This is a genomic window from Janthinobacterium sp. BJB304, from assembly GCF_002735765.1.
GTDB lineage: Bacteria > Pseudomonadota > Gammaproteobacteria > Burkholderiales > Burkholderiaceae_D > Janthinobacterium.
In genome coordinates this window covers 113,985-169,451 of record NZ_PDZN01000016.1, presented here as the reverse complement: position 1 = coordinate 169,451, position 55,467 = coordinate 113,985, and the positions used below count along the sequence as shown (strand labels likewise).

Annotated in this window: 52 protein-coding genes and 2 tRNA genes (1 of these 54 cut by a window edge); 31 read left to right on the top strand and 23 right to left on the bottom strand. The window is 62.8% G+C overall.

Annotated elements, in window-relative coordinates; all coding sequences use genetic code 11:
- Window positions 1-556, top strand: partial view of a PEP-CTERM sorting domain-containing protein gene (locus CSQ95_RS19585; protein ID WP_070224977.1) — the 3' portion only. It extends 38 nt beyond the left edge of the window; the window shows 556 of its 594 coding nt (coding positions 39-594); its start codon lies beyond the left edge, outside the window; the stop codon is at window positions 554-556.
- 160 nt (window positions 557-716) lie between these two features.
- Here the strand turns inward: CSQ95_RS19585 and CSQ95_RS19580 are convergent, their stop codons facing one another.
- The 3 genes from CSQ95_RS19580 to CSQ95_RS19570 all read right to left on the bottom strand — a co-directional run bounded on the left by CSQ95_RS19580 (window position 717) and on the right by CSQ95_RS19570 (window position 2,354).
- Window positions 717-1,229 carry a YgjP-like metallopeptidase domain-containing protein gene (locus CSQ95_RS19580; RefSeq protein ID WP_070304061.1) on the bottom strand — a complete coding sequence of 171 codons (513 nt, stop codon included), beginning with the start codon at window positions 1,227-1,229 and terminating at the stop codon, window positions 717-719.
- Window positions 1,230-1,409: 180 nt separating this feature from the next.
- The gene (locus CSQ95_RS19575; RefSeq protein ID WP_099410714.1) at window positions 1,410-1,793 is read right to left on the bottom strand and encodes a KGG domain-containing protein; all 384 of its coding nucleotides are present in this window, start codon (window positions 1,791-1,793) and stop codon (window positions 1,410-1,412) included.
- Window positions 1,794-1,841: 48 nt separating this feature from the next.
- Entirely contained in the window at window positions 1,842-2,354 is a 513-nt protein-coding gene (locus tag CSQ95_RS19570; RefSeq protein ID WP_099410713.1) for a phasin family protein, read from the bottom strand.
- Between the two features lie 345 nt (window positions 2,355-2,699).
- On the opposite strand from CSQ95_RS19570, the gene purU reads away from it, so the two are divergent.
- Window positions 2,700-3,581, top strand: a complete 882-nt coding sequence (gene purU, locus CSQ95_RS19565; RefSeq protein WP_070224981.1) for a formyltetrahydrofolate deformylase — start codon at window positions 2,700-2,702, stop codon at window positions 3,579-3,581.
- Between the two features lie 39 nt (window positions 3,582-3,620).
- Window positions 3,621-4,163 carry a YaeQ family protein gene (locus tag CSQ95_RS19560; RefSeq protein ID WP_099410712.1) on the top strand — a complete coding sequence of 181 codons (543 nt, stop codon included), beginning with the start codon at window positions 3,621-3,623 and terminating at the stop codon, window positions 4,161-4,163.
- A 63-nt stretch (window positions 4,164-4,226) separates the two neighbouring features.
- Here CSQ95_RS19560 and CSQ95_RS19555 read toward each other — a convergent pair whose 3' ends face one another.
- Window positions 4,227-4,775 carry a helix-turn-helix domain-containing protein gene (locus CSQ95_RS19555; RefSeq protein ID WP_099410711.1) on the bottom strand — a complete coding sequence of 183 codons (549 nt, stop codon included), beginning with the start codon at window positions 4,773-4,775 and terminating at the stop codon, window positions 4,227-4,229.
- 141 nt (window positions 4,776-4,916) lie between these two features.
- Here CSQ95_RS19555 and CSQ95_RS19550 point away from each other — a divergent pair, with 141 nt between their 5' ends.
- Entirely contained in the window at window positions 4,917-5,732 is an 816-nt protein-coding gene (locus CSQ95_RS19550; RefSeq protein WP_070291302.1) for an aldolase, read from the top strand.
- Window positions 5,733-5,763: 31 nt separating this feature from the next.
- A complete protein-coding gene (locus CSQ95_RS19545) occupies window positions 5,764-6,651 on the top strand; it encodes a dihydrodipicolinate synthase family protein (protein WP_099410710.1) in 888 nt (295 codons plus the stop codon).
- Here the strand turns inward: CSQ95_RS19545 and CSQ95_RS19540 are convergent.
- Window positions 6,648-7,433: a head GIN domain-containing protein gene (locus CSQ95_RS19540; RefSeq protein ID WP_099410709.1), complete on the bottom strand. Its 786-nt coding sequence runs from the start codon at window positions 7,431-7,433 to the stop codon at window positions 6,648-6,650. The two genes, CSQ95_RS19545 and CSQ95_RS19540, sit on opposite strands and share 4 nt — an antisense overlap.
- A gap of 188 nt (window positions 7,434-7,621) precedes the next feature.
- Between CSQ95_RS19540 and CSQ95_RS19535 the strand changes: the two genes are divergently transcribed.
- On the top strand, window positions 7,622-8,257 hold the full coding sequence (locus CSQ95_RS19535; RefSeq protein WP_099410708.1) for an SAM-dependent methyltransferase: 636 nt from the start codon (window positions 7,622-7,624) through the stop codon (window positions 8,255-8,257).
- Window positions 8,258-8,308: 51 nt separating this feature from the next.
- Here CSQ95_RS19535 and CSQ95_RS19530 read toward each other — a convergent pair whose 3' ends face one another.
- From CSQ95_RS19530 to CSQ95_RS19515, 4 genes are all read right to left on the bottom strand, one after another.
- Window positions 8,309-8,734 carry a type II toxin-antitoxin system HigA family antitoxin gene (locus CSQ95_RS19530; RefSeq protein ID WP_083287837.1) on the bottom strand — a complete coding sequence of 142 codons (426 nt, stop codon included), beginning with the start codon at window positions 8,732-8,734 and terminating at the stop codon, window positions 8,309-8,311.
- A complete protein-coding gene (locus CSQ95_RS19525; protein WP_099410707.1) occupies window positions 8,722-9,003 on the bottom strand; it encodes a type II toxin-antitoxin system HigB family toxin in 282 nt (93 codons plus the stop codon). Before CSQ95_RS19525 ends, CSQ95_RS19530 begins: the two co-directional genes overlap by 13 nt.
- Before the next feature lie 75 nt (window positions 9,004-9,078).
- Complete coding sequence (locus CSQ95_RS19520) at window positions 9,079-10,353, bottom strand: cytochrome c (RefSeq protein WP_099410706.1); 1,275 nt, start codon at window positions 10,351-10,353, stop codon at window positions 9,079-9,081.
- Window positions 10,350-11,078 (bottom strand): c-type cytochrome, encoded by a 729-nt coding sequence (locus tag CSQ95_RS19515; protein WP_099410705.1) that lies wholly within the window; start codon window positions 11,076-11,078, stop codon window positions 10,350-10,352. The genes CSQ95_RS19520 and CSQ95_RS19515 overlap by 4 nt, the downstream gene beginning before the upstream one ends.
- 152 nt (window positions 11,079-11,230) lie before the next feature.
- On the opposite strand from CSQ95_RS19515, the gene CSQ95_RS19510 reads away from it, so the two are divergent.
- Together CSQ95_RS19510 and CSQ95_RS19505 are read left to right on the top strand one after the other, a co-directional pair.
- A complete protein-coding gene (locus tag CSQ95_RS19510; protein ID WP_099410704.1) occupies window positions 11,231-12,652 on the top strand; it encodes a PLP-dependent aminotransferase family protein in 1,422 nt (473 codons plus the stop codon).
- Window positions 12,653-12,741: 89 nt separating this feature from the next.
- Complete coding sequence (locus tag CSQ95_RS19505) at window positions 12,742-13,089, top strand: DUF4870 domain-containing protein (protein WP_070291296.1); 348 nt, start codon at window positions 12,742-12,744, stop codon at window positions 13,087-13,089.
- 21 nt (window positions 13,090-13,110) lie between these two features.
- Here the strand turns inward: CSQ95_RS19505 and CSQ95_RS19500 are convergent, their stop codons facing one another.
- Genes CSQ95_RS19500 through CSQ95_RS19490 form a run of 3 tightly spaced genes read right to left on the bottom strand, consistent with a single transcriptional unit; the run spans window position 13,111 to window position 14,721 of the window.
- Window positions 13,111-13,533, bottom strand: coding sequence for an SMI1/KNR4 family protein (locus CSQ95_RS19500; protein ID WP_099410703.1), 423 nt, complete (start codon window positions 13,531-13,533; stop codon window positions 13,111-13,113).
- 21 nt (window positions 13,534-13,554) lie between these two features.
- A complete protein-coding gene (locus CSQ95_RS19495; RefSeq protein ID WP_099410702.1) occupies window positions 13,555-14,202 on the bottom strand; it encodes a 3'-5' exonuclease in 648 nt (215 codons plus the stop codon).
- A 9-nt stretch (window positions 14,203-14,211) separates the two neighbouring features.
- Window positions 14,212-14,721: a ProQ/FINO family protein gene (locus tag CSQ95_RS19490; RefSeq protein WP_070224995.1), complete on the bottom strand. Its 510-nt coding sequence runs from the start codon at window positions 14,719-14,721 to the stop codon at window positions 14,212-14,214.
- Between the two features lie 567 nt (window positions 14,722-15,288).
- Here CSQ95_RS19490 and rpoD point away from each other — a divergent pair.
- Window positions 15,289-17,838, top strand: coding sequence for an RNA polymerase sigma factor RpoD (rpoD, locus tag CSQ95_RS19485; protein WP_099410701.1), 2,550 nt, complete (start codon window positions 15,289-15,291; stop codon window positions 17,836-17,838).
- Window positions 17,839-17,902: 64 nt separating this feature from the next.
- Here the strand turns inward: rpoD and CSQ95_RS19480 are convergent, their stop codons facing one another.
- From CSQ95_RS19480 to ppc, 3 genes are all read right to left on the bottom strand, one after another.
- Entirely contained in the window at window positions 17,903-19,042 is a 1,140-nt protein-coding gene (locus CSQ95_RS19480) for an HAF repeat-containing protein (protein ID WP_099410700.1), read from the bottom strand.
- A gap of 66 nt (window positions 19,043-19,108) precedes the next feature.
- Window positions 19,109-20,893: a PAS domain S-box protein gene (locus tag CSQ95_RS19475; protein WP_180279107.1), complete on the bottom strand. Its 1,785-nt coding sequence runs from the start codon at window positions 20,891-20,893 to the stop codon at window positions 19,109-19,111.
- A 177-nt stretch (window positions 20,894-21,070) separates the two neighbouring features.
- A complete protein-coding gene (ppc, locus tag CSQ95_RS19470) occupies window positions 21,071-23,920 on the bottom strand; it encodes a phosphoenolpyruvate carboxylase (RefSeq protein ID WP_099410698.1) in 2,850 nt (949 codons plus the stop codon).
- A gap of 237 nt (window positions 23,921-24,157) precedes the next feature.
- Here ppc and hemC point away from each other — a divergent pair, with 237 nt between their 5' ends.
- From hemC to CSQ95_RS19450, 4 genes are read left to right on the top strand one after another with little or no spacing between them, the layout of a single operon-like run.
- Entirely contained in the window at window positions 24,158-25,153 is a 996-nt protein-coding gene (hemC, locus tag CSQ95_RS19465) for a hydroxymethylbilane synthase (RefSeq protein WP_373632456.1), read from the top strand.
- Window positions 25,146-25,928 carry a uroporphyrinogen-III synthase gene (locus CSQ95_RS19460; protein WP_099410732.1) on the top strand — a complete coding sequence of 261 codons (783 nt, stop codon included), beginning with the start codon at window positions 25,146-25,148 and terminating at the stop codon, window positions 25,926-25,928. The genes hemC and CSQ95_RS19460 overlap by 8 nt, the downstream gene beginning before the upstream one ends.
- The gene (locus CSQ95_RS19455) at window positions 25,925-27,073 is read left to right on the top strand and encodes a uroporphyrinogen-III C-methyltransferase (protein WP_070291290.1); all 1,149 of its coding nucleotides are present in this window, start codon (window positions 25,925-25,927) and stop codon (window positions 27,071-27,073) included. Before CSQ95_RS19460 ends, CSQ95_RS19455 begins: the two co-directional genes overlap by 4 nt.
- Before the next feature lie 4 nt (window positions 27,074-27,077).
- Window positions 27,078-28,274 carry a heme biosynthesis protein HemY gene (locus tag CSQ95_RS19450; protein ID WP_071650305.1) on the top strand — a complete coding sequence of 399 codons (1,197 nt, stop codon included), beginning with the start codon at window positions 27,078-27,080 and terminating at the stop codon, window positions 28,272-28,274.
- Window positions 28,275-28,363: 89 nt separating this feature from the next.
- Here the strand turns inward: CSQ95_RS19450 and CSQ95_RS19445 are convergent, their stop codons facing one another.
- Entirely contained in the window at window positions 28,364-30,790 is a 2,427-nt protein-coding gene (locus CSQ95_RS19445) for a membrane-bound PQQ-dependent dehydrogenase, glucose/quinate/shikimate family (RefSeq protein WP_257218111.1), read from the bottom strand.
- A gap of 625 nt (window positions 30,791-31,415) precedes the next feature.
- Between CSQ95_RS19445 and ppa the strand changes: the two genes are divergently transcribed.
- On the top strand, window positions 31,416-31,958 hold the full coding sequence (ppa, locus tag CSQ95_RS19440; protein WP_086139428.1) for an inorganic diphosphatase: 543 nt from the start codon (window positions 31,416-31,418) through the stop codon (window positions 31,956-31,958).
- Between the two features lie 50 nt (window positions 31,959-32,008).
- On the opposite strand, the gene CSQ95_RS19435 is transcribed toward ppa, so the two are convergent.
- Window positions 32,009-33,142, bottom strand: coding sequence for a GNAT family N-acetyltransferase (locus tag CSQ95_RS19435; RefSeq protein WP_099410696.1), 1,134 nt, complete (start codon window positions 33,140-33,142; stop codon window positions 32,009-32,011).
- Between the two features lie 88 nt (window positions 33,143-33,230).
- Between CSQ95_RS19435 and CSQ95_RS19430 the strand changes: the two genes are divergently transcribed.
- Window positions 33,231-34,847 carry an NAD+ synthase gene (locus CSQ95_RS19430; protein ID WP_099410695.1) on the top strand — a complete coding sequence of 539 codons (1,617 nt, stop codon included), beginning with the start codon at window positions 33,231-33,233 and terminating at the stop codon, window positions 34,845-34,847.
- A 173-nt stretch (window positions 34,848-35,020) separates the two neighbouring features.
- Window positions 35,021-35,359: a P-II family nitrogen regulator gene (locus tag CSQ95_RS19425; RefSeq protein WP_034758685.1), complete on the top strand. Its 339-nt coding sequence runs from the start codon at window positions 35,021-35,023 to the stop codon at window positions 35,357-35,359.
- 158 nt (window positions 35,360-35,517) lie between these two features.
- On the opposite strand, the gene CSQ95_RS19420 is transcribed toward CSQ95_RS19425, so the two are convergent.
- The 3 genes from CSQ95_RS19420 to trxB all read right to left on the bottom strand — a co-directional run bounded on the left by CSQ95_RS19420 (window position 35,518) and on the right by trxB (window position 37,918).
- Window positions 35,518-36,147, bottom strand: coding sequence for a trimeric intracellular cation channel family protein (locus tag CSQ95_RS19420; RefSeq protein WP_099410694.1), 630 nt, complete (start codon window positions 36,145-36,147; stop codon window positions 35,518-35,520).
- 135 nt (window positions 36,148-36,282) lie between these two features.
- Window positions 36,283-36,957 (bottom strand): Smr/MutS family protein, encoded by a 675-nt coding sequence (locus CSQ95_RS19415; RefSeq protein ID WP_099410693.1) that lies wholly within the window; start codon window positions 36,955-36,957, stop codon window positions 36,283-36,285.
- Between the two features lie 7 nt (window positions 36,958-36,964).
- Entirely contained in the window at window positions 36,965-37,918 is a 954-nt protein-coding gene (gene trxB / locus CSQ95_RS19410; protein WP_034786153.1) for a thioredoxin-disulfide reductase, read from the bottom strand.
- Window positions 37,919-38,134: 216 nt separating this feature from the next.
- On the opposite strand from trxB, the gene CSQ95_RS19405 reads away from it, so the two are divergent.
- From CSQ95_RS19405 to CSQ95_RS19395, 3 genes are all read left to right on the top strand, one after another.
- Window positions 38,135-40,495, top strand: a complete 2,361-nt coding sequence (locus CSQ95_RS19405) for a DNA translocase FtsK (protein WP_070225006.1) — start codon at window positions 38,135-38,137, stop codon at window positions 40,493-40,495.
- A gap of 31 nt (window positions 40,496-40,526) precedes the next feature.
- A complete protein-coding gene (gene lolA, locus CSQ95_RS19400; protein ID WP_099410692.1) occupies window positions 40,527-41,156 on the top strand; it encodes an outer membrane lipoprotein chaperone LolA in 630 nt (209 codons plus the stop codon).
- 72 nt (window positions 41,157-41,228) lie between these two features.
- Window positions 41,229-42,548: a replication-associated recombination protein A gene (locus CSQ95_RS19395; protein WP_070225008.1), complete on the top strand. Its 1,320-nt coding sequence runs from the start codon at window positions 41,229-41,231 to the stop codon at window positions 42,546-42,548.
- Window position 42,549: 1 nt separating this feature from the next.
- Here the strand turns inward: CSQ95_RS19395 and CSQ95_RS19390 are convergent, their stop codons facing one another.
- Both CSQ95_RS19390 and CSQ95_RS19385 read right to left on the bottom strand, forming a co-directional pair.
- Window positions 42,550-43,287: an NAD(P)-dependent oxidoreductase gene (locus CSQ95_RS19390; protein WP_099410691.1), complete on the bottom strand. Its 738-nt coding sequence runs from the start codon at window positions 43,285-43,287 to the stop codon at window positions 42,550-42,552.
- Window positions 43,284-43,574, bottom strand: a complete 291-nt coding sequence (locus CSQ95_RS19385; protein ID WP_180279106.1) for a DUF2917 domain-containing protein — start codon at window positions 43,572-43,574, stop codon at window positions 43,284-43,286. Before CSQ95_RS19385 ends, CSQ95_RS19390 begins: the two co-directional genes overlap by 4 nt.
- A gap of 180 nt (window positions 43,575-43,754) precedes the next feature.
- Between CSQ95_RS19385 and CSQ95_RS19380 the strand changes: the two genes are divergently transcribed.
- The 5 genes from CSQ95_RS19380 to CSQ95_RS19360 all read left to right on the top strand — a co-directional run bounded on the left by CSQ95_RS19380 (window position 43,755) and on the right by CSQ95_RS19360 (window position 47,588).
- Window positions 43,755-45,176: a PLP-dependent aminotransferase family protein gene (locus CSQ95_RS19380; RefSeq protein WP_099410730.1), complete on the top strand. Its 1,422-nt coding sequence runs from the start codon at window positions 43,755-43,757 to the stop codon at window positions 45,174-45,176.
- A 149-nt stretch (window positions 45,177-45,325) separates the two neighbouring features.
- On the top strand, window positions 45,326-45,529 hold the full coding sequence (locus tag CSQ95_RS19375) for a hypothetical protein (RefSeq protein WP_070313182.1): 204 nt from the start codon (window positions 45,326-45,328) through the stop codon (window positions 45,527-45,529).
- Window positions 45,530-45,664: 135 nt separating this feature from the next.
- Entirely contained in the window at window positions 45,665-46,954 is a 1,290-nt protein-coding gene (serS, locus tag CSQ95_RS19370) for a serine--tRNA ligase (protein ID WP_099410689.1), read from the top strand.
- Between the two features lie 113 nt (window positions 46,955-47,067).
- Window positions 47,068-47,157: transfer RNA gene (locus CSQ95_RS19365), tRNA-Ser, on the top strand.
- A 341-nt stretch (window positions 47,158-47,498) separates the two neighbouring features.
- Window positions 47,499-47,588: transfer RNA gene (locus CSQ95_RS19360), tRNA-Ser, on the top strand.
- Window positions 47,589-47,746: 158 nt separating this feature from the next.
- On the opposite strand, the gene CSQ95_RS19355 is transcribed toward CSQ95_RS19360, so the two are convergent.
- Window positions 47,747-48,346: a hypothetical protein gene (locus tag CSQ95_RS19355; protein WP_143450011.1), complete on the bottom strand. Its 600-nt coding sequence runs from the start codon at window positions 48,344-48,346 to the stop codon at window positions 47,747-47,749.
- A 130-nt stretch (window positions 48,347-48,476) separates the two neighbouring features.
- Between CSQ95_RS19355 and hisC the strand changes: the two genes are divergently transcribed.
- The 7 genes from hisC to CSQ95_RS19320 all read left to right on the top strand — a co-directional run bounded on the left by hisC (window position 48,477) and on the right by CSQ95_RS19320 (window position 55,405).
- A complete protein-coding gene (hisC, locus tag CSQ95_RS19350; protein ID WP_099410687.1) occupies window positions 48,477-49,532 on the top strand; it encodes a histidinol-phosphate transaminase in 1,056 nt (351 codons plus the stop codon).
- 4 nt (window positions 49,533-49,536) lie between these two features.
- Window positions 49,537-49,974, top strand: a complete 438-nt coding sequence (locus CSQ95_RS19345) for a GNAT family N-acetyltransferase (protein WP_099410686.1) — start codon at window positions 49,537-49,539, stop codon at window positions 49,972-49,974.
- A 63-nt stretch (window positions 49,975-50,037) separates the two neighbouring features.
- On the top strand, window positions 50,038-50,907 hold the full coding sequence (locus tag CSQ95_RS19340; RefSeq protein ID WP_099410685.1) for an NAD(P)-dependent oxidoreductase: 870 nt from the start codon (window positions 50,038-50,040) through the stop codon (window positions 50,905-50,907).
- Between the two features lie 207 nt (window positions 50,908-51,114).
- A complete protein-coding gene (locus CSQ95_RS19335; protein WP_099410684.1) occupies window positions 51,115-52,179 on the top strand; it encodes a YeiH family protein in 1,065 nt (354 codons plus the stop codon).
- Between the two features lie 16 nt (window positions 52,180-52,195).
- Complete coding sequence (locus tag CSQ95_RS19330) at window positions 52,196-53,500, top strand: D-amino acid dehydrogenase (protein WP_099410683.1); 1,305 nt, start codon at window positions 52,196-52,198, stop codon at window positions 53,498-53,500.
- A complete protein-coding gene (locus CSQ95_RS19325; RefSeq protein WP_099410682.1) occupies window positions 53,497-54,312 on the top strand; it encodes a thiazole synthase in 816 nt (271 codons plus the stop codon). Before CSQ95_RS19330 ends, CSQ95_RS19325 begins: the two co-directional genes overlap by 4 nt.
- Window positions 54,313-54,394: 82 nt before the next feature.
- On the top strand, window positions 54,395-55,405 hold the full coding sequence (locus CSQ95_RS19320; protein WP_099410681.1) for a porin: 1,011 nt from the start codon (window positions 54,395-54,397) through the stop codon (window positions 55,403-55,405).
- Window positions 55,406-55,467 lie beyond the last annotated feature (62 nt).

Below are 55,467 nucleotides of genomic sequence, written 5' to 3'. Positions count from 1 at the left end.
GGCCAGCGCTGGCGGCGCCCACGCACAAACCACCATCATCGGCTTCGATCCGCTGGAACAACCCGGCTACTTTGGTTCCGTGTTCAAGTCCTACTCCGAAGGCGGCTACAACTTCGACAGCAGTTTCGGGCTGCTGAGCTCGGCACACCAGAATAGCCTCGCCTACGCCGGTTCGGCCGGTCTCGGTGCGACGCTCCTGTCGACGACGACCCTGAGCCGTGCCGATGGCGGCGCTTTCTCGCTGAGCTCGATCAGCCTGGCCGACTTCGTGAGCTTGCCCGGTTCCTTTGACGTGACCTTCGTCGGCCACCAGGTGGGCGGCGGCACGGTGAGCCAGACCTTCACCCTCGGCGGCGGCCACACCTTCGCCGACTACACGTTTACGGGTTTCAGCAATCTGTTGTCGGCAACGTGGAAGGAAGGCGCCTTGCATACCTTCCAGGTCGACAATATCGCCGCTAGCGTGAGCGCCGTGCCGGAACCGGCCACCTACGGCATGCTGCTGGGCGGTTTGGGCCTGCTGGGCTTCATGCTTCGCCGCAAGAACGCCGCCTGAGCCTGAGCATGGCGCCGGCCATGCCGGCGCGCCTGTAAAAAAGCCGCCCGTTTACCGGGCGGCCATGCTGACTAGCCAGCGCACTCGAACAATGCCGCCCAGTGTATGCCGGGCGGCATTTTCACGTGGACTTCATGCGCAGGCCGTCATGCGCAGCAGTTCATGACCACAGGCGCTGGCCTGACAGGTCGAGCTGGGTCAGGTACAGGCGCACGTCGAATTCGTACTGGTGGTACTGCGGTTCCATATATGTGCACAGCTTGTAGAAGGCCTTGTCGTGCTGCTTTTCCTTGACGTGCGCCAGTTCGTGCACGGCGATCATGCGCAGGAATTCCAGCGGCACTTCCTTGAACATGGTCGCCACGCGGATTTCATGTTTGGCCTTGAGCTTGCCGCCCTGCACGCGCGAGATCGAGGTATGCAAGCCCAGCGCATGCTGGATCACATGGATCTTGCTGTCGAACGCCACTTTGTTGATCGGCTCGGCATTGCGCAGGAATTCATTCTTCAAGTCCTGCACATATTGGTACAGCGATTTGTCGTTGCGCACATCGTGTGCGTTCGGGTAGCGTTTTAATAACACTTCGCCCAGTTTGTCTTGCGCGATCAGTTGCTGCACTTGCGCTTGCGTTTGTTCGGAATAGGCGCTCAGGTATTTCAGGGATGGCTGCATGCGGGGAGGGGCGGGACGTGGCGCGGAGGTGTCGGTAAGGCGAGAATGTACCATACCGCCGCGCCCCGCGCTGCGCCAGCCCTTGCACGGAGCCGCCAGGGCCGCCCCGTGCCTTCCCGCGCCAAGCCGTGCGTTACCGGGCTAAGCCGCTCGCTCGGCCCGGCAAGTCCTGCAGCCCGGTCAGCCCTTGTCGTCTTCGTCCTTGCCGCCCTGCTGGCCGGTGCCGCCGCTGCGCCCCGCCGTGCTGCTGCGGTTTTCATTGGCGCGCTGGGCAGATTGCCGGCTTTCGCCGCCTTTCCTGCCGATTTCCGCCATGTGTTCGCGGTTGCGGCTGACGGCTTCACCACCTTTCTGCCCGGCACGGCGTGCTTCTTCCGAGTCGAATTCATGCGCCGTGCCTTTTTGATGGGCTGCCTGGCCGCCCTTGCTGGCAATTTCGCGTTGCTGTTCCTCATTCATGGCGGCGAAACCGCGCTTGCTCGTGCCTTTGGCGCTGCCCGATTCGCTGGCTTTCTGGCTGCTGCCAGTGCCTTTGCCCTGTTCATTACCTTGATTGCTAGCCATGTCGCTCTCCTTGCTGTCGAGTGGGGGTCAAGTGGTCTGTGCAGGCGCTCAATGCGCCTGATCGGATTGCCTGCTGTTATCGTGGCTGCGGCCCGCGCCGTCGCGGTGGCCCGTGGCGTGCATTTTTTCGATCATTTCACGCTGGCGCTGCGTGGCTTTTTCCGTTTCTTCCGCTGTCTTGCGCACCACTTCGTCAGCGAAGGCCACGGCCGTGCGGCTCGTTTCGGGCAGGTGGTTCTCTGCCGTGCGGTTCATCTCGACATTGGCGTTGGCGACGAGATTGCCGAGCTGCTGCTGGTATTGGTGCAGCTTGTTACTGCTTGGCTGCAACTGGCCAGCGGCCAGCGACATGAACTCGCCCGTGTCGCGCGCGCCCAGCAGTTGCTGGCTGGCGTTGCTCCACTCGTGCAGCAAGTCTTGCGCCAGCCGCAGATGCAGCTCGCTCAATTGCTGCGCCGTATCGAACATCTTGCGCGATAGTTCCGTGGCGAAATTGCATTGGGCCTCGAGATGGGACTTCAGAGCCGGGCTGAGACTGGGGAAAATACTGTTTGTGAACATGTTCTACCTCAATGAAAAGCTGATCCAGAAAACATCCGGCGCACCGGATGCGGCGTATGGTGAAACAAGCAAAGAGATAGACGCCGGATGGCGTGCCAGGTTCCACGCCAGTTACCGGTTTGGCGCGAGAATGGGAGCTGGCAGGCACAAAAACGCGATGCCTTTGTGTTAGATCAAATGAACGCCAGTTAGCTCGCTGCTGCTGGCAGCCATGCTGTTTGTGTGGAAAATGCAGGCTTACCGGCCCGGCCGTGCGACAATAGCCGGCTCGCGGCAGCGCAGCCGATGGCCGGCGCGCGTGGCTGAGCCGAGCATCGCCTTACTTTTTTACCTATTTCCGCGACCATGACGCATCCCGAATACATCCTGACCCTGTCCTGCCTGGACCAGCGCGGCATCGTGCACCGCGTGTCCGGCTTCCTGGCCGATCACGGCTGCAACATTCTCGATTCCGCCCAGTTCGGCGACCAGGAATCCCAGCTGTTCTTCATGCGCGTGCATTTCGCGCTGGAAGACGGCGCCGTCAGCGACGCCCAGTTGCGCAGCGACTTCGCCGACTTGTCGCAAGTCATGCAGCGCAATGGCCCCTTCCATGGCCAGTTGCACGATGCGCGCGTCAAGCCGCGCGTGATGCTGATGGTGTCGAAGATCGGCCATTGCCTCAACGATTTGCTGTTCCGCTACAAGAGCGGCTTGCTGAACGTGGAAATTCCCGCCATCGTGTCGAATCACATGGAGTTCTACCAGCTGGCGGCCAGCTACAATATTCCCTTCCACCACTTGCCATTGGCGGCCGGTGCGCCGGAAGCGGCCAAGCTGGCGCAGGAAGCGAAGATCCTCGACCTGATGGACACGCACAAGATCGACCTGGTGGTACTGGCGCGCTACATGCAAATCCTGTCGCCCGGCCTGTGCCAGGCGCTCGACGGCCGCGCCATCAATATCCACCACTCCTTCCTGCCCAGCTTCAAGGGCGCCAAGCCGTATGCGCAGGCGCATCACCGCGGCGTCAAGCTGATCGGCGCGACGGCCCATTTCGTCACGGGCGACCTGGACGAAGGCCCGATCATCGAGCAGGACGTCGAGCGCGTCGACCATGCGATGGATGCGGAAACGCTGACGGCCATTGGCCGCGACGTCGAGTGCGTGGTGCTGGCGCGCGCCGTGAAATGGTTCGTCGAGCATCGCATCCTGAAAAATGGCGACAAGACCGTGGTTTTCCGCTGATACCGACTTCACTATTTACTTTACCGAGACAGAAACACGATGGCCCTCAAAGCAACAATTTTCAAAGCCGATCTGCAGATCGCCGACATGGACCGCAATTACTACCAGGATCATGTGCTGACCCTGGCGCGCCACCCGTCCGAAACGGACGAGCGCATGATGGTGCGCCTGCTGGCGTTCGCCATCCACGCGGACGAGGCGCTGACCTTCACCAAGGGCCTGTTCGATACGGAAGAGCCCGACCTGTGGCAGAAGGATTTGACGGGCGCCATCCAGCTGTGGATCGAAGTGGGCCAGCCGGATGAAAAGCGCATCCTGAAGGCGTGCGGCCGTTCGGAACAGGTCATCGTCTACAGCTATGGCGCAACCAGTCACATCTGGTGGAAACAGATCGCCAACAAGCTGGAACGGGCGAAGAACTTGACCGTGATCAACTTGCCGTCGGAAGCGGCGCAAGACATGAGCAAGCTGGCGCAGCGCAACATGCAACTGCAATGCACGATCCAGGATGGCCAGATCTGGCTGACCGACAGCGTCAACACGGTCTTGATCGACCGCGAACCGGTGAAGCCGGCACGCTGATGTTGACGGTTTGAAATGCAAAAAGCCCGGATCGCTCCGGGCTTTTTGCATTGCGCCGCCGCTTTACGGGGCCGCGTCTTCGTCGTTGCTGACGATGACCAGCAACTGCGCCTGCTGTGTGCCGATGCTGCGCGTGCGGTGCGGAATCAGGGCGTTGAAATACACGGAGTCGCCCGTGTGCAACTGCACGGTTTCCTGGGGAAACTCGATTTCAATCGTGCCCTGGTGCACGAACAGGAATTCCTCGCCCGCATGTTCCTTGAAGGCGGAGGTGGCGAAATCGGGCGCCGGATACACCATGAAGGGCAGCATTTTCTTCGGTGCCACGCCGGCGGCGATGCTGGCGAAATGCGGCAGCGGCGGCATCGCGCCCGCGCTGGCCGGATCGCCGGCGCGCGTGATGGTGACGGCCGCCTGCCGGTGGTTGTCGCTGAATAGCTGCTCCACGTCCACCTGCATCGCGTGCGACAGTTTCAGCGCGACGGCGATTGAGGGCACGCTCAGGCCCCGCTCCACCTTGGACAGGTAACTCTTCGTCAAGCCGCTTTTTTCCGCCAGCTGTTCCAGGGTCCAGCCCTTGTGTTTTCTCAGCAGTTTCAGACGCATAGCCATGGTTGCATCGGTCGATTTAAAAAAACTATTGTACCTCATGACACAAAGTGTCCTAAAATACACTCGGTTTCCTCGGATTGGGTTGCGCGGCTGTTGCCGTGCATGCCGGGAAGCGTAGTCAGCATGAGTGAAGGATCAACGATGCAGCACAATACTCAGTATGAAGCAGCGGCACCGGGCGCCAGCCTGGCCTTGTCGAAAGACGAACTGGTGGCCATCGCCGAGCGGCGCCTGGCCAGCGTCACGCAGGACAGTGCCTGGTCGGCGCGGCAAACCCTGGCGCTGTCCTGCCGCATCCTGTTCGATGGCGGACATGATTCCGGCCTGGCAGGGCAGATCAGCTGCCGTGGCGGCCAGGACGCCACGTTCTACACGCAACAGCTGGGCCTGGGCTTCGATGAAATCACGGCCAGCAATCTGCTCGAGGTCGACCATGACCTGCGCGTAGTGCACGGCGAGGGCATTCCCAACCCGGCCAACCGTTTCCACAGCTGGATCTACCGCCAGCGCCCGGACGTGGCCTGCATCATCCACACGCATCCCACGCACGTGGCGGCGCTGTCGATGCTGGAGCAGCCGCTGCAGGTGTCGCACATGGATACCTGCCCCCTGTTCGACGATTGCGCCTTCCTGCCCTCGTGGCCGGGCGTGCCGGTAGGAAATGAAGAAGGCGAGATCATCGCCGGCGCCCTGGGCGACAAGCGCGCCATCCTGCTGGCCCATCACGGCCAGCTGGTGGTGGGCCGCACGGTGGAAGAGGCGTGCATGCTGGCCTTGCTGATGGAACGGGCAGCCCGCTTGCAATTGCTGGCCATGGCGGCCGGCACCATCCTGCCCTTGCCCCCGGCCCTGGCGCGCGAGGCGCACGACTGGATTTCCACGGCCCGGCGCGACACGGTGACCTTCGCCTATTACGCGCGGCGCGCCCTGCGCCAGCACGCCGACTGCCTGGCCTGAACCACACACACTGATTAAAGGAAGCAACATCATGCAGACACCATTTCACGGCATCATTGCCTACCCTGTCACCCCCTTCACGGCCGATGGCGGCGACGTCGACCTGCCGCGCCTGCAACAACTGATCGAGCGCCTGATTGCCGACGGCGTGCACAGCATCGCCCCGCTGGGCAGCACGGGCGAGAGCGCCTACCTGCAGGACGCGGAGTGGGAAGCCGTCGCCGCCACCTCGCTGGCCGCCGTCGCCAGGCGCGTGCCCACGGTGGTGGGCATTTCCGACCTGACCACGGCGGGCGCCATGCGCCGCGCCCGCTTTGCGGAAAAGCAGGGCGCCGCCGCGGTGATGGTCTTGCCCGTGTCGTACTGGAAATTGAGCGAGGAAGAAATCGTGCGCCACGTGGCGCGCATCGGCGACGTCGTGGGCATTCCGATCATGCTGTACAACAATCCGGCCACCAGCGGCATCGATATGTCGCCCGAGCTGATCGTGCGCATCTGGCGCGAGGTGCCGAATGTGACGATGGTCAAGGAAAGCACGGGCGACATCCAGCGCATGCACCGGCTGGCGCAGCTGAGCGGGGGAGCGTTGCCGTTCTACAACGGCAGCAATACCCTGGCCTTCGCCGCGCTGGCGGCCGGCGCCCGCGGCTGGTGCACGGCCGCGCCCAACCTGCATGCGGGCTTGCCGCTGGCCCTGTATGCGGCCGTGCAGGCGGGCGACCTGGCGCGGGCGCGTGAATTGTTCTTCCAGCAATTGCCATTGCTGCAGTGCCTGATGAAAGGGGGCTTGCCGCCCACCGTCAAGGCGGGGCTGGCGCTGCGGGGTTTTGATGTGGGCACGCCCCGCGCGCCGCTGCAGCCGCTGGGCGAGGCGGCCACGGGGGAACTGGCCGCCGTGCTGGCCGGCCTGGCTGCTTAATTCGGCGCGGCACCCAGGCGCTTGATGCTGCTCGAACGCTGCATGCTGCGGCTGATGCGCGGGTCGCCGTAGTAGCTCACTTCGCCCGAACCGCCGATGCTGATGGTCAAGTCATCCTTGGCCCACACCTGCGCCTCGCCCGAGCCGCCGATGCTCACCTGCACGTCGCGCGCGGCCAGCTTGCCCGCCTGGATATTGCCCGAGCCGCCGATCGACGCCGTCAGCTGCTCGGTCTTGCCGCTGGCCTTGAAGTTGCCGCTGCCGCCGATGGCCACGGACACCTGGCGGCTGTCGAGCTCGCGCGCGTTGATGGAGCCGGAACCGCCCACGTCGAAGCGCAGATTCTCGGCCCGCAAGCCCGTTGCCGTGATGTTGCCCGAGCCGCCCACGCTGACGCGCTCCACCTGGCGCGCCTGGATGACGATGGTCAGGCTGCTCTGGCGGAAATTCGCGTTGCGCTTGGCGGGGCGGATGCGCAGGGTGCCGTTTTCCACGGCTGTCTCGATCAGCGGCAGGATATTGTCGTCGGCTTCGATGGTGACGCTGTCCGTGTTGCCGATACGCAGCTCGACCGTGCCCGGCACGTTCAGCGCCACGCCATGGAAACTGCCCACTTCGCGCGTCTGTTTTTGCAGCTTGCCGCTGCCCTGGACGCTGTTGCCGGAAATCCAGTCCAGCGGCGAGGCCAGCGCCGGCGCGGCCGGCATGGCCAGCGCGCAGGCGGCCAGCAACAGGGCGGTCGCGGCGCTGGCGCGGCGGTGATGGAAAAGTGTCGGTGTCATTCTTGCTCCCTGTTTTGAATTGGACTGCAGGCATGGTATGCCAGCCGGCCGCGTCCGCGTATCGCGTTGCGACAGACTGCGCCGGCAGCGGCATGGAATGCAGGAGGATGCGACAGGATGGCATGAGGTATCATGCCGGTATTGGACATACGACGACCGGCACGCGCCGCTCACACTACTGGAATTACATGCTGATCATCACCATCAAACAGGGCAAGGAAAAGAGCTTGCTGGGCCAATCGTGGATTTACGCATCCGCGATTGAAAAAGTCGAAGGCAAGCCGCAGGAAAAAATGAAGCCCGGCTCGACGGCCATCGTGCAGAGTTCTTCGAAACAATTTATCGCCCGCGCCGCCTACAATTCGAAGTCGCAGATCCGCGCGCGCATCTGGAGCTTCAAGGAAGACGAACCGGTCGACCACGCGCTGATCAAGCGCAGGGTCAAGGCCGCCATCGAGAAAAAACTGCCAGCCATCAAGAAATCCGGCGAAAACCAGCTGCTGACCCTGATCAAGGGCGAAGACGAAGGCTTGCCGGGCCTGGTGGTGCAACTGTTTGGCGGCGTGCAGGGCTATCTGATCTGCGAATTCAACGCCGGCGGCGTCGACGCGTGGAAAGTGGCCATCGTGCAATCGCTGATGGCGTCCACCGGCTGCGTGAACGTGTACGAGCGCTGCGACGACCTGATGCGCAAGGGCGAAGGCTTGCCCCTGATCGACGGCGCCCTGGCCGGCGAAGAACCGCCCGATGAAGTCATGCTGACGGACAACGGCGTGCGCTATGCGCTGGACCTCAAAACGGGGCACAAGAGCAAGTTCCGCTGAGGACGGCTGTTTGACATGAAAAGAACCGGCGTGAGCCGGTTTTTTATTGGATTACGCAATAAAAACACTGGGAGGGACGTCGAATCGTTGTGCCAATGCCTTGATTTGCCGCACATTCAGATCCCGCTTGCCGTTGAGCACTTCAGAGACGACGCCTTGGGTGCCCACTTCCGGTACGTCGGACTGTGTCAGTGCATGTTGTTCCATTAACTGGCGCAGCGTGGCCGCAGGCGAAACAGGGGCAGCCGGGAAATGCTCCTGATCGTAATCGGCTATCAACCGGCCGATACTGTCAACCAACCCCGCCAACGGGTGTTTTTCATCGGCGGCCCCCGCGTCCAATAGCTGATGCAATACGCTGACAGCTTGTTCATAAGCTGGCGCATCAGGAATCGCCTGCAGAGGGACCAGTTTGGACAAGGCCTGATAGTGGACAGTGATTTCTGTAATCATCTCACGATGCATCAAGGTTTCCATGCGTCGTACTCCTTGTGCGTCAACACTTCCCGGATGAACAGCAATTGGCGATTGAAGTGAATGGCGGCAATGATCCGGTACTTGTTACCGCCAATATTAAAAACATAGTAATCACCGACGCGATCCGTGGCGTTAAATATCGACTTCAGCATGGCGAAATTGGCAAAAGGCCTCGATTCGATGATCTTGCGCCATGCCTGCATGGGCTCGCCCGCCAGGGGATGTTTCCTGGCGAAATCGATCAAAGCCTTGTTTGCGACGATGCGCATATGTCGAAGCGATGCCGTGACGAAGCGATATCATGAGCGCAGATTATCTCAATTTGAGATAATCGTCAAACGGCATTATTCCAGCGGCACGCTGCGGTACTTGTTTACCTCCAGCGCCGACACCGCCGGCGCATCATTGCCCCACGACGCACGCAGATATGTGACCACGGCCGCCACTTCCGCATCATCCATGACGGGACCGAACGGCGGCATGCCGTAGGGGCGCGGGTTGCCTTTTGTCCCGGGCGCAAAGCCGCCGTTGAGCACGAGGCGGATGGCGTTCACGGCCGAGACCGTCGTCAGCGCGCGGTTGCCGGCCAGCGGCGGGTAGCCGGGCGGTACACCCTTGCCGTCGGCCTGGTGGCAGCTCGCGCATTGCGCTTCATACAGTTTTGCGCCCAGCGCCAGTTGCTGCCGGGCTTGCTCCGACGTGTCGCGCGGCGCCCGTTGTGCGGGCTGCGCGGGGCCGGGCAGGCTTTTCAGGTAGACGGCCATGGCCTGCACGTCGGCGCCGCTCATGTGCTGCAAGCTTTGCCGCACGACTTCCGCCATGGGGCCGAAGACGGTGGCGCGCGGCGATACGCCCGTTTGCAGCAATTCCACGATATGCGCCGTGTCCCAGTCGCCCAGGCCTGCTTCCGCGTCCGACGTCAGCGACGGCGCATACCAGCCCAGCACGGGGATCAGGCCGCCCGACAGGCCGTCGTCACTGCCGCCCAGGGTGGTGCGGCTGCTATGGCAGGCGCTGCAGTGGCCCAGGCCTTGCACCAGGTAGGCGCCCCGGTTCCATTCCATGCTTTTGCCCGTCAGCGGCTGGTACACGCCCGGCTTGAAGTACAGGGCGCGCCAGGCGGCCAGCGCGATCTGCTGGTTGTAGGGGAAGCGCAGCGCGTGCGGCGCGTTCGCCTGTTTGTGCGGCGGCACGCTTTGGAAATACGCATACAGGGCGTCGCTGTCTTCGCGCTGCACCTTGGTGTAGCTGGTGTAGGGAAAGGCCGGATACAGCAGCCGGCCGTCTTTCGACTTGCCGTTGTGGATGGCGCGCCAGAAATCGTCGGCCGTCCAGCTGCCGATGCCCGTTTCCTTGTCGGCCGTGATGTTGGGCGAGAGCACCTTGCCGAACGGCGTCTGCAGGGCGCGGCCGCCCGCGTAGGGCACGCCGCCGCGCGTCGTGTGGCAGGCCATGCAATCGCCCGCCTTGGCCAGGTAGGCGCCGCGCGCGACCAGCTGTTCCTGTCTCAGGGGACTGGCCACGGCGGGCGGACCGATGTCGTCCGCCGGCCACAGCAGGAATCTGGCGCCGGCCGCAACGATGGCAACGCCGGCAATCGCGATCATCCATTTTTTCATGGCGCCACCTGCGCGCTGGAGCCCGGCACGCCGCCGCAATGCAGGGGCAAGGGCAGGGCGATGCTGCTGGCGGGGCGCGCGTCGGCGCTGGCCACTTGCGTGCCCAGCCAGGCCGAGACGGCGCCCACGTCCGCGTCCGACAGGCGCTGCGCCACTTGCGCCATGCAGTCGGGCGCGTGGGCGCGGCGGATGCCGTTCTTCCACGCACCCAGCTGGGCATTGATATAGTCGCGCGGCAAGCCCAGCAAGCCGGGGATGGCGGGCGCCACGCCGGCCAGCTGCTGGCCGTGGCAGGCGATGCAGGCGGGAAGCTTCTTGCTCGCGTCGCCATGCAGCACCAGTTGCTTGCCGCGTTCCAGGGCTGTCGTGCCGGCGCCGCTGGGCTGGGCCGGCGGCGGGGCAGGGTGCTGCGCCGCAAAATACTCGGCGATTTCGCGCAGGTAATCGTCCGGCAAGTGCTCGACCATGTAGTTCATCATCGGATACTGGCGCCGTCCCTCGCGAAAGTTCAGCAGCTGGTTGTACAGGTAGCCTGAAGGCTTGCCGGCGATGCGGGGAAAGAAGGCGTCGTGGCGTTCCTTCGGCGCATGGCAGGCCGTGCACGCCTTGATGCGCTGTTCCAGGCTGTCGTGGCCGGCTGGCAGCGCGGCGGGCGCGGCCAGCGCCATGCCGGGCCAGGCGATAGCCAGGGCCAGCACCAGCACGCGGGGAGAATGCAGTAGCATGGGGAGTTGCATGGGGAAATAACCTGTCTCGTCGGTCGATATGCCGTGCCGGTGTTGCTGCCCGGATGTTGTTACCCTAGCATATACCGGGTGCTGTCACTGTGACAGGATCAGTTGTGCAATAAAACTACGGATCAGTTTGAGGAGCAGGGTTGAAACGATATGAGGAATTGGCGGAAGAAGTCGCCGCCATGATCAGTACGCAGCTGTTGCTGCCGGGTGACAAGTTGCCCTCCGTACGCCAGCAGCATGCGCGCAGGGGCGTGAGCCCGTCGACGGTGTTCCAGGCGTATTATTTGCTCGAAGCGCGCGGCATGATCGTCTCGCGTCCCCGCTCCGGCTATTACGTGGCGCCGCAGCGCGCCGCGCTGGCCCCCGAGCCGGACAGTTCCCACCCGCTCGACGCCAGCACCACCGTCGACGTCAGCGACCTCGTGTTCGAAGTGCTGGGCGCCGCGGGCGCGCGCGATATCGTGCCGTTCGGTTCGGCCTTTCCCAGCCCGCAGCTGTTCCCCATGGAAAGGCTGTCGCGGGCCGTGTCGGCCAGCATGCGCCGCCTCGACCCGTGGAGCACCGTCACGGATCTATCGCTGGGCAATGCCGAGCTGCGACGCCAGATCGCCCTGCGCTACCAGCTCGACGGCGTGCCCGTTTCCAGCGACGACATCGTCATCACGAATGGCGCGCTGGAAGCGCTGAACCTGTGCCTGCAAGCCGTCACGCGGCCCGGCGACACGGTGCTGATCGAGTCGCCCAGCTTCTATGCCTGCCTGCAGGCGCTGGAGCGGCTGGAACTGAAGGCGGTGGAAATTGCCACCAGCCCCCGTGACGGTGTCGACCTGGCCGCGCTGGAAGAGTTGCTGCAACGCCACCGGCCCAAGGCGTGCTGGCTGATGACGAGTTTCCAGAACCCTCTGGGCAGCCTGATGCCGCCGCAAAAGAAGCGCGCGCTGGTCGAACTGCTGGCGCGCCATGGCGTGCCGCTGATCGAGGATGATGTGTATGGCGAGCTGTATTTCGGCAAGCAGCGTCCGGGCCTGACGAAAAGCCACGACAGCGCGGGCCTCGTCATGCATTGCAGCTCGTTTTCCAAGACACTGGCGCCCGGTTTCCGGCTGGGCTGGGCCGTGGCGGGCCGCTATGCGCGCCAGGTCGAGCGCTTGAAACTGACGACGAGCCTGTCGGCGCCCATCCCCCTGCAGATGGCGCTGGCCGATTATCTGGCGCAGGGCGGCTACGACCGCCATCTGCGCCAGCTGCGCTTGACCCTGGCTGCGCAGCAAAACACCATGCTGCAGGCGATCGCCGTGCATTTTCCGCCCGGCACGCGGGTAACGCGGCCACAGGGCGGCTATTTCGTCTGGGTTGAAATGCCGGCGGGCATCGATGCGCTGGCCTTGCACCGCAGCGCGCTGGCGGCCGGCATCAGCATCGCGCCCGGTCCCATCTTTTCCGCCACGCGCGCGTTTCGCCACTGCATCCGCCTCAATTATGGCCACCCGTGGAGTCCGCAGCTGGAAGAGGCCATCGCCACCCTGGGGCGGCTGGCGCAGAGGGCGGCAAGCGGCACATGAAAAAAGGTCCTTGCGCCAGCAAGTGTTTCATTCCAAAAGGAAATATTGCTGTTATATTGAAGTATCTATAACGAATGATGGGAATGATAATGGATAACACGCAGCCGGAACTGGGTCGTACGCAAGATACGACGCTGGCCATTCTGTCCCACGTTGGCGGCCTGTTCACCAGCTGGGTGGCGCCGCTGATCATTTACCTGATCAAGAAAGACGATGCGGATAAATTCTCGGCCGAGAACGCCCGCGAGGCGCTCAATTTCCAGATCACCCTGATCATCTGGTATTTCGCCTGCTTCATCCTGTCGTTCGTGCTGATCGGCCTGTTCCTGTTCTGGATCGTGGCGCTGGCCAACCTGGTGTGCTCGATCGTCGCGGCAGTCAAGGCCAGCAATGGCGTCACTTACCGCTATCCCCTGACCTTGCGTCTGGTCAAATAAGGCTGCGCCGGCCGCCGGGTGTCAGCCCGGGCGGCCGGGCAGTATCAGGAATGATGCAAAGTCGGGCGCCACCGTGGTGGCAGTCCCTGTTTCGTGCGACCACAGCACGACCACCGGCTCGCCCGATGGCCCTGTTTGCGCATAGTCAAAACAATAGTAATCGCCCGTGCCGAACTGGGCAAAGGGCAGCAGGGATGCGGCATCGCCGTCATCCGCATTCTCGAGCCACTCTTGCCAGTCGGTGCGGTAATGGCGTTCTATCGATTCCCACGTCTTGCGCGCATTAGCCGCGTCGTAGACGGGAAAGATGCTCAAGGCGCCCAGCGCGCGGCCATTGTTGACCAATAACCATTGCACGTAGGACGCGGGCAGCCCACGCCCCAGCGCCTGTTCGGCGGCGGTGATCGCGTCAGGCGTGGTGCCGATGGACTTGTTCTTGCTCATGTTGCAGGAAGGCGCGCCGGCTCAGGCGGCGACTGGCGGCGGGCCAGGCGGCGTACTGGCGCGCGGCGCTTTTTGCGGCGCCACCTTGCCGCCTTCGGCGATCCAGCGGCGATACACGCGCAGGGCCACTTGCGCATCGTCGGCCGCGTACAGGATCTGCTTTTCCGTCAGGCGCGACGTGGCCCAGTTGGTGGTGGAGATCTTTTTCGATTTCTGCAGGTGCAGGCCGAAAAATTTGGCCACGGCCGTCTTCGCGCCCAGGTCGTTGCGCTGGCCGCCGCGCAGGGCGACGGACAGGTCGAGCACCTGGGCTGGCGCGATGCCCAGCTTGTTGCGCAGGCGCTTGACGTCGTCGGACAGGCCAAAGCCCACCTTCAGGGTGGTGGTCGATTCGAGGATGGCTTTGAGTTCGGCCAGGGCCGGCGCCGGCGTGCTGCCCACCTGGAACAGGTAGGCGATGTCGTCGGTAGCCAGCTGGATCAGATGGGGCCCCGTGGAGGACTCGCCCTTCACAAAAGTAGGCTTCGACTCCGTATCGAAGCCGATGGCGTCCGCTGCCAGCAGGGCGGCCATGGCCGCCTGTGCATCATCGCTGGTACGTACCAGCTTGACGTGGTCGAGGGCGATGCCTTGATACGGGGGGAGTGGCGGTACGGCAGCTGTGTCCATGAAACCGGATCAGCCTTTGCGCGAGAATTTCGCGGTCAGCTGATTCAGTTTTTCCAGGCGCAAGCGGTTCGCTTCTTCGGCGGCCGCCGCGTCGCGCTCGGCTTTCTTGCGCTCGGCTTCCTTCTTGAAGCGCTGCTGCAATACTTGCGTGGCGTGGTCGCGGTGCGTTTGCGTCACTTCCGCGCCGGCGGTGCCGTCGAGGTCGTAGCGGATTTTGGCTTTTTCCATCACGCGCAGGTAGCGCAGCGAACCCGTGTGGATGCCCAGCGCCGTGCGCATCAGCTTGCGGTCCAGGTCCGGCAGGCGCGCCAGGATCTGCTTGTCGATACCGATCGACAAGGGCAGGCAATCGCGGAATGGCGGGAATTGCTCCTGGAACTGTTTCAGCAGGGCGCGCGCGGTCAGGCCGGCAGGCGCCGGCGTGGTCGCTGCGGCCGGTGCCGCCGCTGGGGCTGCATCGACTGGCGTGTCAGGAGTGGTGGCTTGCTGGTCTGGCGTGGAGCTGGTCATCGACATCATTGGTTGGGCTATAAAAGGGGAGCATAGCACGCGCCACAGGCAAGTGCATTGTCTTTTTTGGCAACTTGCGCTGCAACAAGCGGGTCCGCCCTACAGCGGACGCAGCGCGAAATACGGGAAATGTGTATAATGTCGGCTTGCGCTGATGACTGGACCCGGTTTTTGATGGTCTGGCTCAGGTGTGCAGGGGATAGGAGCAGTGCGGTGCAGGGCCATCATTATTGATATTTTTGATATCAGATATTTTGCTTATCAATTATCCAGATAACTGGCCTTCGTGCATAATCTTGCTCTCCGCTGTGTCTTCACTGAACAACAATAGATTCAAGCCCGTTCTGGTACGGGCTTTTTTTCATTCCGCAATGTACATCGCTTATTTATCTGACCCGGCTTCGGCCCCGCCGCTCCGCATGACGGATGCGCGGGCTTTGAACGTCCCGATAGACAGGCGCCGCTGCCCTTGACGGCAGCCGCAACAATACGCTCCATCGAGTCCGGTTTCGCAGGCTTAGGTGGAATCATTCACTTCGCGCCGACACCATCTGGTCTCGCATTAAGAGATATCTCATGAAGAATACGCCAAAAACTTTAACGTTGTCCGCCAAGGCGCCACGCCCAGCCGCGGCGCCACTTGCCGTACCCAAAACGACTTTATCTTACTTCATCGATAATGCGCAAGCGAATCCGGAAGCCACCGTCACGACGGCGCCCACCGTCGTCACCGTGGTGAAGAAAAGCCGCTCGCGCCTGGCTGCCGTGCCGCCGGCCGATGCGGCTGCCGAAGCGCCAGCGGCGGCTGTCGACGCCGTGGCCGAAGTGGCCGAGGTGACCGACGCCGCACCGGCCAAAACGCCAAGCGTGAAGGTCGCCCCTGGCGCCAAGGCCCCGGCCGCGCCGCGCAAGGTCAGCGAAAGCGCCGCCACGAACAAGGTGGTGACGGCAGCCCGCTCGAAAGTCGTGCGCGCCAAGCCTGAGGCGGCACCCGTGACCATCATCACCGGCGCGCAAGTGGTCAGCAAGACCACGGACGCCGATGCCCTGGCCGCCATCGACACCTCGAATTACTTCCTGCCGACCGTCAAGGTGCCAGGCCGCCGCGGCCGCAAGCCGAGCGAATTCACGCCGGAAAACGATGAAGTGGCCGCACTGAACGCCGTCGAGCGCGCCGAACTGAAGGCCGTGTCGAAAGCGCGCGACCGCAAGGCCAAGGGCGGCCTGGCGGACGCGCTGGGCGATCCGGAAGCATCGGCAGCGGACCTGGAACGCCGCCGCAAGCAGATCACGGGCTTGATCAACATGGGCAAGGAACGCGGTTTCCTCACCTACGCCGAGATCAATGACCAATTGCCGGAAAACATCATCGATCCGGAAGCGATCGAAGGCATCATCGCCACTTTCAACGACATGGGCATCGCCGTCTACGAGCGCGCCCCTGATGCGGAAAGCCTGTTGTTGACTGACAACGTCGCCACCGTCACCAGCGACGATGAAGTGGAAGCGGCTGCCGCCACGGCCCTGTCGACCGTCGACTCCGACTTCGGCCGCACCACCGACCCCGTGCGCATGTACATGCGTGAAATGGGCGCCGTGGCGCTGCTGACGCGCGAAGGCGAGATCGAGATCGCCAAGCGCATCGAAGGCGGCCTGAAAGACATGATCCAGGCGATTTCCGCCTGCCCGACCACCATCGGCGAAATCGTTGCGCTGTCGCAAAAAATTGCGCGCGATGAAATCAAGGTCGATGAAGTGGTCGACGGCTTTGTCGACTTGAACGAAAGCAATGCCCCGGCACCCGCCGCCGCTCCAGCCCCCGCCGCTGCCAGCGACGAGGACGAAGAGGAAGAGGAAGCCGAGGAAGAAGACGGCGACGCCAATGGCGGCGCGGCCGGTTTCTCCAGCGAACAGTTGGCCCAGCTGAAAAAGAATGCGTTGGAGAAATTCAACGTCATTTCGACGCAGTACGACAAGATGCGCAAGGCGCCCGAGGGTTACAACTCGAAAGCCTACATCAAGGCGCAGGAAGCCATTTCGCAGGAATTGCTGGGCATCCGCTTCACGGCCAAGGTCGTGGAAAAGCTGTGCGACACCCTGCGCGGCCAGATGGAAGAAGTGCGCCACATCGAGCGCGCCGTGCTGGAACTGTGCGTGAACAAATGCGGCATGCCGCGCGCCCACTTCATCAAGGTGTTCCCTGGCAATGAATGCGACCTGGAATGGGTCGACCGCGAAGTCGATTGCAAGTATCCGTACAGCGCCATCCTCAGCCGCAACGTGCCTGCCGTCAAGGAACTGCAAAAGAAGATGATCGACCTGCAAGCGCGCGTGGCTTTGCCGCTGGCGGACTTGCGCAAGATCAATAAGCAGATGGCTGCCGGCGAAAAGCGCGCGCGTCACGCGAAACGCGAAATGACGGTCGCTAACTTGCGTCTGGTGATTTCGATCGCGAAGAAATACATCAACCGCGGCTTGCAATTCCTCGACCTGATCCAGGAAGGCAACATCGGTCTGCTGAAGGCCGTCGATAAATTCGAATACCGCCGCGGCTACAAGTTCTCGACCTACGCCACCTGGTGGATACGCCAGGCGATCACGCGTTCGATCGCCGACATGGCCCGCACCATCCGCGTGCCGGTGCACATGATCGAAACGATCAACAAGATGAACCGCATCTCGCGCCAGATCATGCAGGAAACGGGCAGCGAGCCGGACCTGGCGACCCTGGCCGTCAAGATGGAAATGCCGGAAAACAAGGTGCGTGAAATCATGAAGATCGCGAAAGAGCCGATTTCCATGGAAACGCCGATGGGCGAAGATGGCGATTCGCAACTGGGCGACTTCATCGAAGACAACACGACGTTGGCGCCGCTGGACGCCGCGCTGCACGCATCGATGCGCAACGTGATCAAGGAAGTACTCGATTCCCTGACGCCGCGCGAAGCGAAAGTGCTGCGCATGCGTTACGGCGTGGAAATGTCGAACGACCACACGCTGGAAGAAGTGGGCAAGCAGTTCGACGTGACGCGCGAGCGCATCCGCCAGATCGAGGCGAAAGCCATGAGCAAGCTGCGCCAGCCTTCGCGTTCGGACAAGCTGAAGACTTTCCTGACGCAAAACTAAGCGGTCAGCAGGCAATAAAAAAAGAGGCGCAAGCCTCTTTTTTTTCGTCCCTACCTGTGCCGATTTACAGAAAATGCGTGCGCTGTCCCAGCAGGCCGGCGCGCACGTGCCGGCGCGCGCGGAACAGGGCCGCGCCGCAGGCGGCGGCGATGACGGTCAGGAAGAACCAGTCCAGCGGGTTGCGGCGCGGCGGCGGCGGCGATGCTTGCGAGGGCACGGCGAAGGCCTGGAATTTATGCCCCGTGTAGACGGCGCCCACCACCAGGCCGGCGTCCGTGATCTTGTTGGTCAGATACAGGCCGTCGTCGCGGCGGCGCACCGTCATCACGCCTTCCTTGTAGACAAAGGTCATCGGTTCAAAGCCGTTGATGTTGACGCTGCCGACGACGTGCCCGGCCGCGTTGACGGCCGTGGCGTAGCTGTCGCCCTGGCCGATCAGGGCGCCCAGGTCCAGCATGCGCTTGCCATCCCAGGCAAACGCGTGCCAGCGGCGTTTTTCCGTTTCCGAGGCGCCCACGATCAGGCCCGCGTCATTGATGGCGGTGGCCGAGCTGATGCGCCCGCCGGGCAGGGTGCCGATTTCCCGCATGCCCGCGCCGGGGTGGTAGACGAAGGCGCGGCGGTAGCCATCGCCGCGCTGGGCCGTGCCCACCACCACGCCATGGCTGTTCAGGCCGCTGGCATAGCTGCTGGCGCCGCCCAGGGTGCCCAGGTCTTGCAGGCTGTGGTCGGCTTTTGTCACAAAGGCGTGGAAATCGCCGCCGCTCGTGTCGGCATAGCCGGCCACCTGGCCGCCTTGTGCGATGGCCGTGGCATAGCTGCTGGTACCGCCCAGGGTGCCCAGGTCGCGCATGCCGCCCGCCGCGTCGTAGCGGAAGGCGTGCCAGGCGCCGCTGGCCGTTTGCGCCGAACCGACCACCGCGCCATGGATATTGATGGCCTTGGTAAAACCTTCATCGCCGCCCAGGGTGCCCAGCTCGCGGAGGCGGCCATGCTGATACGTCACGGCGCGGCGCCGTCCTTCCTCTTCCATGATGATGCCGGCCACCAGGCCAGCCGGGTTCAGGTCGGATGCGATGCTGCCGTTGCCATCCCTTTCACCAAAGCCCCGTTCGGCATAAATGGCGGCGCTGGCGCTGGAAACGGCGGCCAGCAGGAGCAGGCCGAGCAATGGGGCGGGGAGGCGGGAGAACCGTGTCAGCATGATAGTTTCCTCTAGGAAAAAACTTACTATACTTTTATTTGCCAAAAATGCATATTTAATTCGCTACTATTTTTGGTAATGTTTGTGTTCTGGCATGGCCGGCATGGCGCGTCTGGCGGCGTGGGGCAGGTAGATGGTCAGCACCGTGCCCCGGCCCGCCTGGCTGTCGATGCGCAGTTCGCCGCCCAGCGCGTGGACACGTTCGCGTATGCTTTTCAGGCCGAAGGCGGCCCGCTTGCCGTCGTCGCCCGGCTGCATGCCGATGCCGTTGTCGCTGATGCGCAGGATGATGGAATCCGCATCTTGTTCCAGCGCCACCTCCACTTCGCTGGCTTGGGCGTGGCGCACGATGTTCGACAGCGATTCCTGCAGCACGCGGAAGATGGCCGAGGTCTGGCGCTGATCGAGGCCCAGGTCCGGCACCTCGCTGTCGAGCGTGAGCCGGTAGCGGATGGCGCCGCGGCCCTCCATCTGGCGGAGCAGCCATTCGGCCGCCGGACCCAGTCCCAGTTCGAGGGTGCTGGGATGTAAGTCATTGATGATGGTGCGCACCGAGCGGATGGTGGTGTCGATGGTGTCGAGCACGCGCTGCGCGTGGCGGTGCAGGCGCGGATGGGTCTTGGCCGTGCGCGCGTGCAGCAGCGACACATCGATGCGCAGCACCATCAGGTTCTGGCCCAGGTCGTCATGAATGTCGAGCGCGATGCGCCGGCGTTCCTCTTCCTTGATCGTTTGCTGGTGGTCGCTCAGTTCGCGCAGCTGGGCGAGGGTGCGCTCCAAGTTTTCCTCGTTGCGCTTGCTGTCGGTGATGTCGATGGCCATGGCGATGATCATCTGCGGCCGCCCTTCGGCATCGAAGATGGGTTTCTTGTGCGTCTGCAGCAGGCGATTTTCCTGCAGCTGCGCATTCCATACCAGTTCTTCGCGTATCACCACCTTGCGGCTGGCAAACGCTTCCTGGTCCGCCGCGTGGAAGCCCACGTTCTGGTCGCTGGGAAAATGCTGCAAGTCGCGCCCTTCGGCAATGTCCTGCTGGCGCACGCCCCATTGCTGCTCGCAGGCCTGGTTCATCAGCAGGATGCGCGAATCGGCATCTTTCAGGAACAGCGACAGGGGCATCATGGAAATGATGTCCTGCAGCCGTTCTTCGCTGCGCGCCAGGGCCGCTTCCGTTTGCGCGCGCATGGCGATTTCCGCCGATAGCTGGAGATTGACGTCGAGCAGCTGGGCCGTGCGCAGGGCCACGCGGCTTTCCAGCTCCGCATGGGCGACGCTCAATGCATGTTCGGCCCGCTTTTGTTCGGTGATGTCACTGGCCAGCACGAGCGCGCCCGTCAGATTGCCATGATGGTCGTACAGGCGGCGGCCGCTGATCATCGCCCAGCGTTCCGAACCGTCGCTGTGCCGGTATTGCAGTTCTCCCATGCAGCTATCCGTGGCTGTCTGGCGCAGCGGACACAGGCGCAGCAAGGTCGCCTCATCGTAGAATTCGCTCATTTTATGGCCCAGCAGCTTTTCCGCAGGCATATCGAGCATGTCGCACAGGCGCTGGTTGAGATGCAATATCGTGCCTTGCGCATCCGTTTGCCACATGCCGTCCTGCGCCGTCTCGCTCAGGTGGCGGTAGCGCATGGTGCTGGCATCGAGCTGCAAGCGCGTGCTGGCGAGGTGGGCGCGCAGCTTGCGCATCAGCCACATGGCCGTGCCGGCGGCTGCCGCCAGCAGCAGCGACAGCCAGATATGTTCCCAGGAGTCGAGCTCCTGCCAGGCCGCGCCGGCCAGCCAGCCCAGCACCACCAGGACGAGGGCGGCGCATGCCGTACTCAGCGTTTCAATCGACCATTTGCTCATACGCGTCCCTGGCGTCATCGTTGGCCGCTGCGGTGCGCGTGGCGCCGGAGTGGGAAAAGTATTCGACGCTAGTGTAATACTAAATGTTGTTTTATTGAGAATATTTTTCCATTTGGAAAGCAAAAGGGCCGGCCCTTGCGGTGCCGGCCCCTGTGTACCGATGGCAATGCGGCGCGATCAGCCCGTGTTGCGCAAGCCTGCCGCCACGCCATTGATCGACAGCTGGATGCCGCGGTGCACCCGTTCATCGACTTTACTGGCGCTGGACAGGACGCGGTTGCGCTTGATCAATTCCACTTGCAAATGGTTCAGCGGGTCGAGGTAGGCGAAGCGGTTCTGGATCGAGCGGGCCAGCAGCGGATTGCCCGCCAGGCGCTCGGTATTGCCGGTGATCAGCTCCAGACAGCGCAAGGTGTTGCCATGCTCTTCCGTGATGCGCTTGTAGATGCGTTCGCGCAAGTCCTGGTCCGCCACCAGTTCCGCGTAGCGCGAGGCGATGGCCAGGTCCGTCTTGGCCAGCACCATGTCCATATTCGACAGCAGGGTGGCAAAGAACGGCCATTCGGCGTACATGGCGCGCAGGGTGGCGATCCTGTCATCCTTCGACGCTGGCTCGCCATCGTTGATCCACGCTTCGATGGCGCTGCCGAAGCCGAACCAGCCCGGCAGCAGCAAGCGGCACTGGCCCCAGGAAAAGCCCCAGGGAATGGCGCGCAAGTCTTCGATACGCTGGTTGGCCTTGCGCGAGGCGGGGCGCGAGCCGAGGTTCAGTTCGGCGATTTCCGCAATCGGCGTGGCCGAGAAGAAATACTCCGTAAAACCCGGCGTTTCATACACGAGGTGGCGGTAGGCGTGATAGGCGAGGTCCGACAGCTGCGCCATCACGGCTTCGAATTGCGCCAGCTGGCCGTTGCGGGCCGGATTGGCTTCCTGCGGCGCCAGGCTCGCTTCCAGGGTGGCGGCGACCAGCAATTCCAGGTTGCGCCGGCCGATTTCCGCGTTGGAAAACTTCGAGGCGATGATTTCGCCCTGCTCCGTCAGGCGGATCTGGCCGTTGACGGTGCCCGGCGGCTGAGCCAGGATGGCTTCGTAACTGGGGCCGCCGCCACGGCCCACCGTGCCGCCGCGGCCGTGGAACAGGCGCAGCTTGACGCCGGCCTTCTGGAAATCCGCCACCAATGCCAGTTCCGCCTTGTACAGTTCCCAGTTCGACGTGAGAAAACCGCCATCCTTGTTCGAATCGGAATAGCCGAGCATGACTTCCTGCAACTGTCCCTGCTTGGCGATCAATTGCTTGACCAAAGGCAAGGCCATGAGCTGGCTCATGATGCCGGCTGCGCGCTGCAGGTCGGGGATGGTCTCGAACAGGGGGATGACCATCAGCTCGCACGTGCTGTCGCCGTCGCCCCCGGCCTGCCAGTCGGTGCGCAGCAAGCCTGTTTCCTTTTGCAGCAGCAACACTTCCAGCAGGTCGGACACGGTTTCCGTGTGCGAGATGATGTAGTTGCGGATGGCCCGCGCGCCGTAGCGCTGGCGGATGTCGCGCGCCGCGCGCAGGATGGCCAGTTCGGAATCCGTTTCCGTGGCGTAGGCGATGTAGGGCGAGTACAGCAGGCGCGGCTGGGCCAGTTCGTTCAGCAGCAGTGCCTGCTTGTCTTCCTCGGACAGGGTCGTGTAGTCGGCGGCCACGCCGCTTTTCGCAAACAGGTCGGCCAGCACGCGCTCGTGCACGTCAGAAGTCTGGCGCATGTCGAGCGACGCCAGGTGGAAGCCGAAGATGTCGGCCGCGCGCGCAAGCGTGGCCAGGCGCGGGCGCACGAGGGCCGCGCCGTGGTGCGACTCGAGCGAGGCGACGATGGTGCGCAAGTCGGCCACAAAGGCGGCCGCGTCAGGGTACGCCGCGGCCGCGCCCACTTCCTTGCGCAGGATGTTGGTGGCGCCCAGCGCGCGGGCCGTGGCGGCCAGGCGCGCATAGATGCCGATCAGGGCGCGGCGGTACGGTTCGTCGCTGCGGTGCGGCGAGGCGTCCGGCGACTGGTCGGCCAGCGCCTGCAGTTCGGCGCTCACGCCCACCATCAGGGTCGAGACGGACAGTTCCGCGCCCAGCGCGTGCACTTCGTCGAGGTAAAAGTCGAGGATGGTGGTGGCGTGGCGCGCGAGCGCGTGCTGCATGGTGCCGGCGTTGACGTTGGGGTTGCCGTCGCGGTCGCCGCCGATCCAGCTGCCCATCTGCACGTAGGCGGCGTTGATCGGCTCGATCGTGCCGTTGCCGTTCGGGTACTCGGCGGCGATGTCTTCCTCGATGTCGTCGTACAGGCCCGGCAGTTCGCGCAGGAAGGTGATGCGGTAGTAGGACAGGGCGTTTTCGATCTCGTCGGCGACCGTCAGCTTCGAGTAGCGCAGCATGCGCGTCTGCCACAGGGTGGCCACGCGCGAGCGCAGCAGCTGCATGTTGGCCTGCCGTTCCTTCGGCGTCTGCGGCAGGTCGCGCTCGGCCAGCAGGCGGGCGATGTCGTGCTCGGCGTCGAGGATGCTCTTGCGCTGCACTTCCGTCGGGTGGGCCGTCAGCACGGGCGCGATCAGGGCGTCCTGGAAGAAGGTGTCGACGGTCTTGCGCGGCACGCCGGCGGCGCGCAGTTTTTTCAGCGCAAAGCTGACACTGCCCTTTTGCGCCGGCGAGCCGGCCAGCAGGTGGGCGCGGCGGCGGCGGATGTGATGCTGGTCTTCCGCAATGTTGGCCAGGTGCGAAAAATAGGAAAAGGCGCGCACGACGGAAATCGTCTGTTCGCGGCTCAGTTCCTTCAGCATGGCGTCGAGTTCCAGCGCGGCGTCGGCGTCCGCTTCGCGGCGGAAGCGCACGGAAGTCTGGCGTATGGTTTCCACCACATTGAAGACGGCGTCGCCTTCCTGTTCGCGCAGCACGTCGCCCAGCAGGCGGCCCAGCAGGCGGATATCTTCTTTCAGCGGCGCGTCCTTGTCGGAGCCGGCCGCCGGGACTATTTCTGGTGCTACTGCGTCATTGAGCATAATAAAGAACCAAAGTAAGTGTAAAAGCAAGGGAATGTGGATCGCACCGGGCGTTTGGCCGCAGAGGGGAGGGGGCGCATGATAAAATTTGTGGTCTTCAACATGGACGCTAGCCTGACTTGGCCTTCTAGGCTAAGGGATAACGATTATAGCGAGGCCGGGCGTCATTCCGATACAAATTGATATCGGACGGGCGAATTGGCAACGACAACGACAGCCACAGCGAAAGAACTTGTTTTGAAAGCATCCGAATTGACCCAAAATATTCCTTCCCGCCTAGTGATCGCCACGCGCGAGAGCCGTCTTGCCATGTGGCAAGCCGAACACGTGCGCGCGCGCCTGGCCGCCCTGTATCCGCAGTGTAGCGTTGAAATTCTCGGCATGACCACACGCGGCGACCAGATTCTGGACCGCGCCCTGTCCAAGGTAGGCGGCAAGGGCCTGTTCGTCAAGGAACTGGAAGTGGCGATGGAAGAAGGCCGCGCCGACCTGGCCGTGCATTCGCTCAAAGACGTGCCGATGGAGTTGCCGGCAGGCTTTGCCCTGGCCGCCATCCTCGAGCGCGAAGACCCGCGCGACGCGTTCGTGTCCAACGATTACGCCAGCCTGGCCGAGCTGCCGCACGGCGCCGTCGTCGGCACCAGCAGCCTGCGCCGCCAGTCGCTGATCGCCGCGCGCTACCCGCACCTGACGATTCTGCCCCTGCGCGGCAACCTCGACACCCGCTTGGGCAAGCTGGACCGTGGCGATTACGCCGCCATCATCCTGGCCGCCGCCGGCTTGAAACGCCTGGGCCTGGCGTCGCGCATCCGCGCCGTGCTGGCGCCGGAAGACAGCCTGCCTGCCGCCGGCCAGGGCGCCATGGCGATCGAGGTGCGCGCCGGTCGCGCCGACGGCGTCGACATGACGGCCCTGCTGGCGCCGCTGAACCACACGGCTACGGCGCAAGCCGTCACGGCCGAGCGCAAGGTGTCGAAGATTTTCGGCGGCAGCTGCCAGATTCCGCTGGCCGCGTTTGCCACTGTCGAAGGCGACAGCATGCGCTTGCGCGCCATGGTCGCCACGCCGGACGGCGCGCGCATGGCCAGCGCCGAGTTCGAAGGCCCGGCCAGCGCGCCGGAGCTGCTGGGCGAACAGGTGGCCGAACTGCTGCGCGGCCAGGACGCCGCCGGTATCCTCGCCTCGTGCGCCATTACGCCCGACAACCATGAAGGCCTGGCGCCGCATGCCTGACACGGTGGTGATCACGCGGCCCGCGGCGCAAGCGGGGCCGCTGGCCGCGAGGATCGCGGCGCTGGGCTTGCCCGTGCAACTGTTGCCGCTGCTGGAAATCCACGCGCTCGACGGCGCAGTTGAATGCGCGCAGCTGCACGCCGTGCTGGCGCGCCTGGCTGATTACGACCTGGTGGCCTTCGTCTCGCCGAACGCCATCGATTGCGTCTTTGCGCACTTGTCCGCCTGGCCGCCAGGCGTGCCGCTGGCCGTCGTGGGCGAGGGCAGCCGGATGGCCTTGGCCGCGCATGGCGTCACGGACGCGAATGCCAGCATCACGAGTCCGCTCGACACGGCGCGCAGCGATTCCGAACATTTATTGCTGGCGCTGGACTTGCCGGCCCTGCGCGGCAAGCGCGTGCTGATCGTGCGCGGCGACGGCGGACGCGATTACCTGGCCGAGGGCTTGCGCGCCGCTGGCGCCGAGGTCGAGTTCGTCACAGCCTACCGCCGCCAGGTGCCAACGCTGACGCCGGCCTTGCGGGCGACCCTGGAAAAGCTGTTGCAGCATAATAATGACTGGATCATCACCAGCTCGGAAGCGCTGCGCGGTTTGCTGGCGCTTCTTGAGGAATTGGATGCTGAAAAGACGGCTGTTGTGAAAATGCAACAGCAACATCTGATCGTGCCGCACGCCCGCATTGCACAAACGGCGGCGGCCCTGGGTTTTGCCCGTGTCACCCTGACAGGATCAGGCGACGCAGGAGTGCTCGCCGCGTTACAATCACGACCATGAACGAAATGCCTACACTCTCCGAACCGAATGCAACGCCTGGCAGCGCCGTGAAGACGGCGCCGCAGGCGGCCGACCAACCTGCCGGCCGCGCGCCGACCTTGCTGGAACAGCTGCAAAAGCCCATGAGCATCGCCGTCATCGTGCTGGCCGTGCTGCTGGCGGCGCAAAGCTGGTCGTCCAGCAAGCAGATCCGCAACCTGCGCGAAGAAGTGGCCAAGCGCCTGCAAAAGGGCGATGTCAGCAATGCAGAAACGGGCGTGCTGGCGCGCACCGTGCAAGAAGGCACGAAAGAGCTGGAAATCAAGGTTGGGGCGCTGGAAAACCGCCAGAGCGAAACGCAAAGCCAGCAGCTGGCCCTGGAACAACTGTATAACGACTTGTCGAAGAACCGCGACGAGTGGGCGCTGACGGAAATCGAGCAAGTGCTGTCGACGGCCAGCCAGCAGCTGCAACTGGCCGGCAACGTGCCCGGCGCGCTGATCGCCCTGCAAAACGCAGACCGCAGCCTGTCGCGTTCCGACAAGCCGCAATTCATCACCATCCGCCGCGCCATCGGGCGCGACATGGAAAAACTCAAGGCCCTGCCCAGCGTCGATTCGACGGGCGTGGCCCTGCGTCTCGACGCCGTGATCGCCCAGGTCGATTCCTTGCCGATGCTGTCCGACGAAACGCCGGCCTTGCCGGCCGCGCCGGAAAAACCGGGCAAGGCCAAGCCCGTGCGCGATGCTAGCGGCAAGCTGGTGGGTCCGCCGGCGCCGGAACCGCTGCTGCAAAAGGTGCGCGACGGCTTCAATACCTGGAGCGGCGACATGTGGGCCGACGTGCGTCAATTGATCCGCATCCGCCGGGTCGATACGCCGGAAGCGCTGATGCTGTCGCCGACGCAATCGTATTTCTTGCGCGAAAACGTCAAGCTGCGCTTGCTCAATGCCCGCATGGCCTTGTTGTCGCGCAATGAAACGGCGTTCCGCAACGACTTGATCGCCGCGCAGGATGCGCTGGCCAAGTATTTCGACACCCGCGCCAAAAGCACGCAGACGGCGCAAGCCCTGCTGCGCCAGGTGCAGGGCAGCAATCTGGCCATCGAAATGCCAACCTTGTCCGACAGCCTGACTGCTGTGCGCAACTACAAAGCGAAGTCCTGAGCCCATGCGTCTATTTCTCTGGTTACTCGCCCTGATGGCCGCGGCGATCGGTATCGCCGTGACGGCCCGTTTCAACCCTGGCAACGTGGTGCTGTTCTATCCGCCGTACCGCATCGATTTGTCGCTGAACTTCTTCCTGCTGCTGCAGGTCGTGCTGTTCGTACTGCTGTACCTGCTGGTGCGCGCCGTGCGCGCCACAGTGCGCATGCCGGCGCAAGTGGCGGCCTACCGCCAGCGCAAGCGCGAGCGCGATGGCAACAAGGGTTTGCGCGAAGCCTTGAAAGCCCTGTTCGAAGGCCGTTTCGGCCATGCCGAGAAGGCCGCCCTGCGCGCCGCCGAACTGGACGAAAACGCCGGCCTGGCCGCGCTGATCGGCGCGCGCGCCGCGCACCGCATGCGCCAGTCCGAACGCCGCGACAGCTGGCTGGCCCGCGTCGAAGGCGACGCCAGCCTGAAGACGGCCCGTCTGATGACGGTGACGGAATTGCTGGTCGACGACCACCAGCCGGAAGCGGCGCTGGCCGCCGTGCGCGAACTCAACGCCAGCGGCACGCGCCATATCCACGCGCTGCAATGGTCGCTGAAAGCCGAGCAGCAGGCGAAGAACTGGCCGGAAGTGCTGCGCCTCGTGCGTTCGCTCGACAAGCACCGCGCCCTGCATCCGGCCCTGTCGTCGCGCCTGCGCGAACTGGCTTATGACCATTTGCTGTCCGACCCGTCGCATGACGCGGAATCCTTGCTGCGCGTATGGTCGACCGTGCCAAGCGCCGACCGGGTCAAGCCGTATATCGCCTGCCGCGCCGCCACGGCCCTGAATGCGCGCGGCCTGCATGACGAAGCGCGCCTCGTGTGCGAAGAGTCGCTGGCCGCCGACTGGGACGAGCGCGTCGTGCGCGCCTACCGCGAAGCGGCGGCCCCGAGCGGCACGCCGGCCTTGCTGCTGCAGATCGAGCATTGCGAGCAATGGCTGAAACAGCGTCCGCTCGATGCGGAACTGGCGCTGACCCTCGGTACCTTGTGCCTCAAGCAAAAACTGTGGGGCAAGGCCCAGCGCCACCTGGAGCAGGCTTTGTCGGACGCCAACGAGCCGCAGATGGTGCGCGACGCCCACCTGAAGCTGGCGCAGATGCACGACGCCTTGCAGCAGACGGAACAGGCCGCCGCCCATTACCGGCAGTGCGCGCTGGCCACCATCCTGTAATCTGTTTCTCCAGACGTAAAAAAGCCGTTCAGTGCAGACTGAACGGCTTTTTTTTGCGCTGCTACCTTGCTAATTTACTTCTTCGAGCTTTACTTCTTCGGTGCGGCGGTGCCTTCGGGCAGGGCATACGCGATCAGCGTGTCGCTCATCTTCGTGCCCAGCGAGCCGTGGCCGCCGGCCATGACGACGACGAACTGGCGTCCCGACTTGTTCGATACATAGCTCATCGGCGTAGCCTGGCCGCCGGCTGGCAAACGGGCTTTCCAGATGACTTTGCCGTTGCTGACGTCGTAGCCGCGGATGTAGTAGTCGAGCGTGCTGCTGAGGAAGGTCACGCCGCCGCCCGTGGTGACCATGCCGCCCAGGCTGGGCACGCCCAGTGGCAATGGAATCGGCACGGGACCGCTGTCGCGCGTGGTGCCGTTCTTGTGCATCCACACTTTTTTCATGGTGCGCAGGTCGACGGCGGCCACATAGCCCCACGGCGGTGCCTGGCATGGGAAGCCCAGCGGCGACAAAAAGGCCTTGATTTCCACGGCGAACGGGACGCCCGTCTGCGGCTGCAAGCCCATTTCGCCGCCCGTGCCGCCCTTGGCCGTCGTTTCGGCGCGCGGCACGAGTTTTTCCAGGAAACCCATGTAGTCGGGGTTGACGATCAGTAACTGGCGCACGGGGTCGATGGCCGCGCCGCCCCATTCGAAGATGCCGAGCGGGCCCGGCGAGATGACTGCGCCCTTGCCGGCCGTTTGCGGCGTGAACGGGCCTTCATAACGGCGTTCCTTGAAGATGATGCGGCAGGCGAGCTGGTCGAACGGCGTCGTGCCCCACATGTCCGCTTCGCTGATATTGCGTTCAGGCAAGAAGGTCAGGGCCGAGAACGGCTGCGTGGGCGACAAGGTGTCGCCGGCGGCAGGATTGCTCGTTGGCACGGGTTTTTCCGGCGCCGGCACGACCAGGCTGCCGTCGCGGCGGTCGATCACGTAGATGTCGCCCCGTTTCGTCGTGGCGACGACCGATGGGACTTTGCCTTTCGGCGTGTCGATGTCGACCAGGCTAGGCTGGCCGCCGATATCCATGTCCCAGATATCGTGGTGCACGGTCTGGTAGACCCAGCGTACTTTACCGGTCGCCAGGTCCAGCGCGACGATGGCGCTATTGAATTTCTCGCCATTCTTGTTGCGGTTGCCGCCCCAGGTATCGGGGGTTTCATTGCCCATCGGGATGTAGACCATGCCCAGCTTTTCATCGATGCTGGCCACGCCCCACGAGTTGGGCGAGTTGTTGGTGTAGTTCTTGCCTTCAGGGAAGGGCTTGGTATCTTCCGGCGTGGCCGGGTCCCAGTTCCACATCAGCTTGCCGGTGACGGGATCGTAGCCGCGGATCACGCCCGACGGTTCTTCCGTCGAATGGTTGTCCGTCACGCTGGCGGCGATCACGGCCATTGTCTGCGAGACGGCGGGCGGCGAGGTCGGCATCAGGAAACCGCGCTTGATCATGGCCATGTTTTTATACAGGTTGACGACGCCGTTGTTGCCAAAGCTCTTGCACGACTCGCCCGTATCGGCGTTGACGGCGATCATGGTGCCATCCATGGTCGGCGCCAGGATGCGGCGCGGGCATTCCATGCCGGCTGCTTCGGGGGCCGGGTTGTTCTTGGCGCGGCCCGCGTTGACGTCCCAGTAGGCGACGCCGCGGCAGATCATGTGCTGGTAGCTGGCTGCGTCGCGGTTGATCTTCGGATCGTGGCGCCAGATTTCCTTGCCCGTGTCCGGGTTCAGGGCGATGACGATATTGTGCGGCGTGCACAGGTACAGCATGTCATTGACCTTTAGCGGCGTCACTTCATTGGCGATCTCGCCCGGATCGTTTGGCCCCTTGAAGTCGCCCGTGTGGTAGGTCCAGGCTTCTTTCAGGCCGGAAATATTCGCCGGCGTGATCTGCGCGGCCGGGGCGTAGCGGTCGCCATAGCCGGAGCGGCCATACGCGGACCAGTCGTTGTGCTCGACGCCGGGCGCCAGATCGCCGCTGGCGGTGGCGGCCATGTTTTCGGCCGGCACGTCGCCATGCAGGTCATGGTAGTCCTGGAACAGGGCGATGACGCCGGCGATGACGGTCAGGGCCACGGCGGCGGACAGGGCCGTGCGTCCCAATTTCCCCTGTTTCGCCGCGGCGGGTGGCGCCAGACGGCGGCTGACGAAGGGCAGCAACAGCCAGACGGCGGCGGCAAACCAGATGTCGAGGCGCGGCAGCAATTGCCACCAGTCGAATTTCACTTCGATGACGGACCAGATGAGGGTGGCGGTCAGCAAGAAGGCGAGGAAAGCTTGCGCGCTGCGCTTGCCCTGGAACACCAGCACGCCGGCGACGAGCATGCCTATGCCGGCCAGCAAGTAGTACCAGGAGCCGCCAAGCGTGGCCAGCCAGATGCCGCCGCCCAGCAGGGCGAGGCCAAACAGAATGAAAATAACGCCGGTGACCTTTAATAAAGGCCCGGGCCGGAAGGAGGGAATCATCATATTCCTTTTTGCAAGGATTTATCGGTGGCGCGTTGAAAGCGCCATATTGAATTCAGGGAAGGCGTCGATTGCAGAATATACAAAGTTTGGAATCACCAGAATGTGACAGTTTATCAGAATTGATGATTGTCTTCTGGTCGCGCCATTTTTTGGCCAGGCCGTCATTTGAATCAAATAAATGCTTCAAATAAGCGCAAAGATTATGCTGGATGACGGAGTTGCCGGGCTGGCAGGCTTGATGGCCATCGATGTTGAGACGGCCGCGCCATCACGCGCTGGCAGTTCGGGGAGAATAAGCCTGAAACAGTTGTTATAATTGGCTGCAATAAATGCAATGCCGGTTATGATAAAAATGTCCGCTGCATGGTGATATTGAAATGAAAATATGATGATATTTCAGATATTAACTCGGGGTCGACCGTAGTAATGCTTAAGTGTTTCTACTTATTATTCCCAATAGCCTGTTTATTCTCTCGGCAGCAGCTTGCGCGTACCGGACGGCCGTGCTGGCGAGTGTTGCTGGCTGGACGCGCAAAACGCCGGCGGGCCGCTGCTGCATCGCACAAGCTGCCTGTACTTCGCTATAATTGCGCGGTTAAAACACCATCCGCTAATGAGGAACCCCATGAGTTTGAATAACGTCTCTTCCGGCCGCGACCTGCCGAACGATTTCAACGTCGTCATCGAAATCCCGATGAATGCCGATCCGATCAAGTACGAAGTCGACAAGGAAAGCGGCGCGATCTTCGTCGATCGCTTCATGGGTACCGCCATGCATTACCCGTGCAACTACGGCTACGTGCCGAACACCCTGTCACCGGACGGCGACCCGGTCGACGTGCTGGTCATCACCCCGTTCCCGCTGATCCCGGGCGTGGTCGTGCGCTGCCGTCCTATCGGCGTGCTGAAAATGACCGACGAGTCGGGCGAAGACGCGAAAGTGCTGGCCGTGCCAGTCGACAAGGTCCTGTCGATCTACAGCCACTGGCAAAAGCCGGAAGACTTGAACGAACTGCGTTTGCGCCAGATCCAGCATTTCTTTGAGCACTACAAAGATCTGGAAAAAGGCAAATGGGTCAAGATCGACGGCTGGTATGGCCCTGAAGTGGCCAAGGAAGAAATCCTGGGCGGTGTCGCCGCCTACAAGGCAGATGCTGCAAAAGCCTAACAGCATCAGTTAAAAAACGCTCCCCGCCAGTCATGGCCGGGAGCGTTTTTTTATGCGCGAAACGGACTGTGTTCGTTCAATTCATCGAGGTAGGCGTCGATGCCGCCCCGTTCGCGCTCGAGGAAGCGCTGCACGGCGTCGGCAAAGGCCGGGTGCGCCAGCCAGTGAGCGGACCAGGTCTTTTGCGGCAGAAAGCCGCGCGCCATCTTGTGCTCGCCCTGGGCGCCGCCCTCGAAGGTGGCGATGCCGTTGGCGATGCAAAATTCCAGCGGCTGATAGTAAGCCGTCTCGAAATGCAGGCACGGTACGTGCTCGAGCGCCCCCCAGTAGCGCCCATACAGGGTGTCGGCCGTGTGGATCACCAGCGAGGCGGCGATGGCCCGGCCTTCGCGCTCGGCGATCACCAATAAAATGTTCTCCGGCATGCCGGTGGCGATGCGCCGGAAGAAGTCCAGCGACAGGTAGGGCGAGGAGCGGTGTTCCGCATAGGTATTGCTGTAGCAGCGGTGGAACAGCTTCCAGTCGGCATCTGTCGCGTCCATGCCGCGCACCTGGCGCATGGTCACGCCCGCTTCCCGCACCTTGCGCCGCTCGGCGCGGATATTCTTGCGTTTCTTGTGTTCCAGGGTGGCGAGAAATTGCTCGAAATCCGTGTAGCCGGGATTGAGCCAGTGAAACTGCACGCCGCTACGCATCAGGTAGCCAGCGTGCGCCAGCTGGCGCGCCTCGCTTTCCGGCGGGAACAGAATATGGCACGACGACACCTCGCTGGCCTGCTGCTGGGCCTGCAGGAAGGCCAGCAGGGCGGCGCGCGCCTCGCCATCGCGGGCCAGCAGGCGCGTGCCGCTGACGGGCGTAAAGGGAATAGCGGACAGCAGTTTCGGGTAGTATTCGAGGCCATGCTGCTGATAGGCATCGGCCCAGGCCCAGTCGAACACGTATTCGCCATACGAGTGCATTTTCAGGTACAGGGGCAGGGCGGCGGCCAGCGTGTCTCCTTGCCACAGCACCAGGTAATTCGGTTGCCAGCCCGTGTCCGCGCTGGCGCAGCCGGACTCGTGCAGCGCGTGCAAAAAGGCATACGAGAGGAAGGGATTGCTATCCGCCTGGCGCGCCAGCAGTTCAGACCAGGCCGCTTCGCCAATTTCAGCCAGGGTAGTGACGATAGCCGTGCGATAATTCATTGTTATAGTGTGCATTCATCACTCTCGGGGCGCCACCATCGGCCTGTGTGCCCCTGTCTTGTTTAATAGAACGAAAATATCCATCATCATGACAGTCAAAGTCGCAATTGCTCAAATGAATAGTACGGTCGGCGATCTGGCCGGCAACCGTGCCAAGATCTTCGACATTTCCCGCCGCGCCTTTGAAGCGGGCGCCGATATCGTGCTCACGCCGGAACTGTCGCTGGTCGGCTATCCACCCGAGGACTTATTACTGCGCAATGCATTCTACGCAAAAACGCAGGAAGCGTTTGCGGGGCTGGCGGCCGACCTGGCCCAGTTCAAGGATTTGCATGTGGTGGTGGGCTTGCCGCTGCAGGACGAGAAGGGCGTGCGCCACAATGCCGCCTCCGTGCTGCTCAATGGCGAAGTGCTGGGCACCTACCGCAAGCACGACTTGCCGAACACCACCGTGTTCGATGAAAAACGCTACTTTACGTCGTCGGACCAGGCTTTCGTGTTTGGCGTGAAGGGCGTGCGTTTCGGCATCAATATCTGCGAAGACACGTGGTTCGAGCACGCACCGATGCGCGCCCGCGCGGCCGGCGCGCAAGTGCTGCTGGTGCCGAACGGTTCGCCCTACCATATGAACAAGCAGCATCTGCGCTACGAAACCATGCGCAAGAACGTCAGCGCGCAAGGCATGGCTCTCGTGTACGCCAACCTGGTCGGCGGCCAGGATGAACTGATTTTCGACGGCGATTCGTTTGTCATGGATGCGGCCGGCACGATTTGCGCCCAGTTGCGCCATTTCGAGGAAGACTTGCAACTGGTCGAGTTCGACGGCGCCACGCCCGTGCCGCAACCGCTGGCCGCCCCGTTGACCACCGAGGCGCAGGTGTACCAGGCGCTGGTGCTGGGCGTGCGCGACTATATAGTCAAGAACGGCTTTCCGGGCGTGCTGATCGGCATGTCGGGCGGCGTCGATTCCGCGCTGACCCTGGCCATCGCCGTCGATGCGCTGGGCGCCGACAAGGTGCGCGCCGTGATGATGCCGTCGCAATTTACGGCCGATATCTCGTGGATCGATTCGCGCGACATGGTAAAACGCCTCAATGTGCGCTACGATGAAATTCCGATCAAGCAAACCTTCGACGCCTTCCGCGCTACCTTGGCCGGTGAGTTCGCGGGGCTGGCGGAAGACGCGACGGAAGAAAACATCCAGGCGCGCATCCGCGGTACCCTGCTGATGGCCCTGTCGAACAAGCATGGCAGTATCGTCTTGACGACGGGCAACAAGAGCGAGATGGCGGTCGGCTATTGCACCCTGTACGGCGACATGGCGGGCGGCTTTGCCGTGATCAAGGATATCGCCAAGACGCTCGTGTACCGCCTGTGCGCGTACCGCAACGGCATCTCAAGCGTGATCCCCGAGCGCATACTGACGCGCGGACCGTCGGCCGAGCTGCGCGCCGACCAGCTGGACCAGGATTCCCTGCCGCCATATGACGTACTCGACGGCATCATGCAGCTGTACATGGAAGAAAACCGGCCGATCGCCGAGATTATCGAGGCTGGCTACCCGCCGGCCGATGTGGCCCGGGTCACGCGCCTGATCAAGATCAATGAATACAAGCGGCGCCAGTCGCCGGTGGGCATCCGCGTCACGCACCGTGGCTTCGGCCGCGACTGGCGCTATCCCATTACGTCCAAGTTTTACGAATAACGTGGGGAACCCCGCCAAACCTACTGCGCAGCTCACTACCGGGCATCCGTTGCTCACCGTACTAAAGTACGGCTCCGCTACTCAACCCGGTATTGAACTTGCTCGCTACGGTTTTGCGGGGTTCCGTTAAGCCAGCTAATGAAGAACTGACGATTATCAATAAGGAGAAAGCCATGAAACAGATTACCGCCATCATCAAACCATTCAAGCTCGACGAAGTACGCGAGGCGCTGGCCGACGTGAACGTGACGGGCTTGACCGTGACGGAAGTGAAGGGCTTTGGCCGCCAGAAGGGCCATACCGAGCTGTACCGTGGCGCCGAGTACGTGGTCGACTTCTTGCCGAAAGTCAAAGTCGAAGTGGTGGTGGACGACAGCGTGTCGGAACTGGTGGTCGACGCCATCATCAAGGCTGCCCGCACGGGCAAGATTGGCGACGGCAAGATCTTCGTGCGCGACGTGGAGCAGGTCATCCGCATCCGCACGGGCGAGACAGGCCCGGACGCGGTCTAAGTTTTCTTGCCGGAGGCTGCGCCAACGATGGCGTCGGATTACGGCTCTTCGAGCCTGATCCGACCTACCGCCTGATATACGTTGCTACGCGTAGGTCGGCTTAGCGCGCCAGCGCGTAAGCCGACATTGCTGAGTCACCCAAGCTGCCGGATTGCACTTCAGCGCCCCAGCCGCATGTCGAATTTCCAGCAGATCAGGCGCAGCATCGTGATGCCGCTGGCGCTGGTCCACAGCGCGAAGTCGTGCTCGGCGCCGAAGTGCATCTGCAATAAATAAGCCCAGCAGCCGAAAAACGCGCAGATGGCGTAGGGTTTTCCGTCACGAAACACCATCGGCACTTCGTTGCAGACGATGTCGCGCATCACGCCGCCGAAAATCCCCGTAATCACCCCCATCATCGAGGCAATAAAGATCGGCATGCCCGCGCGCATCGCTTCGGCCACGCCGGCGATGGCGAACATGCCCAGGCCGATGGCGTCGGCGATGACGATGAGGCGTTCCGAGACGATCTGGCGCAAATGCTGGATCAGGGGCGCGGCCGTCAGGGCCAGAACGAAGATCAGAATCGCGTATTCCTGGTGCGAAACCCAGAATAAAGGCCGCTTGTCGAGCAGGATGTCACGCAAGGTGCCGCCGCCGAAGGCCGTGATGAAGGCCACGACGAATACGCCGACCAGGTCCATGCGCTTGCGGCGCGCTTCGATGAAGCCGGAAAACGCGCCCACCAGGATGGCGATGACCTCAATGATCTTGATCAGCGAGCCAGGCGGCAATTGGGGTGGCATCATGGGTGGAGCGCGTGCACGAGACGCTAAGCAGGAAATAATTGTCACAGGTTAACATGACACGGCCCCGAATGGTGACAAACGGGGCCGTGCGCAGGGTGTAACTTGTTACTGAATTGTAATTTCTTGCTATCTGTCCTAGCGGATGGGCTGCAGCGCGGAAGAAAGCAATACCACCAGTGCGCCATCGCCCCCTTCGGAGCGGCGCGCCTGGCAAAAGGCGATGACTTCATCCTTTTGCACGAGCCAGCTGTGCACCATCGATTTCAAGACCGGTTCCTGGCCTTTCGAGCCAAAACCCTTGCCGTGGATCACGCGCACGCAGCGCAGCTTGCGCCGCGTCGCCTGGTTCAAGAAGGCGCCGATGCCGTCGCGCGCCTCGTCGCGGCGCAAGCCGTGCAAGTCCAGCTCATCCTGGATGGGCCAGTGGCCCTTGCGCATCTTCTTGATCACGTCCGGCCCCACGCCGGGGCGGGCGTAGTTCAGGGCCGGATCGTTTTCCAGGTAATGGTCGACCTCGAACAAGTCCGACAGCGACTCGCGCAGCACGGCCGCATCGTCCTCTTCCGGAGACAATTTGCGCGCCGGCTGCTGGACGCTGGCTGTGCGCGCCTTGGGCAGGCTGGGCACGTAGCGGTCCGACTCGGGCAGGCGCTTGACGCCGCCGATGCTGGCCTTGAACAGATTACTTTCCACGGCCTGCACCTTGACCTGCTGCGCGCGTTCAGCCGCAGCTTGCGCGCGCGCATCGGCCTGCTCCTTGAGCTGCTTGCTGACCGCTTTCAGGTCGGCAAAGTCTTTCATCGACGCCATGCGACGCTTACTCCTGGCCTTCCAGGTAGCGCTGGGCGTCCAGTGCTGCCATGCAACCCGTACCGGCGCTGGTGATGGCCTGGCGGTAGATATGGTCTTGCACGTCGCCGGCCGCAAATACGCCCGGTGCGCTGGTGGCCGTGGCCATGCCTTCCAGGCCCGTCTTGGTCTTGATGTAGCCGTTGTGCATTTCCAGCTGGCCTTCGAAGATGCCCGTGTTCGGCTTGTGGCCGATGGCGATGAACACGCCATGCACGCTCAATGCTTCGACCTTGCCGTCGATGGTCGATTTGATGTTCAGGCCCGTCACGCCGCCTTCGTTGCCCGTCACTTCGTCCAGAGTGTGGTTATATTTCAACACGATCTTGCCTTCGGCAACCTTGGCGTTCAGGCGGTCGATCAGAATCGCTTCGGCGCGGAACTTGTCGCGGCGGTGGATCAGCGTGACTTTATTGGCGATGTTCGACAGGTACAGCGCTTCCTCGACGGCCGTATTGCCGCCGCCGACGACGGCCACTTCCTGGTTGCGGTAGAAGAAACCATCGCAGGTGGCGCAGGCGGACACGCCCTTGCCCATGAATTCCGCTTCCGACGGCAGGCCCAGGTATTGCGCGGATGCGCCCGTGGCGATGATCAGCGTATCGCACGTGTATTCGTGGCTGTCGCCCTTCAGGCGGATCGGTTTTTCATTGAGGAAAGTGGTGTGGATGTGGTCAAACACGATTTCCGTATTGAAACGCTCGGCATGCTGCAGCAAGCGCTGCATCAGGTCCGGACCTTGCACGCCCATCGGGTCGCCTGGCCAGTTTTCCACGTCGGTGGTGGTCATCAGCTGGCCGCCTTGTTCCACGCCGGTGACCAGCATCGGGTTCAGGTTGGCGCGGGCGGCGTAGACGGCGGCGCTGTAGCCGGCTGGGCCGGAACCGAGGATCAAAACGCGGGCGTGTTTGGTAGTGGTCATAATGAGGCTTCTCTATGAGTGGGGTCTATCCGAATTGGGGGCATACGCGCGAAGAACAAGGGCGTATTGCGCTTGCGCAAGCAATCCACGATTATAGACCAAGCCGCCTGTAGCGACGAATCGTGGGGCCGTCCGGGGCATATATGGCTTAGAATACTTCCTTATTATGGGAAATTCCCTTTCAGAAACATTTTTCACCTTGCAGCGCTTCCCAGAATGACTAAACCAGCCCAGGCCAATCAAAATAGCTACACCCGAAAACCGGTCGAACGCCGGCCCTTGCCCAACCGGCTGGTACGGCTGCTGTCCGAGGCGCGCTGGTTCGCGCTGGCCGCGTTTGCCCTGTATTTCGTGCTGATACTGGCCAGCTTCAACAAGCTCGACCCCGGCTGGTCGCATGCCACCAATGTCGACAAGGTCGCCAACCTGGGCGGCAAGCTCGGTGCGACCTTTTCCGATCTGTTGCTGTATATCTTCGGCTTTTCCGCCTGGTGGTGGTGCGTCTGGCTGCTGCGCACCGTGTGGAATGGCTATCGCCGCCTGAGTAAGCGCTTCCTGCTGGAAGAAGAGGAGGTGGAGCGCGAGCACCATGTCGAGATGCTGATCCGCATCGTCGGCTTTTCCATCATGCTGATCGGCAGCATGGGCCTGGAATACCTGCGCATGGCGAAGAGCCTGCACGTGCAGCTGCCGCGCGATCCCGGCGGCGTGCTGGGTCAGCTGGTGGGGCACTCGGCCCACGTGGCTTTCGGTTTTACGGGCGCCACCTTGTTGCTGTTGCTGCTGTTCGGTCTGGGCTTTTCCCTGTTCTTCCATGTTTCTTGGCTGCAAGTGGCCGAACGCATCGGCGGCGCCATCGAAGACGCCTTCAACTGGTTCGTGCTGCGCTACCAGGACCGCGAAGACCGCCGCCAGGGCGAAGTGGCTGCCGTGCGCCGCGACGAAGTGGTGGTCATCGAACGGGCCAAGCACGTGGAAAAGCACGTGGCCGCGCCGCCCGTCAAAATCGAGCCGCAGGTGGTGACCGTGGTGAAATCTGAGCGCGTGGAAAAGGAACGCCAGGCGCATCTGTTCGAGAACCTGGGCGATGGCAAGCTGCCGCCTTTGTCGCTGCTCGACGAAGCGCCGCCCGTGGTGGAAACGGTGTCCGTGGAAACCCTGGAATTCACGAGCCGCCTGATCGAAAAGAAATTGTCGGACTTTGGCGTGGATGCCAAGGTAGTGGCCGCTTACCCCGGCCCCGTCGTGACGCGCTATGAAATCGAGCCGGCCACGGGCGTGAAGGGCAGCCAGATCGTGGGTCTGGCGCGCGACCTGGCCCGTTCGCTGTCGCTTACGTCGATCCGCGTGGTGGAAACCATTCCCGGCAAGAATTACATGGCGCTGGAATTGCCTAATAGTAAACGCCAGATCGTGCGCCTGACGGAAATCCTCGGCTCCAAGGTCTACAACGATGGCGTGTCCAGCCTGACGATTGCGCTGGGCAAGGATATCGCCGGCAAACCCGTCGTGGCCGATCTCGCCAAGATGCCCCACTTGCTGGTGGCCGGCACCACCGGTTCCGGCAAGTCCGTCGGCATCAATGCGACGATTCTGTCGCTGCTGTACAAGTCCGACCCGCTCGACGTGCGGCTGATTCTGATCGATCCGAAGATGCTGGAAATGTCCGTCTACGAAGGCATCCCGCACTTGCTGGCGCCCGTCGTGACGGACATGCGCCAGGCGGGCCATGCACTGAACTGGGCCGTGAACGAGATGGAACGCCGCTACAAGCTGATGAGCAAGATGGGCGTGCGTAACCTGGCCGGCTACAACGCGAAGATTGCCGACGCGAAAAAGCGCGAAGAGCACATCCCGAATCCGTTCAGCCTGACGCCGGATTCGCCGGAACCGCTGGAAAAACTGCCGACCATCGTCATCATCATCGACGAGCTGGCCGACCTGATGATGGTGGTGGGCAAAAAAGTCGAGGAATTGATCGCGCGTATCGCGCAAAAGGCGCGCGCCGCCGGTTTGCACTTGATTCTGGCCACGCAGCGCCCATCTGTAGACGTGATCACGGGGCTGATCAAGGCGAATATCCCGACGCGTATCGCCTTCCAGGTCTCGTCGAAGATCGACTCGCGCACGATTCTGGACCAGATGGGCGCGGAAACCCTGCTGGGCATGGGCGACATGCTGTACATGCCGCCCGGCACCGGCTTGCCGATGCGCGTGCACGGCGCGTTTGTGTCGGATGAAGAAGTCCACCGCGTTGTCAGCCATTTGAAGCTGCAGGGCGAACCGAATTACATCGAGGGCATCCTCGAAGGCGGCACCCTGGAAGGCGACGGCGCCGAAGGCGGCGCGCCGGGCGAGGGCGGCGGCGAGGCCGATGCCCTGTACGACCAGGCGGTGGCGGTGGTGCTGAAAAACCGCCGCGCCTCAATTTCGCTGGTGCAGCGTCATTTGCGCATCGGCTACAACCGCGCGGCCCGTCTGCTCGAGCAGATGGAGCAGAGCGGGGTGGTATCAACCATGCAATCCAATGGCAACCGGGAAATCCTGGTGCCGGCGGCGAGTAGTGAACAAGGGTAACGGAATGAAGAATACGACTTTCGCAGCAAAAATGATCATCGGCGCGGCCAGCGTCGCCTGCAGTATGCTGTTCGCGGCCAGCGCCTCGGCCAGTGCCCTCGAGCAATTCAAGAGCTTTGCGGCCGGCACCAAGTCGGCCAAGGGCGAGTTCGTGCAGCGGCAAGTCAAGAAGGCGGACGCCAGCGGCAAGGCGAAAGTGTCGACGCCAGCCAGTGGCACCTTCGAGTTTGCCCGTCCGGGCAAGTTCATCTGGACCTACCTGAAGCCGTACGAGCAACTGCTGCAAGCGGACGGCGACAAGTTGTATATCTACGACAAGGACCTGAGCCAGGTGACGGTCAAGAAGCTGGGCGACGCGCTCGGTTCCTCGCCGGCCGCCATCTTGTTCGGCAGCAACGACCTGGAAAAGAATTTCACCCTGGCCGAAGCAGGCACGCGCGATGGCCTGGAATGGCTGAAAGCGACGCCGAAAGCGAAGGACACGACCTTCGACGAAATCACCATCGGCCTGCGCAACGGCGTGCCCGAAGCGATGGAATTGCGCGACTCGTTCGGGCAGACGTCGGTGCTGGCGTTCAAGAATTTTCAGAAGAATCCGGCACTGTCTGCGAACCATTTCAAATTCGTGATGCCTAAAGGCGCGGACGTGATCAACAACTAAGTTTTTCACGTGCTGTTTTTTTGACCGGCCTCGCACCATGCGGGGCCTTTGCATTCTTACCCGGTACATATTATGGCGGATCTTTTTTCCACCGCACCGCGCCAGCCGCTGGCCGAAGCCTTGCGGCCTGCTACCCTGAACGAAGTCATCGGCCAGACGCACTTGCTGGGCGTCGGCAAGCCGCTGCGCCTGGCGTTCGAGGCGGGCAAGGCCCATTCGATGATCTTGTGGGGACCGCCCGGCGTGGGCAAGACGACCTTGGCGCGCCTGATGGCAAACGCGTTTGACAGCGAATTCATCGCCCTGTCGGCCGTGTTTGCGGGCGTGAAAGATATTCGCGCGGCCATGGACCAGGCCCGCCACAGCCTGGACCAGTTCGGCAAGCACACTTTATTGTTCGTCGACGAAATCCACCGGTTTAATAAATCGCAGCAGGATGCCTTGCTGCCCTTTGTCGAGTCGGGCCTGGTGACGTTTATTGGCGCCACCACCGAAAATCCCAGCTTCGAAGTCAACTCGGCGCTGCTGTCGCGCGCGCAAGTGTATGTGTTGAAATCGCTCAACGAAGACGAGATGAAGCAGTTGCTGGCCAAGGCGCAAAGCACGGCGCTGACGCACCTGACATTCGACGAAGCGGCGGCCGACACCCTTATCGGCTACGCGGATGGCGATGCGCGCCGCTTTTTGAACTTGCTGGAACAGGCCGAGACGGCCGCCAGCTCGACGGGTACGACGACCATCGACGCGGCCTTCGTCGACAATGCGCTCACATTAAATTCGCGCCGCTTCGACAAGGGCGGCGACAATTTCTATGATCAGATTTCTGCCCTGCACAAGTCCGTGCGCGGTTCGAACCCGGATGCGGCCCTGTACTGGTTTTGCCGCATGATCGACGGCGGCGCCGACCCGCGCTACCTGTCGCGGCGCATCGTGCGCATGGCCTGGGAAGACATCGGCCTGGCCGACCCCCGTGCCTTGACGATGGTCAATGATGCGGCGGAAACGTACGAGCGCCTCGGTTCGCCCGAAGGCGAGCTGGCCCTGGGCCAGGCCGTGATTTACCTGGCGATCGCCGCGAAAAGCAATGCCGGCTACAACGCGTTCAATACGGCCATGGCCTTCGTCAAGAAAGACAAGTCGAAGGAAGTGCCCGTGCACTTGCGCAATGCGCCGACGAAGCTGATGAAGGAACTCGGCTACGGCCACGCCTACCGCTACGCGCACGACGAGCCCGATGCGTATGCTGCCGGGGAAACCTATTTCCCGGACGGCATGGCTGAACCGGGCTGGTACCAGCCCGTGCCGCGCGGCCTGGAAAGTAAAATAGCCGACAAATTGGCCTGGCTGCGCGAGCTTGACAGGAAAGCAGGAAAACCGGCCGGCAAGGGCTGAATTACAGTCCCAGCAAGGTAAAGCCGTCATCCTGCGGCGCGTAGCCGACCAGCCGGCGCGTCGCGTCGATGGATAGCCGTTTATAACGGTTGTCCGACACGCCATGCACGACGTGGTAGCCGGCTGGCACGTCCGCCGCGATGCAGCAGGCCAGCAGCTGCACCACGTCGCGCTCGCTGATGAAGGCGGCCACGTCGCGCGCGCTGTGCTCTTGGCCTGGCGCAAAGCGGGCCACGTTGGCGATGCGCACGGCGATCGCCGTCATGCCATGCTGGTGCGCGAAGGCCGACGCCACGCCTTCGCCGAAGGCCTTGCTGGCGCCATACATGTTCGCCGGACGCGCGGGCATGCTTTCGTGCACTTGCACGTCCAGCTGATAGCCTTCGACGGCTTGCGCGCTGCTGGCGAATACCACTCTTTTCACTCCCTGCGCCTGTGCCGCGCGGAAGATGTTGTGCGTGCCGATGATGTTCGGCTGCAGTAACTGCGCGTCGAAATCGGCGCTGGCGTGCGGGACGCCGGCCAGGTGCAGCACCACGTCGATGTCCAGGCAGGCGGCCAGGCAGGCGGCGTAATCGCTGACGTCGAGCTGCATGGACGGGCAGGGCGCTTGCGCCAGCCCGTCCGTGTGCAGGTCGGCCAGGCGCAGGGAGAATTCCCCGTGCCGGCGCTTCCAGAAAGCGGTGCCGATGATGCCGGCGGCGCCCGTGACGAGGACGCGCAAAGGTTGTTGAATCATGTATTCCTTGTATTGAGTGTGTGAGGCAGTGCCTGGTTCAGCCAGCGCAGCAGGGCGGGGCGCGGGGCGGCCGTCCCATGCACGCGGATGCGTCCGTTGCCCACGGCTTCGACCAGCACCAGGCCGTCATTCGGTATCGTGTAGCGTTCACCGCTGCGCAGCACGCAATCCTCGAACTGGGCATAGGCCGTGATCCAGGCCGTGCCGGACAGGCATTCGATGACCCTGGCGCGCGCTTTTTCCAGGCGCAAGGGGCGTTCGCTGCGTAATTCGTGGTCGGTTTGCATGGCATCGCTCCTGTTGTGCGGACAGGAACAGCTTAGGCGCTGGGCTTGAACCATGACAGATGCAGGAAACCGAAATTGTCATGCATACAGTGCGCTTCATCGTACACTGTGCTTGTCAAAAAAACGGGCAACTGTATCTGTGCGTGCCGCGCGCGCCAGCCGCATACTGAAGGGATGAACATGAATGCGCCTTTGAATCTGTACGAGCACCTGGCCAACGAGCTGGGCGCCCTGATCGACGCGCGCGTGTTCGCGCCCGGCGACCGCCTGCCGTCGATCCGCCACCTGGCGCAGCAAAAGCGCATTTCCGTCAGCACAGTGATGCAAGCCTTGCGCCTGATGGAAGACCGGGGGCAGGTCGATGCGCGGCCCCAGTCCGGCTATTTCGTGCGCCACCGGGCGCCGCGCCGGCCCTGCAGCGCGGACGCGCAGCATCTGAAGGAGCCGGCCTTTGTCGGCATCAACAATCTGTTGATGCGCGTGCTGAAGGAAAACGAGGCGCCCGATATCGTGCAGCTGGGCACGGCCTGGCCGCCCGACGAGATATTGCCCATCAAGCGCATGCAGCGCACCATCAGCGCGGTGGCGCGGCGCGAGCCGGCGTTATTGAGCAAGGTCAGCTGCTACGACGTCAGCGAAGGCAATTTTTTGCGTCAGGTCACGCGCCGGGCGCTGGACTGGGGCAAGCTGGACCCGCGCGAGATCGTCGTGACGAATTCCTGCACGGAAGCGATCAGCCTGTGCCTGCGCGCCGTCGCCAGGCCGGGCGATACCATCGCCATCGAGTCGGCCACGTATTTCGTGCTGCTGCAGATGATAGAAAGCCTGGGCATGAAGGCGCTGGAAATCCCCACCGACCCAAAGACGGGGCCGTCGCTCGATGCGCTCGAACTGGCCCTGCGCGCCGGCCTCGTGCAGGCGTGCCTGTTCGTGCCGAACGCGAACAATCCCCTGGGCTGCGTCATGCCGGAAGCCAACAAGAAGCGCTTGGCGGGCTTGCTGTCGGAATTTAATATTCCGCTGGTGGAAGACGATGTGTATGGCGACCTGTGCTTTGCGCCGCAGCGCCCGTGGCCTGTGAAGGCTTACGACACGAGCGGCAATGTGCTGCTGTGTTCCTCGTTTTCCAAGGCCATCACGCCCGCGTCGCGCGTGGGCTATGTGCTGGCCGGGCGTTTCGCGCAGGAAGTGGCCTTGCTGAAAACCGTGTCGAGCGGCGCCACCAGCCATTTTTTCCAGGCCGTACTGGCCGATTTTTTGGAGGGCAGCAGCTACGACCAGCAGCTGCGCAAGATGCGGCGCACGCTGGTGCAGCGCATCGCGCGCATGTCCGATGCCGTGGCGGCCAGCTTTCCGGTCGATTGCATGCTGTCCGAGCCGCAGGGCGGTTTCGTGCTGTGGGTGCAGATGCCGCCGCAGGTCGATGCGCTGGCCCTGCATGGCCATGCCATTGCGGACGGCGTGGCGTATATGCCGGGCCAGCTGTTCTCGGCTTCGGGCAAGTTCGGCAATTATCTGCGCCTCAATTGCGGCAATGCGTGGACGCCGCGCATCGAGCAGGCGATCGGCCGGCTGGGCCGTCTGGTGCATGAGGCCTTGTAACTATTCTTTGCGTTTCAGTCCCCGTTTTTCACCGTTCGCTCCCTGTTTTTCGCCGCTGGTCGCAAGCCGGTGGCCTTGTTTGCCGCCGTTGGCTAAAGTAGCACCATACCAGCAGCAGTCAACGAAACAAACTAACCAGGAGTCACATCATGAACGCACTGAAAAACATGGAAATCGCCTTTATCGCCGCCGCCGTCCTGGCCATCGGTAGCAGCTTCGCCACCGCCGGCGCCAACACGGTGGAGGTGAGCGCCACGTCGACCCTGATCGCCCAGGCCGCCGACAGCACGATGCCCGTCGTCACCGTCAGCGCCCGCCGCCTGACGGCCGCCGAAAAAGCCGCTTTCATTTAAGTATCCGCCGTAAAGCGGGCGCGAGTGCCCGGCCATGCCGCCATGACGATGGCAGAGCGAGTGCAAAACTCATAAAGAACTGAACGGGTCTTGGTACAATGAGTGCTTTCGATACATCGGCACCGCCATTCACCCATGATAGATATCCAACTTCTCCGTAAAGACATCGCCAACGTCGCAGAACGCCTGGCGACGCGCAAATTCCAGCTCGACGTGGCAGGTTTTACCGCCCTCGAAGCCGAACGCAAGGCGATCCAGACGCGCACCGAAGAGCTGCAGGGCAAGCGCAACGCGCTGTCCAAGCAAATCGGCATGTTGAAAGGCAAGGGGGAAGACACCTCGGCCGTGATGGCGCAAGTGGCCGGCCTGGGCGATGAGCTGAAAGCCGATGAAGCGGCCCTGACCGTGGTGCAAGCCAAGCTGAGCGACTTCATCATGGCGGTGCCGAACCTGCCGCACGAATCGGCACCGGTAGGCACGGATGAGTCGGGCAACGTGGAAGTGCGCAAGGTCGGCACGCCGCGCACGTTCGATTTCGAAGTCAAGGATCACGTCGACGTGGGCGCCCCGCTGGGCCTCGACTTCGAAGTGGCCACCAAGCTGACCGGTTCGCGCTTCTCCGTGATGAAGGGCGGCATCGCCCGTCTGCACCGCGCACTGGCGCAATTCATGCTCAACACGCACGTGGACGAGCACGGCTACACGGAATGCTATACGCCGTACATGGTCAACGCCGATTCGCTGCGCGGCACGGGCCAGCTGCCAAAATTCGAAGCTGATCTGTTCTCGGTGAAAAAAGGCGGCGTGGAAGGCGAGGGCGAGACCTTCTACCTGATCCCCACGTCGGAAGTGTCGCTGACCAACATCGCGCGCGATGAAATCCTCGCGCTCGACCAATTGCCCCTGAAAATGACGGCCCACACGCCATGCTTCCGTTCGGAAGCGGGCAGCTATGGCCGCGACACGCGCGGCATGATCCGCCAGCACCAGTTCGACAAGGTGGAAATGGTGCAAGTGGTGCACCCGGACACCTCGTACCAGGTGCTGGAAGAAATGGTCGGCCACGCGGAAACGATATTGCAACGCCTGGGCCTGCCGTACCGCGTGATGTCGCTGTGCACCGGCGACATGGGCTTTACGGCCAGCAAGACCTTCGACCTGGAAGTATGGCTGCCGGCGCAGAACACCTACCGTGAAATCTCGTCCCTGTCGAACACGGAAGCCTTCCAGGCACGCCGCATGCAGGCACGTTTCCGCAACGCCGCCGGCAAGCCGGAACTGGCCCACACCCTGAACGGCTCCGGCCTGGCAGTGGGCCGTACCCTGGTGGCCGTGCTGGAAAACTACCAGCAAGCGGACGGCAGCGTCGAAATCCCGCCAGTGCTGCGCCCGTATATGGGCGGCCTGACGCATCTGAAGGCGTAAAAAAGACCAGGCAGCTTGCTGCAATGGAAGGCTTAAAATAGTCCTTCCATTTTTTCAAGCGGCTGCTATAATCTTGCCTTCTCGCAGCAATGCGGGAAAAGACCGCAGCAAATGGAGAGGTGGCAGAGTGGTCGAATGTACTTGACTCGAAATCAAGCGTACGTTAAATCGTACCGTGGGTTCGAATCCCACCCTCTCCGCCAGAACAAATAGAGAAAGCTCCCGCAAGGGAGCTTTTTTTATTTGTGGCGGCGAAGAGGAGTACGCCCCCTGCGGGGCGTACGCGTGGGATTCGAAGCCCCGCGCATATTTGCGCGGGGCCCTCCGAATCGCCCAATTGGTTTTTACGCGTGCGCCAAGGCGGCAGGTTCGAAGACGAGCGCATACTCGCGCGGGGCTCCCCGAATCGCCCAGATAGGTTTTGGTTTGCCAGCAATCAGTTGCAAATCACCAATAAACTCCTACCCAACCCAACAATACCCATGCTAAAATAGCGCCTCGTTCAAACAGGCATGCCAGTTTGAACGAATAGACCGCAGTAAACGGAGAGGTGGCAGAGTGGTCGAATGTACTTGACTCGAAATCAAGCGTACGTTAAATCGTACCGTGGGTTCGAATCCCACCCTCTCCGCCAGAATACATAAGAGAAGCTCCCGCAAGGGAGCTTTTTTTATTAGCGATGCCAAAAAGCCTGAGACGTATCAATACAGGTAGAAAAACCGCCCAAAGCGCGCAGCGCAAGGCGTTTTTTCCTCCATTCAGGTTTTAAAGGCCAGCCCCCAGGAACCCAAGCTAATGCACGAGCTTGGCTACCGCAAACGCGACGCCCGACATGGCAATGATCGTCCCCACACACGACAGGATGACAGCCGACTTCGCCTCAGCCACATCTGACTTGGTCGCATAATTGGAGCGCACCACAGCGAGGTCCAGTTTCAAGCCACCGACATCGGTCTTGAGAACGCCGACATCCGTTTTCAGACCAGCCACATCCACCTTGATGCCGGCCACATCAACCTTCAAATCAGCAACGTCCAGTTTCACACCGGCCATGTCTTTTCCCAGTGTGTTGACTTGCTCGTCCATGGCGCAATCCTCCGTGCTTGTCACTGCATGCTCCTCGCTTTTTTCACCGCTGTCAAACAGTGTCCCGAGGGTATCGCGCATGGCTTTGCTATTGTTTGCCAGGCGTTGTGCCAGTGCCGTCACGCGCTGCAAGTCGGCCATTCCTTCGCCCTGTAGCTGCTCAGTGGCAGTCTGCAATTCGACGGCGATCTGTTCGCCGAGACTGGCTGCGACTTGCAGCCACGCATCGATCTTGCGCTGGCGTGCCTGTTGCGTGAGCGCGTCATGCCGCACCCGCGTATCGCTCAGCTTGTGCATGCTGTTCATGCCACGTCCTCTACAGTCTGGGGCCGATGCCGATGCTGTCCACGTTACCCCTTGCCGATGCACCCCACCTTGACCCCGCTCAGCCTATGTTAATCTACCCCCTCCCATCCCGACCCCACCCATAAAAGCAATGAGCCGATTCTGGAGCAACATCGTCAGCGAGCTGACCCCCTACGTCCCTGGCGAGCAGCCGAAACTGCCCGACCTGGTGAAACTCAACACCAACGAAAACCCCTACGGTCCGTCGCCGCAGGTGCTGGCCGCATTGCACGAAGCAGCCAACGACAGCCTGCGCCTCTACCCGGACCCGTCCGCCAGCGAGCTGAAGCAAACCCTGGCCGCCTACCACGGCCTCAACAGCGCGCAAGTGTTCGTCGGCAATGGTTCCGACGAAGTGCTGGCGCTGGCCTTCATGGCCTTGCTCAAGCACGATGCGCCCCTGCTGTTCCCGGACATCAGCTACAGCTTCTATCCCGTGTATTGCAAGCTGTACGGTATCGATTACCGGACGGTCGCGCTCGACGATGCCATGCGCATCCGCCCGGAAGACTATCAAGGGCCGTGCGGCGCCATCATCTTCCCGAATCCCAACGCGCCCACGGGCGTGGACTTGCCGCTGGCCGGCGTGGAAACCTTGCTGCGCGACCATCCCGATGCCGTGGTGGTGGTCGATGAAGCGTATGTGGATTTCGGCGGCGAGAGCGCCGTGGCCCTGGTCGAGCGGTATCCGAATTTGCTGGTGGTGCAGACGTTCTCGAAGTCGCGTTCGCTGGCCGGCTTGCGCGTCGGCTGCGCCTTCGGTCATGCGGACCTGATCGAGGCGCTGGAGCGCGTGAAGAACAGTTTCAACTCGTATCCGCTGGATAGGCTGGCCTTGGCCGGCGCCGTCGCTTCGCTGCACGACGAAGCGTATTTCCAGCAGACGCGCCAGGCCGTGATCGCCAGCCGCGAACAGCTGGCGGCGGACCTGGCGGCGCTGGGCTTCGAAGTGCTGCCGTCCGTGGCCAACTTTGTCTTTGCCCGCCACCCGCAGCATGACGCGGCGCAACTGGCGGCCGGCCTGCGCGCCCGCTCCGTGATCGTGCGCCATTTCAATGCACCGCGCATCAGCCAGTATTTGCGCATCAGCATCGGCAACCCGGCCGAGTGCGCCGCCTTGATGGCGGCCTTGCGCGCAGTGCTGTGACGCCATGCTGACCTTCGTCCCAGCCAGCAGCGCCGATGGCGAGGCGCTGGCCAGCCTGCGCGTGGCCGCCATGCGCGACAGCCTGGAGCGCATCGGCCGCTATGATCCGCAGCGGGCGCGCCAGCGTTTCCTGTCCACCTACGACCCCGATTGCACCTGGCAGTTGCGCCACGGCGGCGCGCTGGCCGGCTTTTATGTGTTGCGCCCGCAAGCGGATTATTTGCTGCTCGACCACCTCTATCTGGCGCCGGAATGCCAGCGGCAAGGCATGGGCGCGGCCGTGCTGGCGCGCGTGTTTGCCGAGGCCGATGCGGCCCGCAAGAGCGTGCGCGTGGGCGCCTTGCGCGGCAGCGAGGCGAACCGCTTCTATGTGCGTCACGGCTTCGTGCCGGATGGCGAGGAAGAGTTCGACCTGTATTATCGGCGCGCTCCCGCGCCTTGATGCTGCCGGCGGCGACTGTTTGTGCAACAATAATCGGATTCATACCTCGACAGGACGGACAATATGGCAAAAGTGGCATTCATCGGTTTGGGCGTCATGGGTTTTCCCATGGCAGGTCACCTGGCGGCGGGCGGGCACGACGTCACCGTGTACAACCGCAACCCGGCCCGTGCGGCGGCCTGGCTGGAGCAGCACAAGGGCAGCAGCGCCGCCACGCCGGCCGCCGCCGCTGCCGGCGCCGAATTCGTCTTCACCTGCATCGGCAACGATAACGACCTGTATCAAGTGATCCTGGAAGAGGGCGGCTTGCTGTCCGCCATGGCGTCGGGCAGCATCCTGATCGACCATACGACGGCCTCGGCCGAAGCGGCGCGCACCATCCACGCGGCGGCGAAAGAGCAGGGCGTGTTCTTCCTCGACGCGCCCGTGTCTGGCGGCCAGGCGGGCGCGGAAAACGGCAAGCTGACCGTGATGGTGGGCGGCGACGCGGAAGCGTATGCACGGGCCGAGCCCGTCATCGCCCTGTTCGCGCGCGCCGTCACCTACATGGGCGCATCCGGTTCCGGCCAGCTCACGAAAATGGTCAACCAGATCTGCATCGCGGGCCTGGTGCAAGCCTTGAGCGAGGGTATTGCCTTTGCGGAAAACGCGGGCCTTGATGCGGCCCTGGTGGTCGACGTGATTTCCAAGGGCGCGGCGCAGTCGTGGCAGCTGGAAAACCGGGGCAAGACCATGATCGAGCGCAAGTTCGACTTCGGTTTCGCCGTCGACCTGATGCGCAAGGACCTGGGCATCTGCCTCGCCGAAGCCAAGCGCAACGGCAGCGACTTGCCTGTGACGACCTTAACGGACCAGTTCTATGGCGAAGTGCAGCAGGCGGGCGGCAACCGTTACGACACCTCCAGCCTGATTACCCGCTTGAACAAAAAGTAACTTTTTAACTCTTAAGTAAAGAGCGGCGCGTCCCTGCCCAGGGCCGCGCCGCTCGTCGTTTACGGGGGTGGAAAATAAAAAAACGTCAGTTTCCGGAACATCTGGTTTCGATTTTCATGGAAAAGCATGGACTTCGCTAGCTCATCGTGTATTATTAAAAAACGAGATGAAATGTCCCAATTTTTAAAACATTATGAGCGGACCAGCATGAAAACTAACTCCTCAGCGATAACACGCGTTGTCGACAAGAACATCCCCTACCTGTCTTCCGCCATCGCCATCTGGCGGCCCCGCGCCGTGCTGCGCAGCTGGCCCGGCGTGGCCATCGCGCTGGTGATCGCCCTGTCGGCCACCTTTATTTCAAGCAATTACGGCGGTCCTCAGTTGCTGTACGCGCTGTTCTTCGGCCTGGCTTTCCACTTCCTCGCGTCCGACCCCACCTGCAAGCCCGGCATCGAGTTTTGCAGCAAGGTGCTGCTGCGCACGGGCGTGGCCCTGCTGGGGGCGCGCATCACCTTCAATCAGATCGCCTCGGTCGGCGTGACGCCCCTGCTGATCGTCGTCGGCGGCTTGGTGGCGACTTTGGGTTTCGGCTACCTGCTGGCCAAATGGCTGAAACGTCCGATCACGGAAGGCATTTTGTCGGGCGGCTCCGTTGCCATCTGCGGCGCCTCGGCCGCGCTGGCCATTTCGGCCGTGCTGCCACAAACCAAGGAAAACGAGAAATTCACCCTGCTGACGGTGGTGGGTGTGACCTCGCTGTCCACCCTGGCCATGATCGTCTACCCGCTGCTGGTCAAGCTGCTGGGCTTTGACCCGACGGAAGCGGGCGTGTTCATCGGCGGCACCATCCATGACGTGGCGCAAGTGGTGGGCGCCGGCTATCTGGTGAGCAACCATACGGGCGACGTGGCCACCTTCGTGAAATTGACGCGTGTGGCCTGCCTCGTGCCCGTCGTGCTGGGCCTGTCGATCATGTTCAAGCGCAAGGACGGCAAGAGCGAAGTCGATGCGCCGCCGCTGGTGCCATTCTTCCTGATCGGCTTTGTCTGGCTCGTCATCACCAACAGCCTGGGCCTGATTCCGCAGGAAGTGAATGGCTGGATCAACAATGCCTCGCGCGCCTGCCTCGTCATTGCGATTGCCGCCCTGGGCGTGAAAACTTCGTTCCAGTCGCTGGCCTCGCTGGGCTGGCGTCCCGTGATCATGCTGGTGATGGAGACCGTGTGGATCGCCGCCTTCGTCGCCATCGCCGTCCTGCTGACGCGCTGAGCGAGCCGGGCCCGCCATGAAGATCCTTGTCCTCGGCGCCGGCGTGGTCGGCACGGCATCGGCCTGGTACTTGCGCCAGGCGGGCCACGACGTGCGCGTGCTCGAGCGCCAGGCGGGCGCCGCGCAGGAAACCAGTTTCGGCAACGGCGGGCAGATTTCCGTCTCGCACGCGGAGCCGTGGGCCAATCCCGCCACCCTGCGCAAGGTCTTGACCTGGCTGGGCAAGGACGACGCGCCGCTGCTGTTCCGTCCCCGCCTCGATCCGCTGCAATGGCAGTGGGCCTTGCATTACCTGCGCGAATGCCTGCCGGTCAGGGTGGCGCGCAACATGCGCCAGATCGTCGCCCTGGCCGAGTACAGCCGCCAGAGTTTGCAGGCATTACGGCGCGAGACGGGCATCGCCTACGACCACCTCGAGCGCGGCATTTTGCATTTCTATACGGACCAGCAGGAGTTTGACAAATCGCAAGCGGGCGCCGCGCTCCTGCGCGAGCTGGGCTGCCCGCGCAACACCGTCAGCGCCGACGAAGTGATTCGATTGGAGCCGGCCCTGCGCCACGCGCGCAGCCGCATCGTCGGCGGCGATTTTACGGCCAGCGACGAATCGGGCGACGTGCACTTGTTTACCACGGCCCTGGCCGCGCGCGCGGCGGCTGCCGGCGTGGATTTCCAGTACGGCACCACGGTGACGCGGTTGCTGGCGGACGGCGAGCGCATCACGGGCGTGGAATGCATCGATGCGCAGGGGCGCCATCGCCTGGAATACGCGGACGCCGTGGTGGTGGCCATGGGCAGCTTTTCCGCACCGCTGCTGCAGCCGCTGGGCATCCGGCTGATGTTGTATCCGGGCAAGGGCTACTCGGCCACGTATCCGATTCTTGATTCCGCCGCCGCACCCAGCGTGTCGCTGACGGACGACGGCCATAAGCTGGTGTTTTCGCGCCTGGGATCGCGCCTGCGCGTGGCGGGCACGTGCGAGCTGAACGGCTACACGCGGGAACTCAATCCTGTGCGCTGCGCAGCCATCACGCGCCGCGTGCAGGCCCTGTTTCCCGGCGCCTGCGATTACAGCGACCCCGTCTACTGGGCCGGCCTGCGCCCTCTGACACCGTCGAACGTCCCCTACATCGGCGCCACGCGCTACCGCCAGCTGTTCCTCAACACGGGCCACGGCACCCTGGGCTGGACCATGGGCTGCGGCGCGGGCAGGGTGATCGCCGACCTCGTGTCGGGACGGCGGCCGGAAGTCGATTTTGCGTTTTGCGGCGAAGCCCCCCGGCATGAGGCCGCTTTGGTTCAACTTAGGAGAGCACCACGATGAGAGACGACGCCACCCCCAGCCATACCCCCGGCGGCCTGACCCTGGCCGGCACCACCTACCAGTCGCGCCTGCTGGTGGGCACCGGTAAATACAAGGATTTCGAGGAAACGCGCCTCGCCATCGAGGAAAGCGGCGCCGAGATCGTCACCGTGACGATACGGCGCGTGAATATCGGCCAGGAAAAGGGCGAGCCTAACCTGCTCGACTTCATCCCGCCGTCGAAATACACGATTTTGCCCAACACGGGCGGCTGCTACAACGCGCGCGATGCCGTCTATACCCTGCAGCTGGCGCGCGAGTTGCTGGGCGGCCACCAGTTGTGCAAGCTGGAAGTGCTGGGCGATGAAAAGACCCTGTTCCCGAACATGCCGGAAACGTTAAAGGCGGCGGAGCAGCTGGTGCGCGACGGCTTCCAGGTGATGGTGTATTGCAGCGACGACCCCATCCAGGCGCGCATGCTGGAAGACATCGGCTGCATCGCCGTCATGCCGCTGGCGTCTCTGATCGGCTCGGGCATGGGCATTCTCAATCCATGGAACTTGTCGCTGATCATCGAGCAAGCCAAGGTGCCCGTGCTGGTCGACGCGGGCGTGGGCACGGCGTCGGACGCCGCCATCGCCATGGAACTCGGTTGCGACGGCATTTTGATGAATACCGCCATCGCGGCGGCGCGCGAGCCGATCCGCATGGCGCGCGCCATGAAACTGGCAGTGCAGGGCGGACGCGAGGCCTATCTGGCCGGACGCATGCCCCGGAGAGCGGGCGTCATGAGCGCTTCGCCCTCGTCGCCGATGGCCGGGCTGATCGCCTGAGTTGCCGCATTTACCGCAGTTTGCAGCACCGTTGTTGATTCTGTTTGAAGCACCCATAAAAACCACAATACCTGGAGATGACATGAAACACACACTCGTAACGGCAGCTATCCTGGCCTCCTTCTTCGCCGGCAACGCCAGCGCCCAATCGTCCGTCACCGTGTACGGCTTGCTCGACGCGGGCTTCACGTCCGAACACGGCGGCGCGGACGGTTCCGTCACCAAGCTGGCCACCGGCGTGCAGTCGGGCAGCCGCATCGGCTTCAAGGGCACGGAAGACTTGGGCAACAACTTGAAAGCCAATTTCCTGCTGGAAAATGGCCTCGACGTGGACACGGGCGCCAACCGCCAGGGCGCCTTGTTCGGGCGCAAGGCCTACGTGGGCCTGTCGGGCGGCTTCGGCGCCGTGAACCTGGGCTTGCAGCACAATCCGCTGTTCACCGCGCTGGACAATATCGACCCGTTCGAGACGGGCATGACGGGCGCCTCGATCAACCTGATGAGCGTGGCCAGCCTGCGCACGAAAAATTCCATCATGTATGAAACGCCGAAGGTGAACGGCTTGTCGGCCGCCGTCATGTATGGCTTGGGCGAAAAGCCGGACAGCAATACCCTGGGCCGCACCATCGACTTTTCCATCGACTACGCCAACGGTCCGCTCGTGCTGACCCTGGCGCACGACAACCGCAAGGACACGCCATTGAACACGGCGAAAGTGACCTTGCTGGGCGGTACCTACGACTTCGGCCCGGCCAAGCTGCACGCCGCGTATGAGACGGACAAGGACGATGCGGGCACGGATTTCCGCAACTACATGCTGGGTGTGTCGGCCCCCGTGGGTGCGGCCGGCAGCGTGATGGCCTCGTATATCCGCAAGGATGACCGCACGAATGCGCGCCGCGGCGGGCGCCAGCTGGCCATCGGCTACACGTATGCCTTGTCCAAGCGCACGAACCTGTACACCTCGTACGGGCGCATCAGCAACGATGGCGCAGGCACCAACTTCGTCGGCGACGCATCGAGCGGCGGCAGCGTGCCCTTGCCTGGGCATAACTCGAGCGCCTTCACGGCCGGCATGCGCCTGAAGTTCTAAGCGCGGCGGCGAAGGTAGCGATGGCGGCTTGTCTGTTGCGGATAAGCCGCCATTGTTGTTTC

Excerpts from the sequence above, each read along its gene's own strand:
- CSQ95_RS19425 (WP_034758685.1), top strand. The coding sequence starts at position 35,021 with ATGAAACAGATTACCGCCATCATCAAACCATTCAAGCTCGACGAAGTA.
- purU (WP_070224981.1), top strand. The coding sequence starts at position 2,700 with ATGACGCATCCCGAATACATCCTGACCCTGTCCTGCCTGGACCAGCGC.
- CSQ95_RS19575 (WP_099410714.1), bottom strand. The coding sequence starts at position 1,793 with ATGGCTAGCAATCAAGGTAATGAACAGGGCAAAGGCACTGGCAGCAGC.
- CSQ95_RS19430 (WP_099410695.1), top strand. The coding sequence starts at position 33,231 with ATGACAGTCAAAGTCGCAATTGCTCAAATGAATAGTACGGTCGGCGAT.
- ppa (WP_086139428.1), top strand. The coding sequence starts at position 31,416 with ATGAGTTTGAATAACGTCTCTTCCGGCCGCGACCTGCCGAACGATTTC.
- CSQ95_RS19395 (WP_070225008.1), top strand. The coding sequence starts at position 41,229 with ATGGCGGATCTTTTTTCCACCGCACCGCGCCAGCCGCTGGCCGAAGCC.
- hisC (WP_099410687.1), top strand. The coding sequence starts at position 48,477 with ATGAGCCGATTCTGGAGCAACATCGTCAGCGAGCTGACCCCCTACGTC.
- CSQ95_RS19415 (WP_099410693.1), bottom strand. The coding sequence starts at position 36,957 with ATGGCGTCGATGAAAGACTTTGCCGACCTGAAAGCGGTCAGCAAGCAG.
- CSQ95_RS19500 (WP_099410703.1), bottom strand. The coding sequence starts at position 13,533 with ATGAGCAAGAACAAGTCCATCGGCACCACGCCTGACGCGATCACCGCC.
- CSQ95_RS19525 (WP_099410707.1), bottom strand. The coding sequence starts at position 9,003 with ATGCGCATCGTCGCAAACAAGGCTTTGATCGATTTCGCCAGGAAACAT.
- CSQ95_RS19445 (WP_257218111.1), bottom strand. The coding sequence starts at position 30,790 with ATGATGATTCCCTCCTTCCGGCCCGGGCCTTTATTAAAGGTCACCGGC.
- CSQ95_RS19460 (WP_099410732.1), top strand. The coding sequence starts at position 25,146 with ATGCCTGACACGGTGGTGATCACGCGGCCCGCGGCGCAAGCGGGGCCG.
- CSQ95_RS19345 (WP_099410686.1), top strand. The coding sequence starts at position 49,537 with ATGCTGACCTTCGTCCCAGCCAGCAGCGCCGATGGCGAGGCGCTGGCC.
- CSQ95_RS19355 (WP_143450011.1), bottom strand. The coding sequence starts at position 48,346 with ATGAACAGCATGCACAAGCTGAGCGATACGCGGGTGCGGCATGACGCG.
- CSQ95_RS19520 (WP_099410706.1), bottom strand. The coding sequence starts at position 10,353 with ATGAAAAAATGGATGATCGCGATTGCCGGCGTTGCCATCGTTGCGGCC.
- CSQ95_RS19535 (WP_099410708.1), top strand. The coding sequence starts at position 7,622 with ATGCTGATCATCACCATCAAACAGGGCAAGGAAAAGAGCTTGCTGGGC.
- rpoD (WP_099410701.1), top strand. The coding sequence starts at position 15,289 with ATGAAGAATACGCCAAAAACTTTAACGTTGTCCGCCAAGGCGCCACGC.
- CSQ95_RS19555 (WP_099410711.1), bottom strand. The coding sequence starts at position 4,775 with ATGGCTATGCGTCTGAAACTGCTGAGAAAACACAAGGGCTGGACCCTG.
- ppc (WP_099410698.1), bottom strand. The coding sequence starts at position 23,920 with ATGCTCAATGACGCAGTAGCACCAGAAATAGTCCCGGCGGCCGGCTCC.
- CSQ95_RS19405 (WP_070225006.1), top strand. The coding sequence starts at position 38,135 with ATGACTAAACCAGCCCAGGCCAATCAAAATAGCTACACCCGAAAACCG.
- CSQ95_RS19580 (WP_070304061.1), bottom strand. The coding sequence starts at position 1,229 with ATGCAGCCATCCCTGAAATACCTGAGCGCCTATTCCGAACAAACGCAA.
- CSQ95_RS19490 (WP_070224995.1), bottom strand. The coding sequence starts at position 14,721 with ATGATGTCGATGACCAGCTCCACGCCAGACCAGCAAGCCACCACTCCT.
- CSQ95_RS19450 (WP_071650305.1), top strand. The coding sequence starts at position 27,078 with ATGCGTCTATTTCTCTGGTTACTCGCCCTGATGGCCGCGGCGATCGGT.
- CSQ95_RS19570 (WP_099410713.1), bottom strand. The coding sequence starts at position 2,354 with ATGTTCACAAACAGTATTTTCCCCAGTCTCAGCCCGGCTCTGAAGTCC.
- CSQ95_RS19505 (WP_070291296.1), top strand. The coding sequence starts at position 12,742 with ATGGATAACACGCAGCCGGAACTGGGTCGTACGCAAGATACGACGCTG.
- lolA (WP_099410692.1), top strand. The coding sequence starts at position 40,527 with ATGATCATCGGCGCGGCCAGCGTCGCCTGCAGTATGCTGTTCGCGGCC.
- CSQ95_RS19540 (WP_099410709.1), bottom strand. The coding sequence starts at position 7,433 with ATGACACCGACACTTTTCCATCACCGCCGCGCCAGCGCCGCGACCGCC.
- CSQ95_RS19380 (WP_099410730.1), top strand. The coding sequence starts at position 43,755 with ATGAATGCGCCTTTGAATCTGTACGAGCACCTGGCCAACGAGCTGGGC.
- CSQ95_RS19385 (WP_180279106.1), bottom strand. The coding sequence starts at position 43,574 with ATGCAAACCGACCACGAATTACGCAGCGAACGCCCCTTGCGCCTGGAA.
- CSQ95_RS19330 (WP_099410683.1), top strand. The coding sequence starts at position 52,196 with ATGAAGATCCTTGTCCTCGGCGCCGGCGTGGTCGGCACGGCATCGGCC.
- CSQ95_RS19320 (WP_099410681.1), top strand. The coding sequence starts at position 54,395 with ATGAAACACACACTCGTAACGGCAGCTATCCTGGCCTCCTTCTTCGCC.
- CSQ95_RS19325 (WP_099410682.1), top strand. The coding sequence starts at position 53,497 with ATGAGAGACGACGCCACCCCCAGCCATACCCCCGGCGGCCTGACCCTG.
- CSQ95_RS19435 (WP_099410696.1), bottom strand. The coding sequence starts at position 33,142 with ATGAATTATCGCACGGCTATCGTCACTACCCTGGCTGAAATTGGCGAA.
- CSQ95_RS19335 (WP_099410684.1), top strand. The coding sequence starts at position 51,115 with ATGAAAACTAACTCCTCAGCGATAACACGCGTTGTCGACAAGAACATC.
- CSQ95_RS19560 (WP_099410712.1), top strand. The coding sequence starts at position 3,621 with ATGGCCCTCAAAGCAACAATTTTCAAAGCCGATCTGCAGATCGCCGAC.
- CSQ95_RS19340 (WP_099410685.1), top strand. The coding sequence starts at position 50,038 with ATGGCAAAAGTGGCATTCATCGGTTTGGGCGTCATGGGTTTTCCCATG.
- CSQ95_RS19480 (WP_099410700.1), bottom strand. The coding sequence starts at position 19,042 with ATGCTGACACGGTTCTCCCGCCTCCCCGCCCCATTGCTCGGCCTGCTC.
- CSQ95_RS19475 (WP_180279107.1), bottom strand. The coding sequence starts at position 20,893 with ATGAGCAAATGGTCGATTGAAACGCTGAGTACGGCATGCGCCGCCCTC.
- CSQ95_RS19530 (WP_083287837.1), bottom strand. The coding sequence starts at position 8,734 with ATGGAAACCTTGATGCATCGTGAGATGATTACAGAAATCACTGTCCAC.
- CSQ95_RS19545 (WP_099410710.1), top strand. The coding sequence starts at position 5,764 with ATGCAGACACCATTTCACGGCATCATTGCCTACCCTGTCACCCCCTTC.
- serS (WP_099410689.1), top strand. The coding sequence starts at position 45,665 with ATGATAGATATCCAACTTCTCCGTAAAGACATCGCCAACGTCGCAGAA.
- CSQ95_RS19515 (WP_099410705.1), bottom strand. The coding sequence starts at position 11,078 with ATGCTACTGCATTCTCCCCGCGTGCTGGTGCTGGCCCTGGCTATCGCC.
- CSQ95_RS19550 (WP_070291302.1), top strand. The coding sequence starts at position 4,917 with ATGCAGCACAATACTCAGTATGAAGCAGCGGCACCGGGCGCCAGCCTG.
- CSQ95_RS19420 (WP_099410694.1), bottom strand. The coding sequence starts at position 36,147 with ATGATGCCACCCCAATTGCCGCCTGGCTCGCTGATCAAGATCATTGAG.
- CSQ95_RS19495 (WP_099410702.1), bottom strand. The coding sequence starts at position 14,202 with ATGGACACAGCTGCCGTACCGCCACTCCCCCCGTATCAAGGCATCGCC.
- CSQ95_RS19455 (WP_070291290.1), top strand. The coding sequence starts at position 25,925 with ATGAACGAAATGCCTACACTCTCCGAACCGAATGCAACGCCTGGCAGC.
- CSQ95_RS19375 (WP_070313182.1), top strand. The coding sequence starts at position 45,326 with ATGAACGCACTGAAAAACATGGAAATCGCCTTTATCGCCGCCGCCGTC.
- trxB (WP_034786153.1), bottom strand. The coding sequence starts at position 37,918 with ATGACCACTACCAAACACGCCCGCGTTTTGATCCTCGGTTCCGGCCCA.
- CSQ95_RS19390 (WP_099410691.1), bottom strand. The coding sequence starts at position 43,287 with ATGATTCAACAACCTTTGCGCGTCCTCGTCACGGGCGCCGCCGGCATC.